Consider the following 56,853-nt stretch of genomic DNA (forward strand, 5'->3'; position numbering starts at 1 on the left):
GATCTGGTTCCTCGTAGCCCTCGTGCTGCTCGCCGCGGCGCTCGTCCTGCTGCGCCTGGACGCCAAGCAGCGGGGAGGCGGCGCGGGTGGCGGCGACCGTCGCGAGAGGCGGACGGCTGTCGGCTCGCCGCCGGTGGGGAAGTCCCCGGACGAGGAGGACGACGACGAGGTCCCGCTCCTCGACGCGCCGGCGGATGAGGTGGGACAGGATCCCGGCTCGGCCGAGCGTGCGGGCGAGCCCCGTCTCGCGCCGTTCCAGCGGTCCGAGGCGTCCGACATCGAGCGCGAGGTGGCCGAGGGCGGCCCGGAGCCGGAGGTGGGCGCGCAGCCGGCGACGGGGGACGCGCCGCGCGATGTCGTGGAGACGACCGCGGCGGCGCACGGCGCCGACGGTTCGGACGCCGACGCCGAGGCAGGGCCGGACGCGGTGGCCGATTTCGGTGACCGCTCCGACGCGGACACGGACGCGAGCGCGGACGCCGTCGCCACGACGGGCCCCGTCGCCGACGATGGCCCCGCCGAGCCCGCCCCGCTCGATCCGGCCGAGCCCACGGCGGAGTCGTCGCCGCGGCTGCTGGACCGGGTCCGGGCACTGCTGCCGGCGCGTCGGCAGCGTACGTCCGCGCTCGAGCCGGTCGAGGAGGCGCCCGCCGATCCGCTGGCGGATTCGCCGGTCGTGCGCTGGCTGGAGGACCGGGAGTTCGCCCCGACCCCCACTCCGGCGCCGGAGTTCATGCACGGGGACTTCTCTGGTGGACTCAGCGCACTGGGCACCGTGTCCCACGGGATCTTCCGTGGTCGCCGGGCGATCATGGGCGTCACCGGCGGACGCACCGTCCTCGCGCTGCGCCGCGGCACCGCCTCCGATGTGGTCCTCGACCTGAGCCGCCCGGACGTCGAGGCCGAGCCCGGCTTCCACGACGCCGGCGAGGTCGGCGTCCTGGAGGCCCGGACCTCGGACTACGGCCGTCTCGATCTCATCGACCGCGATCGGCTGGTCGACGCCGTTCGGGAGGTGCCCGCCGGGGTGCGTCGCATCTGGGCCGAGGGCGAGTGGGTGGCGGCGACGGTCGACGGCGTCGACGACCCCTCCACCTGGGATGACGTGGTGATGGCACTGCACGGGGCTGCCGATGTTCTGGCTCCGTTCCCGCCGATCGGGGGGCGGGCCCGCGCGTTGCCCTCCGAGATCGATCCCGGAGCGCCCGGCGCGGCGGCGGGCCCTGAGGCCGACCCCACCGTCGGGATGGACGGCGAGGTCGGCACCGGCACGAACGGCGCCCCGGCGACGGCGGCGCTGCCCGACCCGGAGGACTTCGCCGTCGTCGACGACGAGGACACCGACACGGACACCGACACGGACACGGACACGGACACGGACACCGGCCGGGTCGCCGGCGTGGCCACCGCCGTCACCCCCGATGAGGGCACGTCGCCTCCGGCGCCCGAGCCCCGGCGGGCCGGTCACCTCCGCCTGGTCCCCGACCGCAGGGGGGCGCGCGACCTGACCGACGTGCCCGTCGTGGCCGACCGGGGAGACCCCGCCGACGACACCGCGGACGACACCGAGCACGGCGCTGCGGGCGACCAGGCCGCAGATGAACCCGTCACCGCTGTCGCCGCCGAGCCAGCACAGACCGCGGAGCCCGCCGCCGAAGAACCCGACCCGTTCGCCGAGATCATGGAGCCGTCGGGGCCGATCCCGGCCCGCGGCGACGTGGCGGCCGACCACCTGGCGCCGAGGCCCCCGCTGTCACGTCCGACTCGCGGTGTCGGGCAGGCCTACCCCGAGGACGCGTCGGTCCCTCCGCTCGCCGCGGGCGCGGCGACCGGCGCCGCCGGCATCAAGCCGCTCGGCTCGGAGGACGACGAGGACGAGATCCGCGACGAGGTCGAGCGGTTCGACGCCGCCCGCATCGACGGTGGCTCCGACCTCGACCGCACGTCGGGTGGCCGGCACGGGGCCGAGACCACCGCGGAGGATCCGGAGGGCGAGTCGGGCCGGCTGACGGTCGCTGACCTCGCGGCCAAGGTGGGGGCGACGCCGTCGAGCGGGCGACGTCATCATCGGCGCGCGGAGCCGGACACGGAGCCGGACACGGAGCCGAACGCGGAGCCGAACGCGGAGTCCGATGAGCAGGCCGACGGGCGACCCAGCCACGAGGCCGGCGAGCAGGCGGACGATGCCTCCGGCCGCGAGCGTCCCGGCATCGACCCGGACGTGGAGCAGACCGCGAAGCTTCGACTCCCGCCCGACATCAGGGACTGACCCGACGCCGCAGCGGGTCGGGGCGTTCCGGGGGCGGACTAGAGTCGGGGGCAGCCGTTCCGCCCACCGTGTCACCACAAACCGTGTCACCACACAACCGTGTCAATGAACACCGTGTCCCCGCGAGGAGTCCCATGACCGATCCCGTCACCGTCGACGCCCAGGCCCGCACGCGACTGTCCGAGCTGGTCGCCGAGCTGGCCGTCGTCCACGGTCGCGTCACGCTCTCCTCGGGGCGCGAGGCCGACTACTACGTCGACCTGCGCCGCGCCACGCTGCACCACGAGGCATCGCCCTTGATCGGTCGGCTGCTGCGCGAGCTCACCGCGGACTGGGATTTCGATGCCGTCGGCGGGTTGACGCTGGGCGCCGATCCGGTGGCCACGGCGATCATGCACGCGCCGGGCCGGCCGATCGACGCGTTCGTGGTGCGCAAGGAGGCCAAGAAGCACGGGATGCAGCGCCGCATCGAGGGCCCCGACATCGTCGGTCGCCGTGTCCTGGTCGTCGAGGACACCACGACCACCGGGAACTCGCCGCTCACGGCCGTGGCCGCCCTGCGCGAGGCGGGCGCCGAGGTCGTGGGCGTGGCCACCGTGGTGGACCGCGCGACCGGCGCCGACGACGTGATCCGGGCCGAGGACGTGGAGTACCGCGCGTTGCTTGGCCTGACCGACCTAGGGCTGGAGTGACGAGGATGGGGACCACGACGACAACGACGACGACGAGGGCTTTCCGCGATCGCCTGGTGCAGGCGCTGACGGAGCGGGTGGGCGCACTCGGCGACACGTCCCGCCCGGAGGGGCCCGCGTTCCTCGCGGCCGCGGTGGGGACGGAGATCGCCAAGGCCACCGGGGTCGGCGCGCTGGAGAAGCTGTGCAAGCCGGTGATCGTGCCGGCGGCGCTGGCGATCGCGCTGCGCGACGGTCGGCTCTCCGCGGTCGACACCGCGCTGCTGTCGGCCACCGGAGCGGCGTACACCGCCGGCGACGTGATCCTCATGCTCGGTGGCGGCCACGCGAGCCGGTCCAAGTCGAGGCTCGTCGCGGGTGCGGCGGCGTTCGGGGCGGGGCACCTGGCCCTGGGCGGACTCATGCTCCGGTCGGGGCTGCGGTTCAAGCCGGTGCAGTCCGCCGTGCACGGTGTCGTCGCCGGCGTCGCGGGCGCCGTGCTGCTCACGGAGGATCGCGCCAACGCCCCGCTCGCCGCGTACGGCGGGCTGCTCGCCACGCTGTCCGCGTTGGCCACCTCCGTCGACCGGTCGCACGGACCGGCGGCCTCGGTCCTGGCGGTCGCCGGGCCGGTCTTCCTGCTCAGCGACGCGTTGATCCTGGCCCGGCGCAAGACCGAGGGCGGGACCGCACTCGCCCGGGCGCTGGACGTCGGAGTGATCGACACCTATGCCACCGCGGCGCTCCTGCTGCTCACCGGTACCGCCGCCGCGGCGCGTACCGCCGGGAGCGCGTCGTGACCGCCGCGGGCGCACCGGGTCCCGGCACGCCGTCCACCGGCACGGTCCGTACGGTCCTGGTCACCGGCGCCGGCCGCGGGATCGGCGAGGCCACCGCGCGCCGGTTCGCCGACGCCGGCTACCTCGTGGGCGCGTACGACCTCCAGCCCTGTGCGTGGGCCGAGGGAGACGAGCGGATCGTCACCGGTTCGCTCGACGTCACCGATCCCGCCGCGTGGGAGGCCGCTCTCACCGAGCTCACCGCCCGTAGCGGTGGCGCGCTGGACGTGCTGGTCAACAACGCCGGCCTGCTCTACGGCACTCCGTTCATGGACGCGAGTTTCGAGCAGGACGCCGCGCTGGTGGACGTCAATGTCAAGGGGGTGCTCTACGGCTGTCGCGCCGCGTTCCCGTTCCTGGAGAAGTCCGCCACCCCGACCGTGGTGAACCTCTGCTCGGCGTCGGCGATCTACGGCCAGGCCGAGATGGCGACGTACTCGGCGACCAAGTTCGCGGTCCGCGGGATCACCGAGGCACTGGACCTGGAGTGGGCCCGCCACGGCATCCGGGTGTGCTCGGTGTGGCCGCTGTACGTGGGCACCGGAATGCTCGAGGGCGTGAACACCACCGGGATGCGCACGATGGGCGTGCGTCTCACGGAGGGCGACGTCGCCGGCGAGATCCTCGACCTGGCCGAGCAGACGGCGCGTGAGTCCTCCGGGGTGTTCGGCAGGATCCGCCGGGCGCTGGGCCGCGAGGTCCACCGGCCGGTCGGGAAGCAGGCCACCGCCATGTACCTGGCCTCGCAGGTCGCCCCCGGTCGACTCGTCAAGCTGTCCAATCAGCGCCTGACCTCGTGACGGCGGCGGGCCCGACCGAGTGGGGCGAGGGCGCGGTCGGCGTCGGCCCGTGGGAGACCGAGCATCCCGGGGAGCCGCGCCCGGTCGGCGACCGGTGGGATCCCGACCTCCTGGACGCCGGCGACCGCCGCAACGTGGTCGACCGCTACCGATACTGGCGCCGCGAGGCGATCGTCGCCGACCTCGACACCCGTCGGCATCCCTTCCACGTGGCCATCGAGAACTTCGGCCACGACGCCAACATCGGCACCGTCGTGCGCACCGCCAACGCCTTCCTGGCCGCCGAGGTGCACATCGTGGGCCGCCGCCGCTGGAACCGACGCGGGGCCATGGTCACCGACCGCTACCAGCACCTGCGCCACCACGCCGACGTCGGCGCCCTCATGGAGTGGGCCCGCTCCGAGGGGCTGCCGGTCGTCGCCGTCGACAACCTCCCCGGTGCCGAGCCTCTCGAGACCGCGAGCCTGCCGCGCGACTGCGTCCTGCTCTTCGGACAGGAGGGGCCCGGGGTGAGCGAGGGCGCGCGCCTGCGGGCCGCGAAGACCGTCTCGATCGCACAGTTCGGCTCGACCCGCTCGATCAACGCCGGCGTGGCCGCCGGGATCGCCATGCACGCCTGGATCCGCGAACACGCCGCCCCGGCCTGATCGCCATCTCGCCCGCCCACCGCGACGCCCGCCCGCCGTTTCCCGCACCTATCGATTTTCGATAGGTATAGGTCCATAGTCGGTGTATGAATATCGAGAAACGAGCGGTCCTGCCGTTGCGGGTGTGCCTGGTGGTGCTGTTCGCGATACTGGTCCTGCTGCAGACCATGTCCCTGCCCGGGCAGTTCGCGCACATGGCCGAGACGTCACCGGGCGACGCCCACCTGCGGTGGCCGCTGACGGCCGTATCGATCTACTGGGTGGTGTGCATCCAGGTCGTGGTGGTGGCCACCTGGAAGCTGCTCTCGATGGTCAAGGCCGACCGCATCTTCACCGACGCGTCCCTGGTCTGGGTCGATGTGATCCTGGGGGCGATCATCGCCGCCTGGGCGATGCTCGTGGTGGTGCTCGTGCTGGTCGGCATCAACGCGACTGATCCCGGCCTGCCGCTACTGCTCTTCCTCGTCGTCGTCATCATCACGGTCGCCGCGCTGCTCATGGTCGTCATGCGCGCGCTACTCCGGCAGGCGACCTCCCTGCGCTCCGAGATGGACACGGTGGTTTGATGCCGATCATCGTGCGGATCGACGTCGAACTCGCCAAGCGCAAGATGAGCGTCGGAGAGTTCGCGGAGCGGGTGGGATTGACGCCCGCCAATGTCTCGGTGCTGAAGAACGGTCGGGCCAAGGCCGTGCGGTTCAGCACGCTCGAGGCGATGTGCCGGGTGCTCGAATGCCAGCCCGGCGACCTGCTCGAATGGGTCGAGGAATGAAGCGCCGGGTGCACTTCCTGCTGGTCCTGGCCGCAGTGCTGGCCATAATCGCGCTGGGGGCGACGGCGGTCGTTCTCGGTGAGGCCGACGACTCCCCGGGTCTGCAGGGGATCGGGGGTGCTCGTGGTGATCGGTGCCGCGGTCGTCGCGCTGCGCTGGCGCGGGCCGGGGGAGCGCGGACCGGACTAGGCGTCGGCGGCAGGAGGGCGCGCTACATGGCCGGTGCCGCGGGCCCGTTGCGGATCCGGTCGACGACCTTGGGGCCCGCGGTGATCGCCATCGGCAGCACCGAGACCAGCACGATGCCGATGAGGATCAGGTCGATGTGCTCCTTGATGAAGGTGAACTGGCCGAGCCACGCGCCCAGCGCGGTCACGCCCGCAGCCCATAGCAGGGCCCCGATCACGTTGAACGAGACGAAGACCCGGTAGCGCATCCCCGCCATGCCGGCGACCAGCGGCGCGTACGTCCGGACGATCGGGACGAAGCGGCAGAGGATGATCGTCGCCGGGCCCCACTTGTCGAAGAACTCGTGGGCCTCGTGGATGTAGGCCTGCTTGAAGAACCGCCCGTCCGGCCGCTCCCGCAGGTGATGTCCCCAGCGGTTGCCGATGAAGTACCCCACCTGGTCCCCGAGGAACGCCGCGATCGGCGCGGTCACCAGCACCACCCACAGTGGCGCGAACGGGCTGTCCTGCTGCGTGAGCAGGCCGGCCGTGAACAACAGTGAGTCGCCGGGGAGGAACGGGAACAACAGCCCGGACTCGATGAAGACCACGGCGAGCAGCGCGGGGAGGATGGCGTTGCCGAACGGTCCGTCGCCGGACAACCAGAATTCGGGATCCATGAAGCCCGGGCCCAGGGCGAGGACCTGCTGTGCCTGTTCGGCCACGAGGTGCGTGTTCACCGGAGGATCATACTCCCGCGGACCCCGGGCCCGGCCGTGTCCGCGATCGACATCACTTCCGGCGCTACGGTGTGGTCGTGGCCCCCACCGACCTGCCGGACACCCTCCGCCTCAGTCTCCTGGACAGGTCCCGGACCCGCGTCGGCGAGTCCCATGCCGCCGCGATCGAGGGCACCCTGGCCCGCGCGGAGCGGGCCGACGCCCTGGGCTTCCACCGCTACTGGACGGCCGAGCACCACGCGGTGCCCGGGATCGCGAGCGGGAGCCCGCCGCTGTTGATCGCGGCCGCCGCCGCGCGCACCGACCGTATCCGCCTCGGATCCGGGGGCGTGATGCTGCCCAACCATCGACCGCTGATCGTCGCCGAGCAGTTCGCCATGCTCGAGGCGATGCACCCGGGCCGTATCGACCTCGGGGTGGGACGTTCGCTCGGGTTCACCGCACCGGTCCGTGCGGCCCTCGGCGTCGCCGAGTACGACACCGACGCGTTCGCCCGCGATATCACCGCGGTGCAGGACTTCCTCCACGGTCGGGGGCCCGTCACCGCGCTGCCGGTCGTCGAGGCCCCGCCCCCGTTGTTCGTGCTCGCGACCGGTCGGGGCCTGGAGGTCGCTGCACGGGCCGGGCTGCCCGTCGTGGTCGGGGGACCGAGGCTGCTCGCCGACCCGTCGCCCCTGGATCGCTACCGCGAGATGTTCCGGCCGAGCGAGGCCACGCCGGAACCCTATGTGGTGGTGAGCCTGGAGGTGATGGTCGCCGACTCGGTCGGGACCGCGCGGCAGCTGCTCCTCCCGGAGGCGTGGGCGATGGCAGAATCCCGGGAGACCGGGGAGTTCGGCCCGCTGCGGTCGCCGGCGGAGATCCTGGAACGGAGGTTCCGTCCGCAGCAGCTGCGGCGGGTGGAGGACTGGATGGCGGGGGCCGTCCAGGGGGACGCGGAGAAGGTCGCACGCGAACTCGCCGTGCTCGTCGAGCGGACCGGGGCCGACGAGATCATGGCGTCCACCTCGACTTTCGACCGCGACGACCTCGCCCGGGCCGACGCGGCGCTGGCCGAACTGCTCCCCGGCTGACCGGTACCGCACGGCTCGCGGGTGCGCGTCGTCACGCTGGCCTAGGCTGGAGGGTGTGCGCCCACCTCCACAGGGGTGCGGCGCCCCGAGATGCGCACGTCGCACAGCCGAGAACCCTGGAGGAGACCACATGCCCATCGCAACTCCCGAACAGTACAAGGACATGCTCGACCGGGCCCGTAACGAGGGCTTCGCCTACCCGGCGATCAACTGCACGTCCTCGGAGACCATCAACGCGGCCATCAAGGGCTTCGCCGATGCCGGGTCCGATGGCATCATCCAGTTCTCCACCGGCGGTTCCGAGTTCGGCTCCGGCCTGAACGTCAAGGACATGGTCACCGGCGCGGTCGCGCTCGCCGAGTTCGCGCACGTGGTGGCGGCGAAGTACGACATCCTCGTCGCGCTGCACACCGACCACTGCCCCGAGGACAAGCTCGACGGCTTCGTGCGGCCGCTCATCGAGATCTCCCAGGAGCGCGTCGACCGCGGCGAGAACCCGCTCTTCCAGTCGCACATGTGGGACGGCTCGGCCACCCCGCTCGACCGCAACCTCGAGATCGCCAAGGAGCTGCTCGAGAAGACGGCCAACGCCAAGCAGATCCTCGAGATCGAGATCGGCGTCGTCGGCGGCGAGGAGGACGGTGTCGAGAACGAGATCAACGAGAAGCTCTACACCTCCCGTGAGGACTTCGAGGCCACCATCGACGCGCTCGGTGCCGGCAACACCGGGCAGCGCTACCTGCTGGCCGCGACCTTCGGCAACGTCCACGGCGTGTACAAGCCGGGCAACGTCAAGCTCAAGCCCGAGGTGCTGAAGATGGGCCAGGACGTCGCGGTCGAGAAGCTGGGCCTCAACGCCGGTGATCTGCCGTTCGACTTCGTCTTCCACGGCGGCTCGGGCTCGGCCAAGAGCGAGATCGAGGAGGCGCTGTCCTACGGCGTCATCAAGATGAACGTCGACACCGACACCCAGTACGCGTTCACCCGACCGATCGCCGCGCACATGTTCGGCAACTACGACGGCGTCCTCAAGGTCGACGGCGAGGTCGGCAACAAGAAGGTCTACGACCCGCGTTCCTACCTGAAGAAGGCCGAGCAGGCCATGTCCGAGCGCGTCGTCGAGGCGTGCAACGACCTGAAGTCGGCCGGCAAGTCCAAGGGTGCCGCTGCTTGACTGAACGCTGCTTGAGTGAACGCTGCTTGATCGAACGGGCCTGACCGAGCACGGCCTGATCAGCCGGGCTGGTCAGCCTGCCTGACGGTCGGATCTCATCGCGGCCTGACACCGCCCCATCAGCGGCGCTCCTCCACCCGGAGGGGCGCCGCTGTCGTGTGTGGACCACTCGCCGCGGAATCGAACCCTTGTGCTACGCGGAGGGTACCGGTAAGATCGCCTGTATGTTCGAGTCGGGCGCGACGCTGAAGGGGGTGCGGTGGTGAGCGAGGAAGCGGGGACGACGACGACGAGGTCGGCTTTCGCCGGGGCGCTCCGCGCGGTGCCGGAGCCCCTCGACACCCTGGGCGCCGAGGCCCTGAGCGAGGTGGCGCGCTCGGCGACGCTGGCGCAGAACCTGGCGGCGGCGACCCGGCTGCAGGCGGCCCACCTGTTGGTCCAGGCGATGGGGAGTGTCGACAGGGGCTCCCCGGGGCCAGCCGATACGCCGCCGTTCGGGGACTCCCGTCCCGCCTACTCCCGGCTCGAACCCACTGAGCGTGCGCGCAACCACCTGGCCGCGGCCATGTCGCTGACCGGGTGGCACGCTGCCCGCCTGGTCACTGCCGGTGTGCAGATCCACACTCGCCTGCCGCGTCTGCGCAAGGCTGTAGAACGCGGACTGTTCCCCGAGCAGCTGGCCATCGACGCCGCCTGCCGTCTGGCAGAAGTGTCCGACACGATCATCGGCGCGGTGGAATCGGACGTCGTCGGCGCCCTGACCCGAGACCTCGACGGGGGCCACCGCCCCAGTCGCCCCGACCTGGACTCCGCGGTCGACGGGTCCCGGGAGCGTCATGACCCACAGGCCGCCGGCGACGCCGTGGACGCCGCGGTCGAGCAGCGAACAGTGCGGTTCCGCCCGGCACGCGACGGCATGACCAGCATGTGGGCCTCGCTGCCCAGCGGGGACGCCGAGAAGCTCCGCCGCCGGATCGACTCCGCCGCCCGCGCTGCCTCGGAGTCGGGCCACCCCCGCACGCGCGACCAACTGCGCGCCGACGCCCTGTGCGCACTCGGGGACCCCACGACCAACGACATCGGCACAAGCCTGTACGACGCGGAAGAGTCGGCGGGCGCGTGCGATGCCACTACCGGCACCCGCGCCGACGCCGCCGACAGGCCCCCGCTGGGAGCGTCGTGGGGCACCGAGCAGCCCATCCGGATCTCGATTATCGACAGCGTCGCCCAGGGGCTGCCCAACCGCGTGCAGTTCGTGAACGGCGCCTATTCGAGCTTCGACTGGCTGTGTGAGGAGCTCCTGTCCGGCGGCGACTCCAGGGTCAGGTTCGAGATGCTCGACCCGCAGCCGGGTGTCCAGGACACACCGGACGCGGTGCTGAAGTACTTCATCACCCCGGCGCTGGCCGAGCGAATCCGGCTCCGCGGCGGCACGTGCCGCCACCCGGGGTGTACGGTCGACGCCCACGACTGTGAGATCGACCATGTCATCGCCTTCGATCATCAGCGACCTGAACTGGGCGGACCCACCGCCGAGTGGAACCTCGTGTGCCTCTGTCGCAAGCATCATCGGGAGAAGACCTTCGGGCACTGCGCCTACGGGCCCGGACCGCTCGGTGAGCTGACCATCATCACCGAGACCGGTCACGAACACCGCACCACACCACACGGGCCGCTGGCCCAGGCGCGCGACCGGATTCTCGACCACCGATGGCGACAACACGTCGACCGTCTCATCGCCGACGACGGCCACCTCACCAATCCGCCCGGCATCGAGCGGGACAACCGCACCGGCCGAGACGGTTCCCGGCCGGCCTGACTGCCAGCGGCAGACCCGGCCCGCCTGACCGTTGGCGGGTCGGGTCGCCCTCGACGGGTCGGGTCAGCCCGGCTGCTGGTCCTGCGGGACCGCGCCCATCCCGACACCGGGCTGGCACATCTTCCAGGCGCCGTCCTCGTCGCGCATGTGAATCTGCTCCGGGCCCGTCCCGTCGGACGCCGACTCCACGGTCGCGGTCGCCTCGGCGCCGTTGTCACTGATCTCCACCCCGAGCACCTCGAGATCCTGGGGGAACGAACCCGCGATCGATTCGCGGAACATCGAGTCGAGGTCCGAGCCCGTCGCCTCGCTCGACGCGGTGATCGTGTCGACGAGCTCCTGCGGGACGCGGTTCTCCGCGCACATGTGCCCGTTGAACTCGGCGAACGACTCCGCCGAACTCATGCTCTCCAGCGTCTGCTCGACGTCCCGCTCGGCCCGAGCGGACGACGACAGCGGGCCCGCGAGGAAGAGCCAGACGAGCGCGGCGATCACGAGGAGCGCCACGACGACGGCCGCCGCGACGGCCACACCGCCCCGCCCGCCGCGACCGCCTTGCCGGCCGCTGCCCGGACGTGCCCCACCCTCCGGGCCCCCGCCCGGCTGTCCCGCGGGGTTCGGCTCCCCGGCGGCCGGCTGCTGGCTCGTCGTCGTCATCTACTACTCCCGGTGCGCGTCGCCGGCCCCGGACGGGCCGCGTCGACCCGCCACCGTAGCGGACCGACCTGTGATTCCGGGGCTTCAGGGGCGCCGACCACACCGGCGCGGACTCCGCTCCCGTCAGGCCACGGGAATTACACACGAGATCGCCAGTTAGCCTTCAGGTATGCCCAGGCTCCGTCTCAGCTCTGTCCGTGTCCTCACCAGCGGCATGGCCGTCTCGGCGCTCCTGCTGTCCGGCATCGGTCCGGCCCACGCTGACTCCGGCGACTGGAGCCAGTACCGCGCGACCCCCACCAACAACACCCACGTCGTCACCGGTGGAGCCCAGATCTTCTCCGGCACCATCCCCACCGCGAACGAGGTAGGGGCGACCCCGGTGGTGGCCGACGGCAAGGTGTTCGTCGGCAGTCACGGCTCCGGGGAGCTGCAGGCGTTCGACCTGGCGACGGGCGAACTGTTGTGGCAGGCGCAGGCGCCGAACTGGGTGCATTCGGAGATGATCCATTCCGACGGGCGGCTGTTCGTGGGATTCGGCAACCGCTTCTTCCAGGACGGGCCGGGTGGCTACCGCGGCACCGGGGAGTCCGGCGTCCTGGGTCTGGACCCGGACACCGGTGAGATCCTGTGGCGCCACGACACCGCCGGCGAGGTCATGCCGACACCCGCCGTGACGGGCGGAGCGGTCTGGGCGGTCACCGGGGACCGTCGCCTGTACAAACTCGACCCGGCGACCGGTGAGGCGCTCGAGGTGGTGGAGACCGGCCACGTGGTGAGCATGTCCTCGCCGTCGGAACAGGGCGGGGTGCTGTACTTCGGCGGCGGCGCGCCCCGGCCGTACACGTTCTTCGCCTACGACACCGCGGCCGGCGAGTTCGCCTGGCAGCGGGAGTTCCCCGAGTTCACCCACGGCCTCGACGACGTCCCGCCGGCCGTCGACGAGGGGATCGTCGTCACCACGGCCAGCCGCGCCCTGCTGCCCGGGATCGCCGGCGCGCGCGAGGAGCACACGATCATCGCGATGGACCAGCAGTCCGGCGAGGTGGTGTGGCGGGACGTGATCGGCGACGGGCCCGCCCCGACCAACAACCGGTCCGGTGCGCCGACCATCCACGACGGCACCGTCTTCGTGGGCAGTCCCACCACGGGCGCCGCCTACGCGTATGACCTGCATTCCGGCGAGCGACTGTGGCGTAACCCTGTCGGCGCTATCAAGGGTGCCCCGGTGATCCACGCGGGTGGTGCCTACTTCTCGACCACCGCCGGGAACGTGTACCGCCTCGACGTCCGCACCGGCGCGATCACCGGCGTCCTCGAGCTGGAGGGGCCGTTGGCCCCGGCCGGGCCGATCATCGTCGACGACACCCTGGTGGTCCCCAGCCAGAGCCGGAACGTCTACTTCGTCCCGCTCGAGGAGTTCCCCGACTCCCGCGCCACGGGCGGCGCGACCGCGAGCCTCGGCGACCCGGCGTCACCGTGGGGGAGCGCCGCGGGGTCCGCGGCGTCCGCGGCGGGATCGCTCGGCACGGACGCGGGATCGCTCGACCCCGCGTACTGACGGGCGCCGTGGCCTGTGCCGGGCCCACCCCACCGGCCCCCGGCTCGCCCCACCGGCCCCGGGGCCTACCCAGCCTGCGGGATCAGGGGAGCGGGCCCGCGGGCTCCAGGCGGTCGGTGCCGTGCCGGGTCCGCCAGCTCGCCATCGGGTAGGCGCCACTGTTCGGATCCTCACGGGCCACGAGCGCCCAGTAGTCGGCGTGGGCATAGTCGCTGGTGAACTCGACCACCGTGAAACCGTGGCGGTCGAGATCGGCCCAGCGGACGTGCCGGTTCGCGGCGGTCAGCGCGCCCTGGGCGGCCTGCGAGAGCGGGTTGCCCTCGGGTAGTCCGCCCACCATGTCGTTGATGTTGTTGCTCGTGATGGACGGGGTGACGAACTCGACCGCCCCGGTGCCGGCCCCGGGGTAGTCGGCCGGGTCGAACGGCACCTCGTTGGCCCAGGACGTGTGGATGTCGCCGGTGAGGAAGACGTGGTTGCGGTTGCCGGTGGCGCGGATGACTTCGAACAGGCGGCGGCGCTCACCGGCGTACCCGTCCCACTGGTCCGAGTTGTAGGTGATGCCCTCCCGCGGGACCCCCAGGAGTTCGGTGAGCGCGCCGGTCGTGCGCGCGTCCAACGGCGGGATGAGCACGGGCGAGACCATGACCGAGTTGCCGATGACGTTCCAGCGGGCGGTCGACGACTGCAGCCCGCGGGCCAGCCAGTCGAACTGCTCGGCGCCGGTCATCGTGTTGGTCTGGTCGATCGCCAGGCCGTTGAACCGATCGGGGCTCTCGGAACGGTACGAGCGCAGGTCCAGCATGCTGATCTCGGCCAACGACCCCCAGCGCAGGCGCCGGTAGAGGTGCCCGCCGTCGCGCAGCGACTCCGGCCGGACCGGCATCCACTCGAAGTACGCCTGCGAGGACGCGGCCTTGCGGTCGGAGAACGGGCCCTCGTGCGGCTGGTGGTTCTCGGCACCGTGCTCCCACGAGTCGTTGGCCAGCTCGTGGTCGTCCCACGTGCAGATCCAGGGGACGTGCGCGTGCAGGGACTGCAGGTCGGGATCGGTGTGGTACTGCGCCAGCCGGATCCGATAGTCGGCCAGGGTGACGATCTCGTGCGGTGGTTCGTGCGGGCGTATCGCCCCGATGGCGGCGGTGTACTCGCCGCGGCCGTACTCGTAGATGTAGTCACCGAGCTCGATGATCGCGTCCAGGTCGCCGCGCGCCTCGAGGTGGCGGTAGCCGGAGAAGTAGCCGGCCTCCCAGTTGGAACACGACACCACGCCGATACGCCAGCGGCCGGTGGCGGGCATGGCGCCGTCGGCGGGCGCGGTGCGGGTGCGCCCGGTCCGCGAGACCTGACCGAGCGCGCGGAAGCGGTAGTGGTACCAGCGGTCCGGCGCCAGTCCGGTGCAGTCGAGCTTGACCGTGTGGTCGCGGCCGGCGTCGGTGACGACGGACCCCGTGCGGACGAGGGAGGTGAACCCCGGGTCGGTGGCGACCTCCCAGGCGACGACGACGGGGTCACCGATCCCGGAACCGGGGCTCGCCTGCGGGGTGGGCGTCACGCGCGTCCACAGGATGACGCGGTCCGCCATGGGGTCGCCCGAGGCGACGCCGTGCCGGAAGACGATGCCGGGCTCGGCCCCGGCGATCGCGGAATGGCCGGCGAGGGCACCGGTGCCCACCGCGGCACCGGCCAGGGCTCCCGCCTTGAGGAGGGAGCGCCGGCCGATGCCACCGGTGGGGTGGGAATCGGCGATGCGGGAGTTTCCGGCGGTGTGGGCCGACCCGGGAGGCTCGGGCGAGGGGGCGGGAGACGCGGTCACGCGTTCAAGTCTGTCCCCTCGGGTGACGTCCGGGGAGCGGATTCGCCCCAGACGTCACCGACGGTTCACTCGCCGGCGACCTGCGCGTCCTGTCCCGGGGTGGTGTCGGCGCCCACCACGAGCTCCTCGATCTCGGTCTTCTCCGGCGTCGAGAGGTACCGCTCGCGCGAGTCGTCCAGCTCCTGGAGCCACGGGGTGTGATGGACGGTCGCCATGGTGCCGGTGAGGACGGAGCGGTACGGCTTGTCCCGGTAGGTCAGGATGTTCTTCTTCTTGTCCTTCTTCCAGGCGAGGAAGATCTCGACCACCTCGTCGAGGTCGAACATCGGGTAGTCCGTGGCCTCGATGAGATCGCGGACGTAATCGGCCTGGAAGCGCACGTCGTCGGCGTCCCCGTCCAACTCCTGGAAGCGGTTCCGCCAGGCCCGCATGTGGGCGACCCGCTCCTCGGCGGACGGCAGCTTGGCCCGGCCCAGGATGAGGTCGCGCACATACCAGGCCTGCGCGTCGAACATGTTGAAGGTGAACCACTGGTCCTGGGCGCCGAGGTAGTAGACCTTGGGGTTCTTCTGCCACACCACGCCGCGGTAGAGGCCGGCGGGGTAGATGTTGTTGGGCGACTGCAGGGCCAGGTCCGCCGGCAGGAACGGGTACTTATGGAGGTAGCCGGTGCACAGGATCACGGCGTCGAACTCGCGGGTCTGGCCGCCGGTGAAGTGGACGGTCTCGCCGTCGAACCGCTGGACCAGCGGCAGTTCCTCCATCCCGTCCGGCCAGTCGTAGCCCATGGGGGCGGTGCGATAGGAGATCGTCACCGACCGGGCGCCCATCTTGAAGGCCTGCACGCCGATGTCCTCGGCGGAGTAGGAGGCGCCGATCAGCAGCACGCGCTTGTCCGCAAGCTTCTCCGCTCCGCGGAAGTCGTGGGCGTGGCGGATCGACCCGGGGAACGTCCCGATGCCCTTGAAGTCCGGCAGGTTCGGGTAGGAGAAGTGGCCGGTGGACACGATGATGCGGTCGAACTCCGACGAGGTCGTCTTGCCGGACCTGAGGTTCTCCACGGTGACGGTGAAGGTGTCCAGATCGCGGTCGTAGTCCACCCAACGGACGGCCGTGGAGAACTGCACCTTGTCCTTGACGTCGGACCCCTGGACCCGGCCGTCGATGTAGTCCCACAGGACCTCACGCGGCGGATACGACGAGATGGGCCTGCCGAAGTGCTCGTCGAACGTGTACTCGGCGAACTCGAGCGCCTCCTTGGGGCCGTTCGACCACAGGTTGCGGTACATGGAGGAGTGGACCGGCTCGCCGTACTTGTCGGTGCCCGACCGCCAGTTGTAGTTCCACTGGCCGCCCCAGTCGTCCTGCTTCTCGTAGGCCACGATCTCGGGGATCTTGGCCCCGGACCGCTGGGCCGATTCGAACGCCCTGAGGGCGGCCATTCCGCTCGGCCCGGCTCCGATGATCGCAATACGCTGTCTAGACACGCTTTTCCTTCCGGCCCACGTTCGGCCTGTTCGTTCGCTCCGACTGGTGCCGGTGGAAGCTCGTCCGACGCGGGGACTGGATGAGTCCGCGTAACGGGGCCTCGACACCGGGACCACGATCGCTCCGAAGGGGCGTGAAACCACTGCCCGCGACGAGCGCACGGCGCCCCGTCCGGGGCGCCGCATGCCCCCGACCTTAGCAAATGGGGGCAGGGGAGGCGATGCGGCGGATTAGTGGACAATGGGGGCATGACCCAGTTCGGAGATCTCCTCGGCCCCCCGCCCACCCGTCTCACCGGTGACCCGGAGGCGGAGGCCGCCGTCGCCGCGGGGGAGGATCCCCGCACCGTGGCGGCCTCCCACCCCACCGCCTCGATCGCGTGGGCCGAACTCGCCGAGCGCGCACTCGACTCCGGCGAGGTGATCAGCGCCTACGCCTTCGCCCGCACCGGGTATCACCGCGGGCTGGACCAGCTGCGGCGCCACGGCTGGAAGGGCTTCGGGCCGGTGCCGTACGACCACGAACCCAACCGCGGCTTCCTCCGTTGCGTCGCCGCGCTGGCCCGCGCCGCGCAGTCGATCGGTGAGGAGGACGAGTACATCCGTTGTCTGGACCTGGTCAATGAGTCAGACCCGCACGCCGCCGCGTCTCTCGGCCTGGCGTGACCGACTGGACGCCCGCGCGCTGGGCGTCTACGCCGCGCTGCCGGGCCCGCTGAGGGCGCGCGCCCGGCGACTCGGTTACGCGTTCCTGCCGATCCTGCAGTGCGGTCTCGCCGCGGGACTGGCCTGGTTCCTCGCGCACGACGTGCTGCACCACTCGGCGCCCTTCTTCGCGCCCATCGCGGCCGCCATAGCCCTGGGCACCGGTATGGGGCGTCGCGTCCGGAGGGGTGTCGAGTTGGTGCTCGGCGTCATCGTCGGCGTCGGGTTCGGTGACCTGCTGATCCGGGAGATCGGCTCCGGGGCGTGGCAGATCGCGCTGGTGGTGATCCTGGCGATGTCTGCGGCGGTGTTCGTCGACCGCGGGGCGATCACCGGCACCCAGGCGGCCTCCTCGGCGATCCTCGTGGCGACGATCCTGCCGCCGGGCAGCGCGGGCGGCTACGAGCGGATGCTCGACGCGGCGGTGGGCGGGGTGGTGGCGCTGGCCGCGATGGCGCTCATGCCCGTCCATCCCCTGCGCCGCGCCCGCCGGGAGGCGGCATCGCTGCTGGGCGTGGCGTCGTCGGTGCTCGCCGAGGTCGCGGACGGGTTGGAACGGCGCGACTCGGAGCTCATCCGCTCCGCCCTGCAGGACGCCCGTGACACCCAGCCGGCCGTCGATGAGATCTCCGAGCAGCTCGCGGGGGCGCGGGAACTGGTGCGGATCTCCCCGTTCTACCGGCGGCGGCGTCCGGAGGAGATCGTCCTCACGGCGATGCTCAACCCGCTGGACAACGGTATCCGCAACATCCGTGTCCTCGCGCGCCGGGCGATCGTGGCGGCGGACGATCAGGTGGACGTCCCGCCCGCGCTGAGTTCGTTGATCGCGGCGCTGGCCGGCGCAGTGGAGGTGCTCACCCGGCGGGTGGCCGCGGACTCCGACGCACCCACGGACGCCGAGGTCCACCGCGAGCTGCGGGCGGTCGCGTCGCGCGCCAAGCGGGAGCTGATCACGGGGTCGGGCCTGACCGAGACCGTCATGCTGGCCCAGCTGCGCTCGATCCTCGTGGACATGATGCAGGTCGCGGGGCTGAGCAAGATCTCGGCCCTCGCCACGCTGCCGCCGACCGTCCGCAATCCCGCCGTCGAGCCGGAGCTGACGGAGGAGTGGCCGGACGCGCCGGACCGACCGGCGCCGGTGATGCCGCCGCTCAGGGCGACACGAGCCTCCATGGCTCGGTATGACGATAGAAAGTCGTCCTCTTGATGGCCCGCCGACCGGTGAGTCCGTCCCGGGTGAGCAGGCCGGCCTCGGTGCCCAGTTGCACCGCCCGGGCCGCCACCCACTGACGGCGACGCAACCTGCGGGGCCGGGCGGCGGTGGCCCGGACGCCGGGCAGTTCGGGTGTGGGTCGGACGGTGAGAGTGTGCGTCTCGCCGGAGAAGACCACGGTGTCGTCGGCGTAGGCCTCGCCCACGAGTCGGTCGCCCTCGGGGCCGCGTACGAGGGCCTCGCCGACGAGGACGGTCCCGGTCTCGTCGCGGACGAGCGGCACCTCACGCGACGTGCCGCGGATGCCGAGCTTGGCCGCCTCCGACCCTGTCGGCAGCCCGTAGGCGCGGGTGGCGGGGGTGGGCTCGTCGGCGACGTAGGCGATCTCCGCGTCGAGGTTCTCGGTCCGCAGCAGGCGGGTGAGCACCGCGGCCAACGCGGCGTCGGTGCCGCAGAGGACCAGTCGACGCCCCGGGCCCACCTCGGCCAATGCACGGTTGACCTCGTCCTTGGTCGGCACCTCGCTGACCTGGATGCGGGGGCGCTCACCGAGAACCGTCGGGACCGGGGCCGAGCCGCAGCGGATGACGATCATGACCTCCATCATGACCGCAGCTGATGGCGGGGGCGAACCTGGGGCAGGATGGAAGCGTGGTTGGACAGGCGCGCAGGATCGATCTGAACTGCGACCTCGGCGAGGCCCGCCGGGGAACGCCGCGGTGGCCCGCGTCGCTCGCACCCGGCGCCGGGCCGGATCCCGACGACGCCGCACTGTTGGACGTGGTGACGTCCGCCAACGTCGCGTGCGGCTTCCACGCAGGCAACCGGCCCACCATGATCGCCACGGCCGTCGCCGCCGCCGAGCGCGGGGTCGCCCTGGGGGCTCACCCCTCGTACCGGGACGGCGCCAACTTCGGGCGCGTCGAGCACGACCTCGACCGCGAGGAGGTCGCCCGTCTCGTGGAGTTCCAGCTCGTCGAGCTCGACATGGCCGCGCGACGGCACGGGACGCGGGTGCGGTACCTCAAGCCACACGGCGCGCTCTACAACCGTATCGTCCGCGACCCGGAGCAAGCCGCGGGTGTCGTGGACGCCGTGGTGCGGTACGCCGAACTCGCGCATGAGGAGCCGGTGCCGATCCTCGGCCTGCCGGGTGCGGTGGTGCTGTCCCACGCCGAGGCCGTCGGCGTTCCCACGGTGACGGAGGCGTTCGCCGACCGCGGGTACCGGCCCGACGGCACGCTCGTGCCCCGCGGCGAGCCGGGCGCGGTGATCACCGATGTCGACGAGGTCGCCGAGCGGGTCGTGGCCATGGCGACCGGGCGGTCGATCACCACCGCCGAGGGATCGCGGGTCGTGGTGGCCGCCGCCTCGGTGTGTGTGCACGGGGACACGCCCGGCGCCGTCGACCTGGCGCGACGCGTGCGCGCGTCGCTCGAGGAGGCCGGGGTGGAGGTGGCGCCGTTCGCCGCGCCTCACGCCCCGCCGCGCGGCCCGGTGGGGGACGGGTCCGGGCGTGATGCGGTGGGGGACGGGCCGGTGGGGGAGGCCGGCCCGGGATGACGACGACGAGGATCCGCCGCTGCGGGGAGACCGCACTGTTGCTCGACTGTGCCGATCTGGCCGAGGCGGTCTCGTTGGCCGCGAGGATCGAGCAGTGGCGACCGGACGCCCTCGACGTGGTGGCGGCGGCCCGCACGGTGCTGGTGACCGTGCGCGAGGCCGCTGCGTTGCCCGAGCTGCGGCGGCGGCTCGAGGCGCTCCTCACCGACCCCGCTGATCAGCCCGTCGCTCCGCCATCCTCCGGCAATCTGCCCTCCTTGAATCGGCTATCCGGAATCCGGATCGGCGCTTCTGATCCGGATAGCGGATCCGTAGGGGGAGTAGCGGATGTCGGGGATGCGGGCGCGAATGCGGGCGGGGATGCGGGCTCGGGAGCAGGTGCGGAACGCGGGGTGGCAGGGGTGACGATCGACGTCCGCTACGACGGGCCCGACCTGGCCGCGGTCGCCGACCTCGCCGGGATGTCCACCGAGGCGCTGGTCCGCACGCACTCCTCGATCACGTGGCGGGCCGCGTTCGGCGGGTTCGCGCCGGGCTTCTTTTACCTCGTCGACGCGCGGGAGTTGGGTGCGGGCGGGGCGGGTGCGAGCGAGGCGGCCGGGGGGCCGTCGACGGAATCCGCCCTGCCTGCGGTGCCGCGGCTGGACTCGCCGCGGGCGCGGGTCCCGGCCGGGTCTGTCGGCCTGGCGGACCGCTTCTGCGCCGTCTACCCCGGGGCCTCGCCGGGCGGGTGGCAGCTGCTCGGCACCACCGACGCCCGACTGTGGGACCTGGACCGGCCCGACCCGGCCCTGCTCGCCCCCGGGATGACCGTCCGGTTCCGCGAGTTGGGCGGGCGATCCGGGGACGACCGCGGGCGCTCGGGCGAGTCCCGATGAGCCCGGACGCGCCCCGGTGAGCCTGCTCGTACTGCGGGCCGGACCGTCCGCGCTCGTGCAGGACCTCGGCCGCCCCGGTCACGCCTCGCTCGGGGTGACCGCGTCCGGGGCCGCCGATCGCGCCGCCGCGGCCACCGCCCTGCGGGCCGTCGGCACCGACCCGGCGGCCGCCGTGCTCGAGGTGCTGCTCGGCGGGCTGACGGTCAGGACGGATGAGCCCGCGATCGTGGCGATCACGGGAGCGGAGGCCCTCGTCGTCGTCGTCACCCCCGACGGTTCCCGACGGACCGTCGCCACCGGCGAGGTCCTCCGACTGGACGCCGGGTCGTCGCTGGAGATCGGCCGGCCCGTCGCCGGGGTACGCAGCTACGTGGGCGTACGCGGGGGGATCGACGTCCCGGCGGTGCTGGGCAGTCGATCGCGCGACACCCTGGCGGGGCTGGGCCCACCGCCGGTCGTGGCCGGCGATGTGCTGGACGTCGGCGACGCCGTGGTGGGACCGTGGGCCGACGGGTGGGAGGTCGCCGCCGGCCGGGGTGTGGTCGGCGGGGGCGCGGTCACCGGCGCCAGGGAATCCGTGGAGCTGGACGTCATCCCCGGGCCGCGCGACGACCTGTTCCCGCCCGCCGCGTGGGACGTGCTCGCCGCGACCGGGCACGTCAGCGGGCACGCCGACAGGGTGGGCGTCCGCATCGACCCCGCCCGGCCCGTCCCGCGCCTCGACACGCGCGAGATCCCCAGCGAGGGCATGGTGCGCGGCGCGGTGCAGATCCCCGCTGACGGCTCACCCGTCGTGTTCGGCCCCGACCACCCCGTCACCGGCGGCTACCCGGTGATCGGCGTGCTCACCGCCCGCTCGGCCGACAGGATCTCGCAGCTCCTGCCCGGAACGCCCGTGCGACTGCGCAGGCTGCGGGGGGTCGGCGACTAGGGTAAGAACGCGGATGCGACTATTCTGGAGCGCTGGTGTGCGCGGAATCATGACAATGTGCCCGTCCCTCACCGTGTAGACGACTCATTTCGAGGTGAAAGCGAACCATGCCAGCGATCGTTCTGATCGGCGCCCAGTGGGGCGACGAGGGCAAGGGTAAGGCCACCGACATCCTGGGCGGCCGCGTCGAGTACGTGGTCAAGCCCAACGGCGGGAACAACGCGGGCCACACCGTGGTGGTGGGAGGCGAGAAGTACGAGCTCAAGCTCCTCCCCGCCGGCATCCTGTCGCCCACGGCCACTCCGGTGATCGGCAACGGAGTAGTGGTCAACCTCGAGGCGCTGTTCGAGGAGATCGACGGCCTCGAGGCCCGCGGCGCCGACACCTCCCGGCTGCGCATCTCGGCCGACGCCCACCTCGTCGCGCCGTACCACCAGGCGCTGGACAAGGTCACCGAGCGCTTCCTGGGCAAGAAGGCCATCGGCACCACCGGCCGCGGCATCGGGCCCACCTACGCCGACAAGGTCTCCCGCGTGGGCATCCGCGTGCAGGACATCTTCGACGAGTCGATCCTGCGCCAGAAGATCGAGGGCTCGCTGCACCTCAAGAACCAGATCCTGGTGAAGATCTACAACCGTCGAGCGGTCGAGGTCGAGGAGATGGTCGAGTACTTCCTCGGCTACGCCGACCGGCTGCGGCCCATGGTCTGCGACGCCACCCTGATGCTCAACAAGGCGCTGGACCGCGGCGAGTCCGTCCTCATGGAGGGCGGGCAGGCCACCATGCTCGACGTCGACCACGGCACCTACCCGTTCGTCACCTCGTCCAACCCCACCGCCGGCGGGGCCTGCGTGGGCGCGGGCGTCGGCCCCACCCGGATCACGCACTCGCTGGGCATCGTCAAGGCGTACACCACCCGCGTGGGCGCCGGGCCGTTCCCCACGGAACTGTTCGACAAGTGGGGCGAGTACCTGCAGGTCACCGGCGGTGAGGTGGGCGTCAACACCGGCCGCACCCGCCGCTGCGGCTGGTACGACGCCGTGATCGCCCGCTACGCCGCGCGCGTCAACGGGTTCACCGACTACTTCCTCACCAAGCTCGACGTGCTCACCGGCATCGGCGAGATCCCGATCTGCGTGGCCTACGACGTGGACGGCGTCCGGCACGACGAGATGCCCATGACGCAGACCGACTTCCACCACGCCACGCCGATCTACGAGACCATGCCCGGCTGGGACGAGGACATCACCGGGGCGCGCGAGTTCAGCGACCTGCCGCCCGCCGCCCGCGACTACGTGCTGCGGCTCGAGGAGCTCGCCGGCTGCCACATGTCGTACATCGGCGTGGGCCCGGGCCGGGACCAGAACGTGGTGCGGCGCGACATCCTGGGGTGATCTCATGGGGCGGCTGAGGCGTGTGTGGCTGGGGCGGCTCGGTTTGGTGTGAACGTACGACACATGTCGCATGAATGGCCGATAGTGCGATGACGCCGAATCGGGTGGACTCCTCGAGAACCGGTCAGGTCGGCCGGTGTCCCACCCCTCGAGGAGTACGCCAATGAGTGCATCCAACCGTTTCAGGCCTTTCGCCGCCGCTGCCTGTGCTGCGGCTCTCGTCGTGTCAGGGAGCGGCATGGCGTCGGCGCAGGGCAGCCTTGAGGGGACAGGGAGCAGTGCGGTACCCGTCTTCGACTCCCCGAGCACGGCCACCCTTGAGGCGACGGGGGAGGGCGCGTACACAGCGACCTACGCGAATCGCTCCGCCGAGGACCTCGCGTGCTTCGGCTTCGTTCTGCCCGAAGACGTTGCCAAGGATCTGTACGAGGAGACGAAGAACACGGACTTCTCGAATCCGGAGTTCGTCGAGGGCGACCCCGAGCCGGAGCTGTCCGAGGCCGAGGAGGCTCTCAACGGGGCCATGGAGGCCGGGCACTTCGCCATCATGCTCGGCGACGAGGGCGGGATTGGTGCGCGCGAGTATTACAGGTTGTTCCTGACCTACACGTGGGAGCAGGACGAGCGGGAGTACACCGAAGAAGAGCTGGACGAGTACGTCGATATGGTGCTCGAATCGGGGTTCCTGGGGGGTTTCGACGAGGTTTTCGGCGGGCAGGACTCCTTGAACCTCGTGGGCGCGGGCGACACGGCCACGTGGTTGGCCGTGATGCCGGCGGGGCTGCCCGAGGGCGAGGCGGCAGGAGGAGTCGTCGTCTGCTTCAACGGCATCGACAGGGACCTCGTCGTCGCCGAGACGACCTATGTGGAGATCGAGCATGCGGAAGAGGGTGCCGACGCGGGCGAACTTCCGTCTGAGGGAATTTCCGGGTCCATCGAGCGGACCTTCGGCTCGGCGAGCTGAGCCGGGCGAGCTGCGGGGGCGCTCTCCGCCCGGACGCAGCCGTGCCCCGCGGGCACGGCTGCGTCCGGGCGGAGGGTGAACGGATCAGAACGGCAGGTCGAGGATCCGGGGCACTCCGAAGCGCCGCCGGTCACACCGGCGCTGACCGCAGGGCGGTCGACGCGCCAACGCCCGCGGGCAGTCTCGGCCGGCCCCCGAAATCGGGTTGTGCGGTGAGCTCCCGTCCGAACTGCCGGAGGACTGCCCGACGTGGTGGACCGCTCTGGTGGGGACGGGCGCCGCCTGAGCTGGGACGACGGTGACAGGAGCGGAGGTCTCCAAGGTCATCGCAGCGGCGGCCTTGGTGCCGCGGGTGTGGGTCATGGACTTATCTCAAGCGTCGATCCTGAGCTTCAGCGTTTTGCGCCAGGCTGCTGCGGGGGACGACGCCTGGAACGTTGAAATGTCGCGAAACTCGTCCGGTGTCGCCGCCCTCCGATAAAAAAGGACTCAGAACTTTAAGGCGCCAAGGTGATTCACACGATGTGTTAATGCGGTTAGCATCGGTCAGCGTGGCCGAGATTCGGCCGCTGTTTCACAACGCAAGGGGGATCAATCCATGCGTCTTTCCACCAAGCTTGGTGCTTCCATTTCCACCGCGGCGCTCGGTGCCGCTGCAGTTCTGGGCGGCGCGGGGGTCGCCCAGGCACAGTCGCTCGGTTCGCTGGGATCGTCGGCGCCCGCCGGAGTCACGCTCACCGTCGCGGGTGACACGGAGGCCGTCGGCGGTGAGATCACCAACAACACTGATGGTGCGCTGACCTGCACAATCGGTGTTTCGAATGCCGAGGTGATCTCCGCCATCGAGAACGGGATCGATGACGAGACCTCCTTCGACGAGGCAAACGCTGCGGTCGCGGAAGAGCGGGCCGCCGCGAACTTGCTGGGGCAGAACGCCCTTGCAGTCGCTACCGTGCCCGCTGGTGAAACCGTGACGTGGTCCGGTATCGGCAGCTATGGCCCCGCAGAGGACTTCCGAGCGGGAGCGGCCGCAGACTGTGGTGACGAGATCGCCTTCGCCTACGAGTCCGGCGGCCTCTTCGGATCGCTCGACATGGGTTCGCTCGGTAGCTGATAACCGGAGCACCTGAGCACAACGCCCCGCCACCGCGAACGGTGGCGGGGCGTTGCGCGTGCGTTCGCTGGTGGCCGGGCCATCAGCCCAGGATCTTGAACGCGTTGCGCACCGCGTCCACGGCCTCCTCGAGCCCGAAGCCGGCGCCCGACGACCACTCGGCGAACTCCTCTGCGGCCCGGGTCAACGCAGCGCCGCGGGCGCGCATGGTCCACCGGAGCCGTCCCAACATCGAGGCGTCGTCGGTCGTGGCGGCGTCGATGACCTGTTCCTTGCCGGACGCGGAGCGCTCGATGATCGCGGCGAGAATGTTCTGGATGGGGAACATCGAACCACCGCCGCAGGTGGGGCGAAGCAGACTGAAGTGGCAGCTGATGCGAAAAGATGCCAGTTCGTTATGTACATCGTGCGTTCGGGGGACAGCGCCGTTCGCTTCTCCGTTGACATGGTTGGTCCGGGGGTCGGAGGACTTCCACTGGCAGGCCCTGTGGGCCAAGAAACTCGGAGGGACCATGCGATTATCCACACGGCTCGGAGTTCTAGCGGCCTCAGCGGTACTCGGGGGTACGACCCTGGTCGGTGTTGCCGGTTCGGCATCGGCAGCTCCGGTCGAGCGGGTCGTTGACGGTCCGAGTGTGCTCGAGGTCGAGATCGACGGTGCCGGTGAGCTGCTCTTGTCGTACGACAACCAGTCGGGACAGGATTTGAACTGCCTGGCCTTCGTTACGACAGAGGAGGTGGCGGCAGGCCTCTTCGATCACTTTGCATTCGGTGAGGTGGGTGCTCCGTTTCCCGACTATCTCGTCGAGATGCTCGATGAAGCGCAGGACGATAAGCTAGTGGTCGGCACTCTATTCGCGGTGTCGGCCGAGGGGGCCGGCCCGGTCGTGGCAGACTTCTCGAGCGAGTATGACTTCTCGGGTGAATGGCCTGTGGCCGTCACTCAGTGTTCGAGCGCCGATTACCAAGAAGTGGAGCTGTCCGCCCCCTACCCACCGGGATCCGGAGGCGTCGCCGTCCTTGACAGCCCTAGCGTCCTCACTGTGACCGGGCGCGGCACCGAGACGACGGTCCAGTACAAGAATGAGTCGGGTCGTGGTCTCCACTGCGTGGCGCTGGTCGGGGAGCCCACGCTGATCGGCGAGATATTCTCTGCCGTTGAAAGTGATCCGGCTTCGTCCAGCGTGCTCAACGGAGATCTCCGGGCGGCGCTCGAGGATGCAACCCGGGCCGGAACCGTCGGCACCTACGGTGGAGGGATCGACAATGGTGCCTCGATGGCGCTCTCGGCGAATCCGGAGAACGTTGAACCCGCGGGCATCCTCACGGACGATTCCTTCGACCCCGTGGGCGTATCGTTCTGCTCGCTGTACGCAGGCGAGAACACCTATACCGAGGTGGAAATCAGCCAGACCGGCCTCGACGACGGCGACGACGACCCGACGGACCTTCTCCCAGCCCCGATAGTCGACAGCCCGAGCACACTGACGATTCTTCCGTCCCCGCTACCCGAGGGGGGCTTCCATTATTCCTACGACAACCGCTCGGGAGTGGACCTCTACTGCACGGTATTCCTGGGGTCCCAGGACTACGTGGATGGGCAGCTGAGCAGAATCGATAAGGAGGGGCTGGTCGCCACTGACGTGACCTGGCTCCCGTCGACAGCGGAAGGAGGGGACTCGGGGTGGTTCGTCTCTCTGGCCGGCACCAATGGGCCGGTCAGCACGCTGCCGGTGACGGGCCCCGGTACGACCGAAACCGAGCCCCACGCGGTGAGCTTCTGTCTGGACGTCGAACTTGATGGCAACGTCCTGGTGGGAATCGCCGGCGACCACTTCGAGATCGAGACCGCCACGTTCGAATCTGCTGGTGACGACGACGGTGACGACGACAGCGACACCCCGGGCACCGGGATGGATGTGTCCGAGATGATCGCTGAGTTGCTCGAGGCGATCGACGTGTTCGGCTCCATCGGCGCGAACAACTGACTCAGCTGACATAGCTGACGGCCGCGGGCCCCCACCTTCTCGGCGAGGGACCCGCGGTCTGCAGCCCCTGTGGTCGGTGATCATGCCTTCACCATCGTGGCTGATGTCTCACCCACTCACCTGGTATGGAGTGACCTACTCAGCGGCCGACTCCACCGTTTATGTAGGCAAGATGAACGCTCGTCACGGTCCGGCTGAAGGTCACGTTGTATCGCAACCCGTAATTGCAGCGCGTCAGCGACGTTCACAGTGGCTGAGCTTCAGCCGCAGCCTCAAGCGCAATTAGTCCGCTGTTGGTCGGAGGGGCTTCAACGCAGTCGGTTGAAGACGTTGCGGACGGCAGCCACGGCCTCATCGACGTCGAAGCCCGCGCCGACCGCGCGCTTCGCGAACTCCTCGGCGGCTCGGGCCAGCACGGCGGCGGGCAGGTCGGCAGCGGCGACGAAGGTCCCCGAGCGGCCCCGGCCCTCGAGGACCCCGGCCTCCTCCAATTCGCGATAGACCTTGGCGGCCGTGGCGGTCGCGACACCGACCTCGGCGGCAAGGGTGCGGACCGGAGGCAACCGGGTGCCCGTGGTAAGTTGACCGTTATTGACGGCCTCGACAATCTGGCTCTTGAGCTGGCGGAAAGGTGGTTCGGCGGAGGCCGGATTGACTGCCAGGACCGTGCCGGCGACGCGGGCGCCCCCGGGGCCGCGGGAAGCATCCCCTGCGGCGCCCGGGTCCGACAGTGTTGACGAATCGACCACAGGTCAGGCCCACACCTGATCGATAGCGGTGGCCTCGCGCGGCGGCTCCGCCGGAACGGCGGGGGCCGGGGTGCGGGAGAAGCGGGGTGCCGGAGCGGGCCCGGGGTCACCGGCAACCTCGACGAAGGTCTCCCTCGCGACGTTGTGGGGGTGGTCCAGCGCCTCGGTGTAGGTCAGCACCGGCGTGGTGCAGGCGTCGGTGCCGTAGAACAGCTCGGCCCACTCGTCACGGGTCTTCTCGGCGAACTTCCCGGCGATGATCTCGCGCAACTCCTCCCAGCGGTCCATGTCGAACTGGCCGGGCATCCCCTCGCCGTCGATGCCCAACAGTCGGGCGAACTCGGCGTAGAACTGCGGCTCGAGGCACCCGACGGCCATGTACTTGCCGTCGGAGCAGGTGTAGACGTCGTAGAACGGGTACCCGGTGTCGAGCATGTTGGTCCCGGCGACGTCGGACCACTGGCCGCGGGCGCGCATAGCCCACTGGAACTGGCCCAGCACCGAGGCGCCGTCGGTCATGGCGGCGTCGATGACCTGGCCCTTGCCCGAGGTGGCGCGCTCGACGATCGCTGCGAGGATGCCCTGGATGAGGAACATCGAACCGCCGCCGAAGTCACCGACGAGGTTGAGCGGCGGCACGGGGCGCTCGCCCTTGCGGGCGGTGGCGTTGAGATGGCCGGTCAGGGAGATGTAGTTGAGGTCGTGGCCGGCGGTGTGTGCGAGCGGGCCGTGCTGACCCCAGCCGGTCATCCGGGCGTAGACCAGGCGCGGGTTGAGCTCGAGGCACTCCTCGGGGCCCAGGCCCATGCGCTCAGTGACCCCGGGCCGGTAGCCCTCGACCAGCACGTCCGCCTTGGCGACGAGGCCTCGCACCTGCGACAGGCCCTCGTCGCTCTTGAGGTTGGCCTCGACAACGGTCCGGCCGCGGCGGGTGATGTGCGCCCAACCGCCGACCTGGGTATCGAGCTCCCCGGGGCGCATGACGGTCACGACGTCGGCGCCGAGATCGGCGAGCATCATGCAGGCATGCGGTCCGGGCCCGATGCCATTGAGTTCGACAACGCGGATGCCGGCGAGGGGGCCGGAAGAGGAACTGGTCACAGGTGTGCCCTTTCGTGTGGCTTCTGACACACGGTATCGCCCCTTCCGCGAGAGCCGGGGGAGCAGGCTGACCCGGGGTGTCCCGACGTGGCGGGCGGCAGGTCAGTGGGTGAGGAGATTTTCCAGGTCGGAGGCGTCCACCAGGGGGTCGTCCAGGTCGATGGTGATCCGTGAACGGGCCAGGAACCGGGCACGTCCGGTGACGGTCGTGTGCAGGGCGGGAAAGTCGCCGACCATGCATTCCTCGACCACCGTGCCCAGGAAGCGGTTCCCGCGCGGCGAGATGGTCTCCAGGGTGTCACCGGGAGCGACGTCACCAAGCGCGGCCATCAAGGCCAGCCTGGCCGACGTGCCGGTCCCGGTCGGACTCCGGCAGATCACGCCCGGATGGACGTAGGTCGCCGACGGCGACTCGTACCGACCGGACCCCACTGTGCGCACGGCGCCCATGAAGTGGACGAACGGCAGCGGCCCCACATCGCCGAGCGAGGGGTGCTCCCGCCTGAGTCCGGGTCGGGCCGCCCGGACGAAGGCATCGCCGAACGCGGTGAGGGCGAACTGCTCGTCGGCCGTGAGTTCGAAACCGTGGTCGGCCGCGCGGATCAGGGCGAAGTAGGCCCCGCTCCACACGAGATCGAACCCGACCCGGCCGTAGTGGGGGACCTCCACGACGAGCCCGCATTCCGCGACGAAGGCAGGCTCCCCGCGTGTGGTGATCGACTCCACCCGGCCGCCGGCGATCCGCGCAGTGTTCCGCGACAATCCCGCCGGGGACTCCAGGACGATTTCCTGCAGCCCGTCGTTCGCCGGGATCATTCCGCTCTGGAGGAGTGCGGTCGCGGTGCAGATGGTGTTGGAGCCCGAGTACATCGGGTACCCCATCGCCTCCATGATGATGTACCCGGCCACGGCCTCCGGATGGGAGGGCTCCACGATGAGGTTCACCGACATCGCTGGGTCGCCGTACGGTTCCGAGAGCAGCAACCGGCGCAGACCGTCGCCCTCTTTCTCCAGGTAGCGGGCCTTTTCCAACACGCTTCTCCCCGGCAGTGGCTCGATGCCTGAGGTGACGATCCGGCTGACGTCGCCGCCGCTGTGGGTGTCGATCAGCTCCAGGACGCGTTCACGATCCATGGGGGGCTCCTACCGTGTCCCAATGTCGGTCGGGAACCACGACCAGGTTGCCGACGTGGGTCTTTCTCATGAAGGCGCGCTGCGCCTCGTGGAACTGGGATAGCGGGAAGGTGCGGTGGATGAGCGGACGGATGCGGCCGTCCTCGATGTAGCCGACCAGCCGTCGGAAGGCGGTCCGTGTGCCCTGCGAGGAACCGTGCAATTCGAGCTGTTTGAGGTACATGGTGCGCAGGTCGAGCTCCACGACCGGGCCGCCGATGGCCCCGGCAGTGCCGTACCGGCCCTCCGGCCGCAGGATCCGCAGCAGGTCGTTGAACAGCGGGCCAGCGACCAGGTCTCCCACCACGTCGATCGGGCCGTCGACGACCCGCGCCACCTCGCCGACGAGATCGTCCGAGTCCCGCAGGAACACCGCCTCGGCACCGATCTCGCGGAGAGCATCCTCCTTACCGGCGCTGGACACCGCGTAGGGGATTGCGCCGCGAACGCGGGCGAGTTGGATCAGGGCCGAGCCCACCCCTCCGGAGGCGCCGGTGACGAGGATCCGTTCGCCCTCGCCCAGACGCGTCCGGTCGAGGATCTGTTCCGCGGTCAGGTAGGCGCAGCAGAAGGTCGCCAGGCCGGCGTCGTCGATGTCGGCGGTGACCTCGTAGGCGTTCTCGGAGGGGACCGCCACGTACTCGGCGTAGCCACCGTCGCGCCCGTGGCCGATGTAGTCGATGTCGGCCAGGCTCTCGTCGCCCTCCGGCCTGTTGTAGATGCTGAAGTCGACCATCACCCGGTGCCCGATGCGGTCCTCGGACACCGAGTCGCCGACGGCCACGACGCGCCCGACGATGTCGGTGCCCTGGATGCGCGGGAACTCCAGCGTGGAGCGGCCACGTCGCCACGAGGAGACGGCCGTCGGATCGGTGTCGCTGCCATAAGCGCCCTGGCGGACCCACACGTCGGTGTTGTTCATCCCGCAGGCGTGGACATCGATAAGCACCTCCCCCGGGGCAGGGTTCGGCGTGGGGACGTCGCGTGAATACACAAGCTGGTCGAGGCCGCCGTGGCCCAGGAGCTGTACCGCGTTCATCGTCGGCGGGTCTGGCGGCATCGGTGCTCCTCCTCCGCTCGCGCTACCTGGACCGTAGGCCACAGGTGCTTGACGAGAATTCTCTCACCTGTCGACCTTCCCGGTCTATCGGCGCGGACCGATTTTTACACGACGTTGACCATTCGGGCGGAGGGGTTGGTCGGACGAGGGTGAACGCCGCCTTAGGGCTCGGAGCCAGGGGTTCGATGTGGGTGATGCTGCTCGTCCGCAACCCATGTTGTTGCTGTTGTTGCGCCTGTTGCCAGGAGTGATAAGAGTATTAACATTGGTTTATGTACCTAAATGTTTCCGGCGCTTACTGAAACGGTGATGTGACCCGTGCAACACTCCTCTCAGGCGTCTCCAAGACGTCAGAACGTGTCACCGCGGTCCTCGAGTGGTGACATTCCCTCACTGCAAGGAGATCTCATGATCGCTCGAAATCGGATCCTGGCCGGCGCCTCGGCCGTGGCCCTGGCCGCCGGAACAACCCTGGCCGGGGCCGGCATCGCCGGCGCGCAGGGTTCGTCGGAGATCGCCGCCGATCTCGGCCTCGCCGCCACCGCGCTCGACGGGCCGGTGACGGTCACCCCGAACGAGGAGGGTGGCCCGACAGTCACCTACACCAACGAGACCGCCGATCCGCAGAACTGCCTCGGGTTCACCCTGCCCTACAGCACCATCGAGGAAGCAGGAATCGACCCCAGCGGAATTGATGTTGCGACGGCTGGCCCCGTTCTCAATGCGATTGACGCGGAAGAAGGCGTCTCGCTGCTGACCGTGGCAACCGAGGGCGAAGGCGAGGACGCCGTCCAGGTGCCGTCCGCAGAGGACAGCTACGTTCCCGGGACCCGCGATGACAACGGTAATGGCGGCATCCTCCAGATGGTCGCCGAGTGGGTCGCATTCGGGTTCCCCCACGCGTATCCGGTGGCCCCCGACGGCACAGTTGAGTGGGTGGCCACCGCCCCGGAGACGCCTGCCGCCGGGGTGATCCTCTGCACCTCGGAGGTCGGAGAGGGCGAAGAGGACCCCGGTCTCCAGACTTACTTCGGCATCGACCCGCAGGTTGTCGCTGACCAGATCAATGGCCGGATCCCGGGTGGATCCCTCGAGATCGTCTCCGCGGACGACGTCAGCGCCGGCAGCGTCGGGATGGGCGCGACCCTGCTCGGCTCGCTCGGTGACAACGGCGCGGACGACGACGTCGACAACGGCGACGGTGGGGACGTGGAAGAGGACACTGACACCGCCAGCGGCAGCGCCAGCGGCAGCGGCAGTGGCGACGACGATGGCGATGACGAGGACAACGGCACTCTCACGGCTGCGACCCTCACCAACTGATCGTCTAAATCAACAGGCGCCATCTGCGACTCCCACCCGGGCCCGGCACCTTACGGTGCCGGGCCCGTTCGTCTGTCCAGCCGCGCTCCGAGCGTCACCGCAGGTCTACTAGCGTGGTCGACATGACCGACCCCCACGATCCCCTCGCCCCGCCGACCGTGGACCGCTTCGGCACGCCGGGTACGCCGACCGCGACCCGCGTGATGCTGCTCGGCTCGGGCGAGCTGGGCAAGGAGGTGACCATGGCGCTGCAGCGTCTGGGCGTCGAGGTCATCGCGGTGGACCGCTACGACGGAGCCCCGGCGCACCAGGTCGCGCACCGCTCGCACACCATCGACATGACCGACGCCGACGAGGTGCGCCGGGTCGTCGAGCTGGAGAAGCCGGAGGTGATCCTGCCGGAGATCGAGGCCATCGCCACCGCCGCGCTCGCGCAGATCGAACAGGACGGCCTCGCCCGCGTCGCGCCCACCGCCCGCGCCGTGCAACTGACGATGGACCGCGAGGGCATCCGCCGCCTCGCCGCCGAGGAGCTGGGCCTGCCCACGAGCCGGTTCGCGTTCGCGTCCTCACTGGAGGAACTGCAGGAGGCGTGCTCCCGGATCGGGTTCCCGTGTCTCGTCAAGCCCACCATGTCGTCGTCGGGCAAGGGACAGTCGTCCCTCCACGGTCCCGAGGACGTGGAAACGGCGTGGAACCACGCGCAGTCCGGTGCCCGCGTCGCGGGGGCGCGCGTGATCGTGGAGTCGTTCGTCGACTTCGAGTACGAGATCACGCTGCTCACCGTCCGGAGCGTCGACCCGGAGACGGGACAGATCCGCACCGACTTCTGCGAGCCGATCGGCCACCGCCAGGAGCGCGGCGACTACGTCGAGTCGTGGCAGCCGCAGGCCATGACCCGCGACGCCTACGACTCGGCGCGGTCGGTGGCGGCGCGGGTGACGGGCGCGCTCGGCGGGGTCGGCGTGTTCGGCGTGGAGCTGTTCGTCAAGGGCGTCGACGTCTACTTCTCCGAGGTCAGCCCCCGTCCCCACGACACCGGCCTCGTGACGTTGCGCAGCCAGGTGCTCAGTGAGTTCGAGATGCACGCGCGCGCCGTCCTCGGTCTGCCGGTGGTCACCACCATGGCCAGTCCGGGCGCGTCCGCGGTGATCTACGGCGGCACGGGGATCGCGGAGGACGGCACCGAGGGCGACGGGACCGTCGAGAGCGTCGGCTTCGCCGGTGTCGCCCGCGCGCTCGCCGTGCCGGAGTCCGATGTCCGCCTGTTCGGCAAGCCGTCGGCCAGCGAGTTCCGCCGGATGGGCGTGGCCGTCGCGACCGCCGAGGACGTCGAGATCGCGCGTGAGCGCGCCCGCGAGGCCGCGTCGCGTGTGACGGTGGTGAGGTAGGTGCGGCCGGTGATCGTGGGTTGGGAGGGCGCCGCGAGATGACGACGACGAGGTCCGCGGCAGACGACGCACGCGATCTGCCGAAGGAGCCGACGGCGCCGTGGATCCTGACGCTGTCCGTGGCAGTGATCCTGGTGTGGCTCGGCGTGCTGGCCTGGCAGGTGGCCGTCCTGCCGGATCGGGTGCCGACGCACTTCGGCGCGGGCGGCGAGGCCGACGGTTGGTCGACCAGGAACGGCGCGTTGGCGTTCTCCGCGCTACTGCCGCTGGTGGTCGTCCTGCCGATGCCGCTCATGTCGAGGCTGGTGGTGTCGGCTCCCGAGTTCATCAACGCCCCCAGCAAGCAGTGGTGGACTGCCTCCGGAGCCCGACTGCGCAGGTTCGAGAGGTTGCTGCGTGAGGACCTGTGGCTCATCACCGCGTTGACGCTCGCGCTGCTGGTGGCGGGACAGGTGGGCATCGTGATGGCTGCCCGGTCCGGGACCGATCAGATGCCGGGGTGGGCGCTTCCGGGTGCCCTGGTGGTCTTCATCGTCGGGCTGGGAGCGGTGCTCGCTCGCATGTTTGTCGGCGGGCGGTACGCCGAACAGCCCGACCTGCGCTGAGAGACGGACCGGCTCGCCCGGGCCTGTGAATGGTCGTCGACCTCATCCACAGGCCCCCGCTGGCGGGCCCTGTGCGTCGTACTCCGCCCATAGCGTGACCTCTCGAACGGCCCGGATGCCCGGGCCGGAGGGGAGCGGGGACGATGGCGGAGCAGGGGGAGCGAGCCGGTGGCGGGGTCGCCGCGCCGGGCGCCACGGCCGAGGCGGGCCCGCTGGGGGCCGTGCTCCTGGCGTTCGAGCAGACGGCGGTGACGGCCGAGGCGGCCCGGGTCCGCGACGCGGGCGTGGACACGGCCGCCAGTGCGGCGGATCTGGTCGCGGCGCTGGAGGAGGCGTCGGCGGCGGCTGCCGGCATGGCGGCCGGAGGTGCGGGGGCGCTGCTCACCGGTCCCGCGCTCGCCGAGTGCGCGGACCTGCTCGCCCGGCGGGCCCGGGAGCACGAGGCGCAGAGCCGGCGGATCGCGGAGGCGATGGCCCGGGCCGCCGGACTGCTGGCGGAGGCGGATGAGGAGGTGGCCCGCGGTGTCACCGGGACAGCGGGCTGAGGCGCTGGTGGTGGCGATCGACCACGCCGAATCGCGGGCGGCGGCGGTGGGTCGGCGGATCGCCGAGTCGGCCGAGGACCTCGACATGGTCGCCCGCCGACTGGGCGGCGCGGTGGCCGGTGACGGGATAGGCAGCGGCGCGGCGGTCGGTGGAATGGCCGACGAGGGCGGGTGGTCCGGCCATGCGGGGGCCCGGGCGCGCAGCCGCGCTGCTGACGCTGCCGCCGAGGCCAGGATGGTCTCCGGCAACTGCCTCTATGTGGCCGACGTCCTGCGGGCCGAGGGGGCGCGGCTGGCGCGGGCGGTGATCAGCTGGAGCGACGACGAACTCGCCGCGCCCGGCACCGGGGACACCATGGCGGTGGGGGAGGCGGATCGCGGCCTGGCGAAGCGGCTGCGCGAAGCTGCCGACCATCTCACCGGGCACACGGATCCGGCGACGCGCCCGTGCATCGACCTGTCGGGATCGACCGACGACGATCCCCGGGCGGTCGCCGAAGTGTGGCACGGGCTGGGGCCTGCCGACCGGGCCAGGCTGGCCCGTGACCACCCAGAGCTGGGATCGGTGGACGGCCTGTCGTCGGCGACGCGGGATGCGATCAACCGGGCCCGGTTGCGCCGACTGCTCGACGCGGCCGACACCGGCGCCGGCGGCGACGGGCTCGCCGGTGCCGCTCGGGGCCTGTCCGCGTTGGCCGCGCACCTCGAGGCCGACCCGCGACGGCATCTCCTCGACCTGCACCCGGACGGTCGCGCGGTGGTCGCGAGCGCCGATCCCGACACCGCCGACCGGGTGGTCACGCTCATACCGGGCACGGGGTCGTCGCTGGACACCCTCGATCGCACCGGCGAGCGGGTGGACGCGATGTGCGAGGCGGCCGCCTCGGGTCTCGAAGGGGCCGCCTCTAATCCCGGTGCGGCCGGTTGGACACCCGACGCGGCCGTCGAGTCCTGCGTCGCGGTGTCGTGGCAGGGCTACGACGCGCCCGCCGACGTCGCGACCGCCGGCTCCTCGACGGCACCCGCGCGAGCGCATGCCGCAGACCTGCGGACCTTCGCGGCAGGGTTGGACGCGGTGGAACGCAGGGACGGCGACGACGCTCCCCATGTCGCGGTCGGGTACAGCTACGGGTCCGCGGTCCTGGGGGCGGCAGCCGAGGACCCGGGAGGGCTGGCAGCCGACCGGATGATCCACGTCGGCAGTCCCGGCGCGGGCGTCGACTCGATCGCCGGGCAACGGGTCGACGAGGTCGGCGTCGCTCGGGCGGCGGGGCAGGACGAGGTGGTCGGCGTCGCCTCGCGTTGGGATCCGGTGCCGTGGTGGTCGATCACCGGCGTACTCGGCGGCCGCCCGGGCACCGGGGAGTTCGGCGGACTCGCGGTGGACGTCACGGAGCCAGACTCGGGCGCCGACTCGGTGCGCAGCGCCCACTCCCGCTACTTCGACCCGGGCACGGTGTCGCTGGACGAGATCGGCCGGCTCATCGCCGAGACCGACTGACCCCGAGACCTGCTAAGCCCCCACGATCCGCTAAGCCCTCACGATCCGCTATCCGGAATTCGGATCGGCTGGTCGAATCGGACCAGCCGATCCCGAGGGACGGTAGCGGATCTCAGGGGGTCCGGGCCGTGGGGGCCGTGGGGGAGGTGGGGGAGGTGCGGGAGGCGCGGGCGACCTCCAGCATCTCCGCGCGACCCGGCAGTTTGGTGCGTTCGCGGCCCGCCGCCTCGCCGAGGCCACGCTCGTGGGCGTCGATCTCGGCCCAGGCGTCGCCGTCGACGAGGTCCACCTCGCGGTCGGTGAGGAAGTCGCGCACGGCCTGCGGGTCCGGCTCGTCGGGCTCGGGCAGCGTGCCGGACTCGAGTTCGGTGGCCAACTGCCCCACGGTCTCCACCGCGCAGGACCGGTTGGTGCCGATCACCCCGGACGGCCCGCGCTTGACCCAGCCCGCGGTGAACAGCCCCGGCAGGTGCTGACCGCCCGGCGAGTCGAGGATCCGGCCGGAGTCGTTGGGGATGGTCGCCGAGTCGTGGTCGAAGGGCACCCCCTCCAGGGCGGCCGAGCGGTAGCCGACCGCGCGATAGACCGCCTCGACCTGCAGGTCTTCCGTCCGGCCGCTGCTGCGCACCCGCCCGCCGGCACCGGCCGGCTCGGTCACCGCCAGGCGCAGCCCGGACACCCGGCCGTCGGAACCCAGGATCTCGACCGGGGACCGGTGAAAGCGGAACCGCACCACCCGTTCGCCGGCCGCGAGGGCGGCGGCCTCGGCCTCATCCGCCGTCCCCAGACCGGCCTCACGCTGTGCCCCGGCCCATTTCTCGAGTTGCGTGCACACCTGCCCGACCCGGCGATCGCTGTCGCGGAGGGTGCGCGCCTCGTCGTCGTCGTACTCCAGGTCGGCCGGGTCCACCACGACGGTGACGCCCTCCACCTTGGCCATCTCCCGCAGTTCCAGGGGCGTGAACTTGGCGTGGACGGGGCCGCGGCGGCCGATCACCGACACCACCCGGGTCGTATTGGTGCCGAACCCGGCGCGGACGTGCTCGGGGATGTCGGTGGGTTCGAGCTGCTCGGGGCTGCGCACCAACATGCGCGCCACGTCCAGGGCGACGTTGCCCACGCCCACCACGGCCGCGCGCTCCGCGGTCAGCGCCCACTCGGGGTGCGCATCCGGGTGGCCGTCGTACCAGGTCACGAACTCGGCGGCCCCGTACGAGCCCTCGAGGTCCTCGCCCGGGATGCCGAGCCGACGGTCCGCGAGCGCGCCGGTGGAGAAGACGACCGCGTGGTAGAAGCGGTGCACGTCGTCTGCGGTGAGGTCGTTGCCGAACTCGACGTTTCCGAGGAACCGGATGCGCGGATCGGCGGCGATCCCCTCCAGCGTGCGGGCGATGCCCTTGATCCGGGGGTGATCGGGGGCCACGCCGTGCCGCAGCAGACCGTAGGGGACCGGGAGCCGGTCGATGAGGTCCACCACGATCCCGCGTCCGGAGGGATCCCGGTTGTCACTCCAGTCCAGCAGGGCCTCGCTGGCGTACACCCCCGCCGGGCCGGACCCCACTACGGCCACCCGGAACGGGGAATCTGTGACAGGCGTCATGTCCGCGATCGTCGCACAGAAAAGCGAGCGGGGTACCTCGACCCCGCCGATCGGTCGTCGGGGGAGCATAATCGACACCCATGAGCGACTACGCCGGGGACCTATCGCCCCGCCAGGCCTGGGATCTGCTCGCCTCCGATCCCGACGCCGTACTGGTGGACGTCCGCACCAGCGCCGAGTGGCAGTGGGTCGGCGGCGCCGATCTGTCGGCGCTGGGCAAGCGCACGCTGGGCATCGAGTGGATGACCTCGGCGGGTCAGCCCAACGAGCGGTTCGTCGAGCACCTCGGTGAGGCCGGTGTCGCAGCGGAGTCGCCGGTGCTGTTCCTGTGCCGCAGCGGTGGCCGGTCGGCCGCCGCCGCGAGCCTGGCCACCGCCGCCGGATACCGCACCGCCTACAACGTGGCCGAGGGGTTCGAGGGCGACCCGGACGCCGCCGGACACCGCGGCACCGTCAACGGGTGGAAGGTCGCGGGCCTGGCCTGGCGCCAGTCCTGACCGGGCCACCACGGCCAGCCCGCCACGCCCGTACGCCCCTCGCCCCGCCGCATCACCCACGCACCACACACAAGAAAGCAGCGATGAGAAACAACGAACTCCCCGACGGTCTCCACCCCGACACCCTGGGCGTGCGGGCCGGGCAGATGCGCACCGGCTTCGAGGAGACCGCCGAGCCGATGTTCCTCAACTCCGGCTACGTCTACGAATCCGCGGAGGCGGCCGAGGCCTCGTTCAACGGCGACCTCAAGCGCTTCGTCTACTCCCGTTACGGCAATCCGACGGTCGCGATGTTCCAGGAGCGGCTGCGGCAGATCGAGGGCGCCGAGGCGTGCTTCGCCACCTCCTCCGGCATGTCCGCGGTGTTCGTGGCCCTGGCCGCGCTGTGCGGGAACGGGTCGCGCCTGGTGGCCTCGCGCGCGCTCTTCGGCTCGTGCTTCGTGATCTGCAACGAGATCCTGCCGCGCTGGGGCGTGGAAACGGTGTTCGTCGACGGCTCCGACCTCGACCAGTGGCGCGAGGCGCTGAGCGAGCCCACCGACGCCGTCTTCTTCGAGACCCCCTCCAACCCCATGCAGGAGCTGGTCGACGTGCGCGCGGTGTGCGACCTCGCGCACGCCGCCGGCGCGCAGGTGGTGGTGGACAACGTCTTCGCCACCGTCCTGCACCAGAAGCCGCTCGAACTGGGCGCGGACATTGTCGTCTACTCCACCACCAAGCACATCGACGGCCAGGGCCGCGTGCTCGGCGGCGCCGTGCTGGGCACCGAGGAGTACATCTCCGGGCCGGTGCAGAACCTCATGCGCCACGCCGGGTTCGGGATGAGCGCGTTCAACGCGTGGGTCCTGCTCAAGGGCCTGGAGACCATGAGCCTGCGCGTCGAGCGGATGAGTGCCAACGCCCTGGAGGTGGCGCGGTTCCTGGAGTCGCACCCGGCCGTGGAGTGGGTGACGTACCCGATGCTCGAGTCGCACCCCCAGTACGAGCTGGCGCGGGCGCAGATGTCCGGCGGCGGGTCGGTGGTGACGTTCGGGTTGAAGTACGACGCCGACGGTGGTGACGGTGGCCGCGACGACGACGACAACGGCGGCCGCGGCAAGAAGGAGTGCTTCTCCCTGCTCAACTCGTTGGAGGTCATCGACATCTCCAACAACCTGGGCGACGCCAAGACGCTGGTGACCCATCCCGCGACCACTACCCACGCGTCCATGGAGCCGGAGGCCCGCGCCGCGGTGGGCATCGGCGACAACGTGGTCCGCCTGTCCGTGGGGCTGGAACACGCGGGCGACCTCATAAAGGACCTGCGTCGCGGTCTGGGGTGACGGTCTAGATTGATCGCATGTCTGATCGGGGTGAACATTCCCGGGTCCGGGTGGCGGTGCTGCCGGCCGCCCATCCCGCGGTTCGCCGTATCACCGGCCTGGATGGCGCTGAGCACGTAGAGCTGGTGCCCGTCCGGCCCGGGGTGGTGAACGGGCAGACCCCGCCCGAGGCGGTGACTTCCGCGGAGTTCGATCCCGGCCACGTGGCGTCGGGCGAGATTCATCGCGACGGCGACCCGCTGCGCACTGTCGACCTGGCGCACGTGCACTTCGGGTACGACTACCTCGAGCCGGAGAGCGTGGACGGGGTGGTGGAGCACCTGGCGCGGGCCGGGGTGCCGATGGTGCTCACCGTCCACGACATCGTCTACCCGTCCCACGAGGACGAACTCCCGCACCGGGACCACACCGGCACACTGGTCGAGGCCGCCGCTGCCGTGGTCACGCTGACCGAGGTGGCGGCGCACGAACTGTGGGTGCGGTGGGGCGTCGAGCCGGTGGTCGTGCCGCACCCGCGGTTGCTGGACGAGGACGAGGTCTCCTCCGCCATCCGCGCCGGCAAGCACCTGCGCGGTCCCGGCGATCCGGTGGTGGTGGGGGTGTTGCTGGAGCGGATGGGCGAGAACATCGACGGCCCGGAGCTGCTGGACCAGCTGGCGCCCGTCGCCCACGGGCGTCGGGGCGCGCACCTGCGGATCGTGGTGGAGGCGCAGGCGTGGCGCGACGCGTGCGGCGAGGACCGCGAGGCCGGCGGGCACCATCTGGTGGCGGAGCTGGCGGCCGAGGGCGGCTGGGAGTCGGTGCGGTTGGTGAGGTACGAGTCGCTGGACCTGGCGCCGTTGCTTCCCGAGTTCGCCGCGCTCGACGTGTGCGTGTTGCCGTACCGGTTCGCCACCCATTCCACCTGGTTGGAGTTGTGCCGCGATCTGGGCGTGTCGCCGGTGTTCCCGGCGGTGGGGTTCCTGCGGGAGCAGTGGTTCGACCGTTGCGATCCGGGCGATCATTCCGGGGAGATCTACGATCCCCGCGATCCGTCCGCCGTGGCGGTAGCGGTGCGGGCGGCGTTGGAGAATCCTCGGGCCGTCCCGCCGCGGGTCGCGGGCGCTGATCCGACGAGTGTCATCGCGGCCCATGCGCGGATCTATTCCGAGGCCGCCGGGCGCCGCTGAGCGTCCGGGGTCGGGCCGGCGCGCGGTGGGGTGGTGGCTGCGCTCGGCCGGGCCGGGCTGGGGGCTGCGCCGGGCCGGCTAGGAGTCGGCGTCGCCGCGGGCGATGTCGACCGGCCAGGCCAGCGTGAGCATCGAGTCGGTGGCCGGGGCGGCCGCGTCCATGCTCAGCTCGAGACACACGGTGACCGGGGATCCGGGCGTGGTGCGGGTGGCGCCGGGCAGGACCAGCGGTTCGTCGACCGTCGGCGCGTCGAGTGGCACCGGGCGGTCACTGTCGCCGGCGAGGATGCTGGGCGAGTCGAGATCGAACGCTGGCGCGGCGCATGCTCCGCCGCGGGCCGAGACGGCCCGGACCCGCACGTGGGACGCGGTCTCGGGGTCGCCTTCGACGAGGGCGCCCTCGCCGATGTCGACGTGGGCGTCGGACCGGGAGTCGACGGTGGTGCGCAGTGTCAGGGGCTGGTAGGCGGAGCGATTGCGCAGGCCGGCTGTGTCCACGCGGACGGGGAAGTGGCCGCCGTAGGAGGAGATGGGCGCGGTCCAGGTCGTACCGAAGTCGGTGGACGCCTGGACGGACCACGCCGAGCTGCGCAGTTCGGACTCGCGGGTCTGCTCGTCGCGGTCCTGGACGATCACCGTCGCGCCGAGTGCGCAGACGGAGGCGGCACCGAGTGCGACCAGCGTGGTCGCCGCGTGCCGGATGCGCATGACTCCTCCGAGGGGCCGTCTGGTGGAGATCGGTCCAGAGGAGGGGGCTCCGGTGCGGGCGGGGCCGCAGTGATCGCCGTTTCAACTAGTTTATGGCTCGCGGCCGACGCATCGTTACAGCGCCCCTGGGTGTGTCCGATATCACTCTCACTGCGGCGTGTCGACCGGTCGTCAGCGGATGTAGACCACGGTTCCGGTCTCCTGGTTGATGGCGGCCCAGCGCCAGCCGTGCGCGGCGGGGTCGTCCGAGGTGAAGGTGGCCCACGCTGCGCCGGGGTCGCTGCCGCCCAGCCAGATCGCGAGCGCCGCAAGCCCCTGCTGGGCGTCGGTGGGGATGGTGTTCCTGACTATCGGGGAACGCGGATGACACTGGCCGTGGCTGTGAGTCTGAATCGGAATGCGGCGTCCTGCTTATCGAGCTCAACGAGTCGCAGGGGTGGCGCTTGTCAACACGTGCACCCCTGCCCGGCCCTGTTGGCATACTCGGCCCCGTGCCCCGCGCGCGCCAGAGGTGAATCTGGTCACATGCCTACCTGCAGGAGAAGCCGATGCCCGACACCCCGTCCCTGAAGCTCGGTTACAAGGCGTCGGCCGAGCAGTTCGGTCCGCGTGATCTGGTGGAGTTCGCCGTGATGGCGGAGCAGGCGGGGATGGATTCGGCGACGGTGTCGGATCATTTCCAGCCCTGGCGCCACGACGGGGGTCATGCGCCGTTCTCGCTGGCGTGGATGACGGCGGTGGGGGAGCGCACCGAGCGGCTGCAGTTGGGCACCTCCGTGCTGACGCCGACGTTCCGCTACAACCCGGCGGTGTTGGCGCAGGCGTTCGCGACGATGGCGTGCCTGTACCCGGGCCGCATCTTCCTCGGTGTGGGTACGGGTGAGGCGCTCAACGAGATCGCCACCGGGCATCAGGGCCAGTGGCCGGAGTTCAAGGAGCGGTTCGCGCGCCTGCGTGAGTCGGTCCGGCTCATGCGCGAACTGTGGACCGGTGAGACGACGAATTTCGACGGTGACTATTACTCGACCAAGGATGCGTTCCTCTACGACGTGCCCGAGGGCGGTGTGCCGGTGTACGTGGCGGCGGGTGGTCCGGTGGTGGCCAAGTACGCGGGCCGGGTGGGCGACGGGTTCATCTGCACCTCCGGCAAGGGGATGGAGCTGTACACCGACAAGCTGCTCCCGGCCGTCGAGGAGGGCGCCGGGATCAACGAGCGGGACTCGGCGCAGATCGATCGGATGATCGAGATCAAAATCTCCTACGACCCCGACCCGGCCGCCGCGCTGCAGAACTGCCGCTTCTGGGCGCCGCTCAGTCTGACCCCGGAGCAGAAGCACTCGGTGGATTCACCGCGGGAGATGGAGCGCCTGGCTGACGAGTTGCCGATCGAGCAGGTCGCCAAGCGGTGGATCGTCGCCTCGGACCCCGACGAGGCCGTCGAGCAGGTCAAAAAATACGTCGACGCGGGCCTGAACCACCTGGTCTTCCACGCCCCCGGCCACGATCAGAAACGCTTCCTCGACCTGTTCAATTCCGACCTCGAACCGCGACTGCGAGCCCTTGCATGAGTAACGAGAACAACCTCCCCGGCCCGGACACGGCCGATCTCTCCGGCCTCGAGGGCATCCTCGGCCACAAGGAATCGGTCCGCGTCCTGCGCTATCCGCACGAGACCGAGCCGGATGAGGAGGGTCAGACCACGGAGTGGCATTGCGACATCGTCGTCGTCGACGACGTTCCCGCGCCCGGCTTCTCCACCTACGCCACCGTGGGCGCCCGCGAGCTCCCCACCAACGTCACCACGCCCGAGGGGCGACACATCCGCTCCGAGTTCGTCACCGTCGGCCGCACCGGTCACCGCGCCATGGCCGACGTCCTGGACGCGTGCGCGCTCGCCGTGGCGACCGGTTCCATCCACGTGGCGCCCGGCGCGGTGATCCCCAACGCGGTCGGCCTGGTCGATCCCGGCCGCACGTGCGAGCACCTGGTCCTCACGCCGCCGTTCCTGTGGCCCGACCTGCAGGTGGTCGATGAGACCGGCGGCCCCGACGGCACCGGCCCCCTGCTCACGCGGCTGCAGGCCGTGCCGATCACCACCGCGGAGATGTCCGCCATCGGACGCGACGGCGCCGACGCCCTGTTCGAGAAGCTCGACACCGCCGACGCCGACGTCACCAACCCGGACCGCCCGAGCGTGGTGTGAGTGGGCCCAGTGTGAGTGGGCCTGGTGTGAGTGGGACCCGTGTGAGCGCGCCCGCGCCCCGGACGCCCGGCGGCGTGACGCGCGTGCTCGCCACCGCGGCCGGGCTGATGCTCGTCGAGGCCACGCCCGACGGCATCGCGCGCCTCGTCCAAGTGGACGCGGACCAGCTCGACGCAGACCAGCTCGACCACAGGGATGCCGCCGCGACCTGGTTCAACGTGAAACATCACGACGACGACGAGGGCCGCGATCCCGAGCCCGGCGCCGCGGCGGAGCACCTCGCCCGCCTGGCGGAACAGGTGGAGGACTACCTGGCCGGGAGGCTCCGCGGGTTCGACGTCCCGCTGGACTGGGCGGCGGCCGGGGTCCACGATGAATTCTCACGTGAGGTCTACCGCGAGATCCAGCACATCCCCTACGGCGAGACCTCCAGCTACGGCCAGGTCAGTATCGACGCCGGCCGGCCACGCAACGCCCGTCGCGTCGGCCGGCTGTGCACGCTGGTGCCGGTGCCGTTCGTCATCCCCGTCCACCGGGTGATCCGCGCCGATGGCGGCATGGGGAACTGCCCCGAGTACCGGCTGCGGCTGCTCGAGCACGAGCGACGCAACATCGCCGCCGAGCGTGCCGGAAAGCCGGGCCCGCTCCCGTTCCGGTAGGCATCGCCGCCGTTCGTCCGGGCACGGCCGGATCGGTGGGACAGCGGCCACACCGTGGTTAGGGTGGCGATCAGCGTCGGGGGCCGAGGGGTCCGCCGGCGCGGACCGCCTGCCGTCGACCACAACCCACGGGGGAAGCCATGACAGCCGGAACCGTCGCCACCACTGCCCGCGCCGAGAGCGTGGTCGAGAAGTTCCAGCGGGTCCGGGGGCTCACCGACCTGCTCGCGTCCCGGCTCAGCCCGGAGGACCAGATCCCCCAGTCGATGACCGCGGCCAGCCCCGCAGCGTGGCACCGGGCGCACACCACGTGGTTCTTCGAGGAGTTCGTGCTGGGTCGGCTGCCGGGCTACACCTCGCCGGAGCCGGTGTTCCGCTTCCTGTTCAACTCGTATTACGAGGCGGTCGGCCCACGGCAGCCGCGGCCGCAGCGCGGGCTCATCACCCGCCCGTCGGTGGCGGAGATCGGGGACTTCCGCGCCCGCATCGACGAGGCCGTCGTCGACGCCCTCGAGGCGGGCCGGGTCGACGAGCGTGGCCTCGAACTGCTGGAGCTGGGCTGCCATCACGAGCAGCAGCACCAGGAGTTGCTGCTGATGGACATCAAGCACCTCTTCTCGCACAACCCGACCGATCCGGTGTACGTCCACAGGTCGACGGACCCGGCAGGAGCGGCGCCGGGGGAGACCGAGTGGCTCGCCGTCGCCGAGGGGGTCGCGCAGGTCGGCTCCCCGGCTCCCGGCGACTCCGACGTCGGGGACGGCTCGGGCGCCGCCACGCTCCCAGGCGCCACCGCGTTCTCCTACGACAACGAGCGCCCCCGTCACCGCGTGTGGATCCCCGGCGGTGAGGTCGCCACCCGCCAGGTCACCGTCGGCGAGTGGAAGCAGTTCATGGCCGACGGCGGTTACTCCCGGCCCGAACTGTGGTTGTCCGACGGCTGGGCCACGGTCCAGGCCGAGGGCTGGGATGCGCCCGGGTACTGGCGACGTGAGGACGACAGCCCGGTCGGCCGCGCCGCCGACACCGCGACCGCCGCTGGCCCCGCGACCGCCGCCGACGGTGAGTGGACCACCTTCACGCTGAGCGGCCGGCGGCCGGTCGTCGACGCCGAGCCCGTCATCCACGTGTCCTTCTACGAGGCCGACGCCTACGCCCGCTGGGCCGGCGCACGCCTGCCCACCGAGTTCGAATGGGAGGTCGCCACCACCGGCTGGGAGATCCGCGACGAGCTCGACCCCGACCGCTGCCACCCGCGGCCCGCCGCGGAGCGGACGATCGGCGGCGTGTGGGAATGGACTGCCAGCGCCTACCTGCCGTATCCGGGGTTCGTCACCGAGGAGGGCGCGGCCGGCGAGTACAACGGCAAGTTCATGTCCGACCAGCATGTCCTCCGCGGTGGCAGTGCGTTCACGCCCGCCGGCCACACGCGGCACACCTACCGGAACTTCTATCCCGCCGCTTCGAGGTGGGCGGCCGCCGGACTGAGGCTCGCCCGGTGACCGGCGCGCGCGAGGTGGCCGCCCAGCGCGGTGCCGCCGGGCCCGACGGCCCCGGTGCAACAACAGCAAAGACAACGACGACGACAACGACGACGACGAGCACCGCCGATCCCGACACCGCCGCGCTCGAATCGGATCTGCACGCCGGGTTCTTCGACGACCCGCCGACCGTGCCGCCCCGCTGGTTCTACGACGAGAAGGGCAGCCTGCTCTTCGACCGGATCACCCGGCTCGCGGAGTACTACCCCACCCGCGCGGAGGCGGAAATCCTGCGGTCGCGGGCCGTCGACATCGTCGGCGATGCCGACACACTCGTCGAGCTCGGGGCCGGGACCTGCGAGAAGACGCGGGTCCTGCTCGACGTCCTCGCCTTCCGCCCGACCGGCGCCACTGATCCAGCCGGCCCACTGTTCGTTCCGGTCGACATCAGTACCGAGATGCTCTTCGGTTCCGCCCGTGCGCTCACGGCCGAGTACCCCGGACTGCGTGTCGTCCCGGTCGTCGGAGACCTCACCGCCCTCGACGGCCCGCTACCGGGCGAGCCGGGCGGGCGGCTGGTGCTCTTCCTCGGCGGCACGATCGGCAATTTCAGCGAGGCCCAGCGAGCAGAGTTCCTCGCGATGCTGCGCGGCGTCATGGACCCGGGCGACCGGCTGGCGCTCGGCTTCGACCTCGTCAAGAGCCCCGAGCGGCTGGTCGCGGCCTACGACGACGCCGACGGCGTCACCGCCGAATTCAACCTCAACATGCTCGACGTGATCGCCCGGACCGTCGAGTGCACCGGGCTGGACAGGCGCGATTTCCGCCACGAGGCCGTGTGGAACGCCGCCGAGAGCAGGATCGAGATGTGGTTGCGGGCGGTCCGCGACGTGCACGTCGACTTCCCGACGCTGGGGCGCTCGCGAACCCTCGCCGCGGGGGAGGGCATCCGCACCGAGATCGCTCGGAAGTTCGAGCCGGACGCACTCGCCGACGACCTCGCCGGCCACGGGTTCGTCGGCCCGACCGTGTGGACCGACGACGCCGGGGACTTCGGGCTGGTCCTCGTCGTCGTCGACTAGGGGTGCACCGTGACCCCCCGGGGCGCCCCGGATCTCGCCGATCGGGCCCGCGGCCTCCTCGGGGAGGCCCGCGCGGCCGGGGCCGCCGTCGACTCGGCGGCGGCTGAACTGTTCCGGCTGGGCGGGGAGGTCGCGCGCGCCGGCACCCGGGCCGAGGCCGCCCGGAGCGGGGCGCACGTCGCGGCCGAGCGGGACCTGGTGAGCGGATTGCTCGACGAGCTGGACGTGATCGCCCGGGTCGCGGATCGGCTCGTCTCCGAGCTCGACCGGGCCGACGGCGGCGGGCGAGGCGCCGCCGACGGCGGGGCCGGGCCGCGGGCGACCCTCGTCTCCGTTCGGCGGGTCATCGAGGCGGCGGACAGCCGGGGCCGCGAAGGTATGTGGTTGGGAGAGCTGGCGACGGACCGGGTTCGGGATTTCGCCGAGTTCGAACTGCTGTACTCGCGCGCGTCGCAGCACCTCGACCGCCGCCGGTGGGACGCCGCCGACGCCGTCCTGCCCCGGCTCGTCGCACTGGATCGCGCGCTGGTGAGCACGGAGATCGGCGCGATGCTCGACGAGCTCAAGTTCCGCCTCATGACTTCGCGGGGATGACGCGGGCCGAGCTGCGACGATGCGCTTCCGGACCGGTTCGTGTCGTACGTGTGTTCTATGCTTCGGGGTATGGAACAGGGAGTATGGGATGCGGAGGGGCGGGGCGGTGAGCGGGACGAGCCGGCCCCACTGACCGACGTTCTCGCGTTCCTGGAGGCGTCGGTGGAGACGCTGTGCGCGGTCGACTGGGCCGAGCACGACCCGGACGCGCTCGCCCACGCGGTGGGTCGCGTGGAGGTCGTGGCCCGGCGGCTGGACGCCAGTGGCTCCCGGGCCACTGCGGAGTTGGCCGCGCTGCACCGTCAGAAGGGACGCACCGCCGGTGGCGTCGCCGCGCTCCTCGCCGAGAAGCTGGGACTGGCGAAGGGCACGGTGCACGGTCGGATCGACGCCGGAGGACGTCAGGCCACCCCGGCCGGGCGGGCGGCGGCGAACGGGGAGATCACCGGCGAGCACGAGCGGATCATCGCCCGAGCCGTCTCCGGTCTGCCCGGAACGATGGGCGGCGACGCCAAGGTGTGTTTCGCCGAGGAGCTCACGGAGTTCGCCCGCACGGCGGCGCCCGCCGACCTGCGGGCCGAGGCCGCCCGCCGGGTCGCCGCCCTGTGCCCGGACCGCGGACGGGACCGCGAGGAGCACCAGGAACGTCAGCGCTCGGCGCGGCTCGGCGCGGTCCGGTCCGACGGCACCAGCACCCTGACGATGACCCTGACGGCCCGCGGCCGCGCCCTGGTCGAGAGGGCACTGTGCGACTTCGGCGGGCCCGGCGGCGCCGTGGAATGTGAACCCGGGTCCGACGAGCGCACCCCCGAGCAGCGCGCCCACGACGCCCTGGTGCACCAGTGGGCCCTCGGTTCGACCGTCGACCCCGCCCGCCCCAAGGGCATCGCGACCATCGTCGTGCGGGTGACACCGGAGCAGCTCGAGGACCCCACGACGCTCGTGCAGACCGACGCCGGCACCCAGCTCAGCGTGCGGCAGGCGGTCTCCATGGCCGGAACGATGCCGTGGTTCGTCTCCCTGCTGCGCGACGGCCGGGAGGAGCTGCACCGGATCGACGTGGACGCCCACCCCGATCGGCGCCTGGCGTCGTCGATCCAGCGGTTGGTCCTCTACGCCTCCCACGGAGGGTGCACCTTCCCCGGGTGCACCGCCCCGGCCAGGCGAAGTCAGTTCCACCACGTGAGGGAATGGTCCAGGGGCGGGCCGACGACGGTCGCCAACGGGGCACTCGGCTGTCCCGTCCACCACGGGTTCGTCGGCGACGGCCCCGGAGGGTGGACAACCGTGGTGAACGCCGCCTCGCCCGGCCTGTGCACGTGGCTGCCTCCCGGCGTCGACAGGCTCACCGATGTGTGACGACCCGCCCCGGACCGGGGTGGGGGATCGGGCCGTCGGGTGTGTACAAGGTGTGCTGCGCCGCCGGCGCTGTCACAATGCCCCCGTGCCCGAATCCCTTCCTCCCGAGTCCGTAGCGTCCGACACTCTCGCGTCCGAACCCCGCGCCTCGGGGCCAGGCGATCCCACCGGGGCCGAGTTGTCCGACTCCGACGTCGCCGCACTCTCGATCCCGTCCCAGTCGGGCGGTGAGCCGCTCTCCTCGTCCGCGGTCTACGTCGTGGCCCCCGAGGGCGACACGGGCAAGTCGACCGTCGCGTTGGGGCTGCTGCGCATCCTGGCCGGGACCGTCCAGCGGGTCGGGGTGTTCCGCCCCGTCACGGTCGCGCCCCGCCCCGCCGGTCCCGGCGTCGAGGACGAGGAACCGGTACGCGACCGCATCGTGGAGATGCTGCTGCAGCACACCACCGTGGACCTCGACTACGAGGACTGCATCGGCGTGACCAACATGCGCGTGCACTCCGACCGCGACGCCGCCCTGAGCGAGATCGTGCACCGATATGAGGCGGTGGCCCGGCAGTGCGATGTCGTGGTGATCGTCGGCACCGACTACACCGGGGTGCCCAGCCCCACCGAGTTCGACTTCAACGCCATGATCGCCGTGAACCTCGGCGCCCCCGTCCTGCTGGTGCTCCGCGGATCCGACCGCACCCCGGCCGAGATCGGCACCAACGCCCGGCTCACCCTCGAGGAGCTGCGGGTCGAGCACGCCCACCCCGTGGGAGTCGTCGTGAACCGGTGCGATCCCGGCGCGCTGGAGGAGATCCGGGCCGAGCTCGGATCGCTGGACGTGCCGGCCTGGACGCTGCCCTCCCAGTCGCTGCTCACCGCGCCCACGATGGGTGAGCTCATGGAGGCGGTCGACGGCGAGCTCTACTCCGGCGACCCGGCCCTGCTCGACCGCGAGGCGATGGCCGTGATGGTCGGCGGCATGACCGGCGACCGGATCCTGGAGCGACTGGTCGACGGGATGGTCGTCATCGTCCCCGCCGACCGCACCGACGCGGTCCTGGCGATCCTCGCCGCACACGCCGCCGAGGGCTTCCCCTCGCTGGCCGGGATGATCTGGAACGGTGGGGTCAGGCCGAACGCGGCGTTGGACAAGCTCGTCCGCGGGATGCGCTCCACCCTCCCCATCATCTGCACGGGTCACGGCACCTACGACACCGCCCGTCTGGCCGCCGAGACCCGCGGGCGCGTCTTCTCGGGCTCGGGGCGCAAGGTGGAGACCGCGCTCAGCCTGATGGAGAAGCACGTCGACACCGAGGAACTGCTCGCGCCGCTGCGGGTCGACGCGCCCGACGTGATGACGCCGCAGATGTTCGAGCACCAGCTCCTCGAGCGTGCCCGCGCCGACAAGCGCCACATCGTGCTCCCCGAGGGCGACGACGACCGCATCCTGCACGCCGCCGGCCGACTCCTGCGGCGCGACGTGGCCGACCTGACGATCCTCGGTGACCCCGAGGCGATCCGTCGGCGTGCCGACGAGCTGGGCATCGACCTGAGCGGCGCGACACTGCTGGACCCGCGGACGAGCGAGCACGCCGATCGGTTCGCCGATGAGTATGTCGAGCTGCGCAAGCACAAGGGCATGACCCCGGACGTGGCCCGTGACCGCATCCTCGACATCTCCTACTTCGCCACGATGATGGTGCACACCGGGCTCGCCGACGGCATGGTCTCCGGCGCAGCCCACACCACCGCGCACACCATCCGCCCCGCCCTGGAGATCATCCGGACCCGCCCCGGCGTGAAGACAGTCTCGAGCGTGTTCCTCATGTGCCTGGCCGACCACGTGCTGGCGTTCGGGGACTGCGCGGTGGTGCCCGACCCCACCGCCCAGCAGCTCGCCGACATCGCGGTGTCCTCCGCAGAGACCGCCTCGCGGTTCGGGATCGACCCTCGCGTGGCACTGCTCTCCTACTCCACCGGTGACTCCGGCAGTGGAGCCGACGTCGACAAGGTGCGCGAGGCGACCGCACTCGTGCGGTCCCGGATTGACGAGGCGACCGAGGGTGATCCGGCCGCCGGCCTCGTCGTGGACGGGCCCCTGCAGTTCGACGCCGCCGTCGACCCCACCGTCGCGAGCAAGAAGATGCCCGACTCCCCGGTCGCCGGCCGGGCCACCGTCCTGGTGTTCCCCGACCTCAACACGGGCAACAACACCTACAAGGCCGTGCAGCGGACCGCGGGCGCGGTCGCGATCGGCCCGGTCCTCCAGGGGCTGCGCAAGCCGATCAACGACCTGTCCCGCGGTGCGCTGGTGGAGGACATCGTCAACACGGTCGCCATCACGGCCGTCCAGGCGCAGGGCACCGGAGATCTCCAGGAGAGCGACTCATGACCCGCGTGCTCGTCATCAACTCCGGCTCCTCCTCCCTGAAGCTGCAGATCCTCGACACCGCCGTCGAGGGTGAGTTGGCCTGGGCGCTGGTCGAGAGGATCGGTGAGCCCGTGGGCACGCTGACCGTGCGCCGCAGCGACCTCGCCGGTGCCGGTGCGGAAGAACGCACCGCGGAGGCGGAGTTCCCGGACCACACCGCCGCGCTCGGACACGTACTGGAGTTGGCGAAGGAGCTGCACGTCCATCCCACCGACCTGGGGGTCGAGGCGATCGGCCACCGTGTGGTCCACGGCGGGCCGGCCTTCCACGAGCCGGTCGAGGTGACGCCGGAGGTGGAGGCCGACATCGAGAAGCTCGAGGTGCTCGCCCCTCTGCACAACCCGGCCAACCTGCGTGGCATCCGGGTGGCCCGCGACCTGCTGCCGGGGCTGCCGCACGTGGCCGTGTTCGACACCGGGTTCTTCCACACCCTGCCCGCCGCCGCCCACACCTATGCCATCGATCGCGAGACGGCACGCGAGTGGGACCTGCGCAGGTACGGCTTCCACGGCACGAGCCACGAGTTCGTCTCCCGCCGCACCGCCGACGTCCTGGGCCGCCCGTACGGCGAGCTCAACCAGATCGTCCTGCACCTGGGCAACGGGGCGTCGGCGTCCGCTATCGAAGGTGGCCGCGCCATGGATACGTCCATGGGTCTGACGCCCCTCGAGGGACTGGTCATGGGTACACGACCCGGAGACCTCGACCCCGGCCTGATCATCCACCTCATCCGTGACCGCGGCATGTCGCCCGAGGACGTCTCCACCCTGCTCAACCGCCGGTCGGGACTGGAGGGATTGTCGGGGGCGCGCGACTTCCGCGAACTCCTGACGCGGGTCGACGATGGCGACGAGGACGCCACGCTGGCCTACGAGGTGGTGATCCATCGCCTGCGTCGCTACATCGGCGGCTACTGGGCGGTCCTCGGCGACGTGGACGCGATCACGTTCACGGCAGGGGTGGGAGAGAACGTCGCGCGCCTGCGGGCCGACGCGCTGGCCACCATGCGCGGCTGGGGTGTGGAGATCGACACCGAGGCCAACGAGAACGGCACCGGCGAGCGGGTCATCTCCACCCCCGACAGTCGCGTGACGGTGCTTGTGGTGCCCACCGACGAGGAACTGGCGATCGCGCGGGCGTGCGACGAGGTGCTGGGCCTGGGAGGATAACCCCGTCTACATTTGCTAAGAACAACTTTAGTTATAGAGTGCGGGGTGATCCCCGGCATCCGAGCCCGGGCTGGACGAAGTCGGACGATGCCCCACGCCTCACCCTCCTCTCCGGACGACCGGCCCGAGCACGGGCCGCCTCCCGGCCCGACGCAGGGTTGGCCCAGGAGTCGCGGGATCGTGCCGCTCATCCTGGCGGCGGTCGCCACCCTGGTCCTGGGCGGGGCGTCCGTGGCTCAGGAGGTGACGGTGCCGGCCCTCGATGCCCGCGCCGATCTGGAGTTCTCGCTGGACGGTTCCATCTGGACGGACGCCCCGGATCTCGCTCTCGGTTCGTGGGGTTGCGACCCGGCCGGCGGGCCCGGGGGTTCCGCTCCGCCCGCAAGCCCCGCTCCGCCCGGGGCGAGCGCCAGCATCCCCGACGTGGACTCGTGCGCGATGCTCCCCGGCGAATCCGTTGACCGCACCTATCACGTCCGCAATGCGGCCGACTCCGGCCGCACCGGCCGGTATGCGGTCGGAGTCGGTGACTTCGTGGTGTCGGAGGGCGCCGAGTTCGAGGTGCGCTCGAGCATCACCGGCGCGACGGCCGCCGACTCGGGGACCGTGATGCTGCACGGCGCGGGAACCGGGCAGGCCGGGGGCTCTCCGGCCCGCGGTGCCACGGTGGCCGCCCTGGAACTGGGGCCGGGGGAGTCGGCGCGAGTGGTGGACGAGGTCTCCGTTCCGCTCGACGTCCCCAACAGTGCGCAGCGGCAGAGTGTCAGCCCGAGGATGTGGGTGTCGTTCTCCGACGTCGACGGCCTCGACCGCGACGGCGACGGACTGCCCGACAACACCGAGAACCTGATCGGCACCGATCCGTCCGACCCGCTCAACCGGCTGCCCGACGTGACCGCGGGGCAGGAGTACGGGCCCGAGCCGTTTCTCCCGACCCCGCCCGAGGGCACCGTGCTCGACGTGGTCACCGACACGTTGCCGCCCGGCATGCGACTCGAGGACGGCGCCCTGAACGGTACTCCCACCCGCGCCGGCACCTACGACGTCTCGTTCTCGGTCACCATGCCCGGAGGGGCCACCTACACCTCTGTCCGGCGCGTGGTGGTCCACCCCGCCCCCACCGGCGGTTCGACGGACCTGCCGGACGTCGTCTGGCCGGTCATCGTCGGGGGCGTCATCGGTGTGGTGATCGGTGTCGTCGGCCCCGCCCTGGGCTCCCTGGCCGGTTCGCTCGGTGGGTCGTCCGACTCGTCCGGTTCATCCGGTTCAGGTGGCCCCGGTGGCCCCGGTGGTCCCGGTGGCCCCGGTGGCCCCGGTAGCTCCGCCGGTTCGGACTCGCTGGCGGGCACCACCGCCCCCACCGCCTCTGCCCCCACCGCCCCCGCGACCGCGGCCACCACGCCTGACGCGGACCCCGCCACCGACGAGGGTGGCGCCACCGGCCGGGTCGCCGAGAGTGCGGTGACACCGCGCGAGGGGGCGCCGTCGGACGCGTGGATCCGCGCCAATTCGGAGGTCCGCGGGTCGTTGGCCACCACCGGCGTCAGCGGGGCCGAGCTCGTGCTGTGGGCGCTCACCGCGGCGGCGGCCGGCGCGACGCTCATCCTGTTCGCCCGGCGACGCCGCCGCCACGATGACCCGGCCCTCGCCACCGACCCCGCTCTCGACCACGCTCTCGACCGCGAGGGCTGAGCCGCCCGGCCCGGTGGGAGCGCCCGAGGCCGGTGGAACCCCCGCGGACTCAGAACAGGGTGCGTGGACGGATGCTGTTGGCCTGGTCGACGAGCCTGAACCGCTGCTGACGGGTCTCCGTGGACCGCGCGAGGGTCCGCAGGACGGTCTCCGCGCCGGAGCGCAGCCCGAACTCGGTGAACGGCACGCCGCGCATGAGGGGGGACGGGGACGGCTCGTTGCCCGGCAGCTGCACCCAGGCGAGTGCGGTGGTGAGCACGGTGAGCCGGATCTGGAACGCGCGGTGTTCACCGGCGGACAGATTGGTCACACGGCGGGCGGCCTCGCGGAGGTGGGACTCGTCGGTCTCGTCGAGCGGGCGGCCCTGGCACAGCAGGAGGATCGCGGTGAGGTTGGCCAGCGCCGAGTACCGGGAGTTGGGCGGGACGCGGTCGAGCTCCTCGATGGCGGACTTGACCTCGCCACGACGCTGCAGTTGGCGCGCCAGCCCGAACGCGGAACTGATCACCGACCGGTCGACCGACCACACCGTGCGGTAGAAGTGTTCGCTCGAGCGTGCCCAGCGGGCCCGGTCGCTCTCGGGGCACACGTCGAGGATCAGTTCCGCCGTCGCGGCCAGGGCCAGCTTGGGGCCGTTCTCGCCGGGCATGGCCGAGAGCACCCTCTGGAACTTGGGATACGCCCCGACGGGGTCGCCCTTGAGCAGGTCGGTCACGCCGTCGTACCAGACCAGCCGCCATTCGGCGGGCATCCGGTACGCGTTCTCCTCCAGCAGCGCCTCGGCCGCGGCGAGATCGTCGCTCTCGAGGTAGGCGCGGGTGAGTGACATGATCACGCCGACGCTCTCGTGGGCCTCGGACTCGGTGTCGGAATACAATTCGAGGAGGGTGTCGATCCGCTGCTCGACCGAGGTGTACGAGGTCGCGGCGAGAATGCGGCCGGCGGGGTCGGAGGCCTCCATGAGCGGCACCGGCAGGGCGTCGACCAGTTCGGACCCGGTGAGCGTCGTGTCGCGGGCGCGGCCGTCGACGAGGAAGTCGGTCGGCTCAACGGTGAACAGCGTGCCGAAGGTCGATCGCTGGGGTGAGAACACCGAGGAGAACGCCGGGTGCGGGACCCCGGTGCGCAGCGCGAGTACCTCCCGCAGGACGCCCATGAGCTGGTTGGCCATCCCGTTGGCACTGCGGAACCGCGAGTCGGGTTCCTCGTGCGTCGAGCGCAGGAGGAACCGGTACAGCGAGTCGTACCGGCTGAACACCGGCTCCTCCATCGGGGAGGGGATGCCGTCGGCGTAGCGGCCGTCGACCACGGGGAGCCGCACGATGAGCGAGGCGAGGGTGCGGCCGACGGTGTACAGGTCAGAGGCGATGGTGGGCCCGGTCCGGGGGATCTCCGGGGCCTGGAAACCGGGGGTGCCGTAGATGTGCCCGTAGTCCCCGACGCCGGACACCGCGCCCATGTCGATCAGTTTGACGTGGTCCTCGGTGAGCATGATGTTCTCGGGTTTGAGGTCGTTGTAGACCAGTCCCACCGAGTGCAGGTAGGAGAGCGCCTGCAGGACCTCGAGCACGTAGGCGATGGCCTTCTCCACCGGCAGCACCCGCCCGGGTGCCGCTCGTCGGACGTCGCGCAGGCTGGGGCCGCCGACGTACTCCATGACGATGTACCCGCCATGGGTGGGCGACGTGGCCCAGTCGTCGTGGATGAAGTTGTAGATACGCACGATCGACGGGTGGGACAGTTCGGCCAGGATCTCCCGCTCGGCGACGGCGACCTCCTGGGCCTCGGCCTGGTCGGCGTGGAGCAGGCCTTTGAGGACGACCCAGCGGTCGGACACGTTATGGTCGACCGCCAGGTAGATCCAGCCCATCCCGCCGTGGGCGAGCGCACCGCGGACCTCGTACTGGTCGGCGACGATGTCTCCGGGCCACAGTTCGGGCCGCGGCAGCCTGCCGTCGGAGGCCGCGCACTCGGCCTCGATGTCCTCCGGCTCCAACATGGCCGATGTGGGGTCGACGGGGATGATGTACGGCAGATCGACCAGACCCTCGGCGGCCTGGCTCGGGCGGTCCTCCGGCTTGTCGGGGTGCCGCATGCGGAACGGTGCCGAGGTCGACCGGTCGCCGGTAATCACCTCGCCGGTCCGGGCGGAGGACCGCGCGCCGGGGACGGACTCGGTGCGGGACTCGGGATCATGACTCCGCCC

The 56,853-nt window shown here is 71.1% G+C and carries 51 protein-coding genes (2 of these 51 running past the window's edge); 38 read left to right on the forward strand and 13 right to left on the reverse strand.

Translation table 11 applies throughout. The annotated features are described in order from the left end of the window. The 7 genes from G6R20_RS09990 to G6R20_RS10020 form a co-directional block, all read left to right on the forward strand. On the forward strand, positions 1-2,269 hold the 3' portion of the coding sequence (locus tag G6R20_RS09990) for a hypothetical protein (protein WP_240341377.1). It extends 8 nt beyond the left edge of the window; 2,269 of the gene's 2,277 nt are visible here — the last part of the coding sequence; the start codon falls outside the window, past its left edge; its stop codon occupies positions 2,267-2,269. Positions 2,270-2,403: 134 nt separating this feature from the next. Beyond that, positions 2,404-2,961 carry an orotate phosphoribosyltransferase gene (gene pyrE / locus G6R20_RS09995; RefSeq protein ID WP_096906716.1) on the forward strand — a complete coding sequence of 186 codons (558 nt, stop codon included), beginning with the start codon at positions 2,404-2,406 and terminating at the stop codon, positions 2,959-2,961. Between the two features lie 5 nt (positions 2,962-2,966). Then, positions 2,967-3,740: a lysoplasmalogenase family protein gene (locus tag G6R20_RS10000; RefSeq protein WP_240341378.1), complete on the forward strand. Its 774-nt coding sequence runs from the start codon at positions 2,967-2,969 to the stop codon at positions 3,738-3,740. After that, positions 3,737-4,579 (forward strand): SDR family oxidoreductase, encoded by an 843-nt coding sequence (locus G6R20_RS10005; protein WP_163376300.1) that lies wholly within the window; start codon positions 3,737-3,739, stop codon positions 4,577-4,579. The genes G6R20_RS10000 and G6R20_RS10005 overlap by 4 nt, the downstream gene beginning before the upstream one ends. Next, complete coding sequence (locus G6R20_RS10010) at positions 4,576-5,226, forward strand: RNA methyltransferase (RefSeq protein WP_163376301.1); 651 nt, start codon at positions 4,576-4,578, stop codon at positions 5,224-5,226. The genes G6R20_RS10005 and G6R20_RS10010 overlap by 4 nt, the downstream gene beginning before the upstream one ends. Positions 5,227-5,312: 86 nt before the next feature. Next, entirely contained in the window at positions 5,313-5,792 is a 480-nt protein-coding gene (locus G6R20_RS10015; RefSeq protein ID WP_163376302.1) for a DUF2975 domain-containing protein, read from the forward strand. Then, a complete protein-coding gene (locus G6R20_RS10020) occupies positions 5,792-5,998 on the forward strand; it encodes a helix-turn-helix transcriptional regulator (RefSeq protein ID WP_067719412.1) in 207 nt (68 codons plus the stop codon). Before G6R20_RS10015 ends, G6R20_RS10020 begins: the two co-directional genes overlap by 1 nt. Positions 5,999-6,209: 211 nt before the next feature. Here G6R20_RS10020 and G6R20_RS10025 read toward each other — a convergent pair whose 3' ends face one another. Continuing rightward, positions 6,210-6,845, reverse strand: a complete 636-nt coding sequence (locus G6R20_RS10025) for a VTT domain-containing protein (RefSeq protein WP_082924096.1) — start codon at positions 6,843-6,845, stop codon at positions 6,210-6,212. 137 nt (positions 6,846-6,982) lie between these two features. Between G6R20_RS10025 and G6R20_RS10030 the strand changes: the two genes are divergently transcribed. From G6R20_RS10030 to G6R20_RS10040, 3 genes are all read left to right on the forward strand, one after another. Continuing rightward, positions 6,983-7,978 carry an MsnO8 family LLM class oxidoreductase gene (locus tag G6R20_RS10030; protein WP_163376303.1) on the forward strand — a complete coding sequence of 332 codons (996 nt, stop codon included), beginning with the start codon at positions 6,983-6,985 and terminating at the stop codon, positions 7,976-7,978. 130 nt (positions 7,979-8,108) lie between these two features. Beyond that, positions 8,109-9,152, forward strand: coding sequence for a class II fructose-bisphosphate aldolase (gene fbaA / locus G6R20_RS10035; protein ID WP_159148996.1), 1,044 nt, complete (start codon positions 8,109-8,111; stop codon positions 9,150-9,152). A gap of 262 nt (positions 9,153-9,414) precedes the next feature. Next, on the forward strand, positions 9,415-10,971 hold the full coding sequence (locus G6R20_RS10040) for an HNH endonuclease signature motif containing protein (protein WP_275898243.1): 1,557 nt from the start codon (positions 9,415-9,417) through the stop codon (positions 10,969-10,971). A 63-nt stretch (positions 10,972-11,034) separates the two neighbouring features. Here the strand turns inward: G6R20_RS10040 and G6R20_RS10045 are convergent, their stop codons facing one another. After that, a complete protein-coding gene (locus G6R20_RS10045; RefSeq protein ID WP_163376304.1) occupies positions 11,035-11,628 on the reverse strand; it encodes a hypothetical protein in 594 nt (197 codons plus the stop codon). A 169-nt stretch (positions 11,629-11,797) separates the two neighbouring features. On the opposite strand from G6R20_RS10045, the gene G6R20_RS10050 reads away from it, so the two are divergent. Next, the gene (locus tag G6R20_RS10050) at positions 11,798-13,189 is read left to right on the forward strand and encodes a PQQ-binding-like beta-propeller repeat protein (RefSeq protein WP_163376305.1); all 1,392 of its coding nucleotides are present in this window, start codon (positions 11,798-11,800) and stop codon (positions 13,187-13,189) included. Between the two features lie 82 nt (positions 13,190-13,271). Here the strand turns inward: G6R20_RS10050 and G6R20_RS10055 are convergent, their stop codons facing one another. Both G6R20_RS10055 and G6R20_RS10060 read right to left on the reverse strand, forming a co-directional pair. Beyond that, positions 13,272-15,005: an alkaline phosphatase D family protein gene (locus tag G6R20_RS10055; protein WP_346010037.1), complete on the reverse strand. Its 1,734-nt coding sequence runs from the start codon at positions 15,003-15,005 to the stop codon at positions 13,272-13,274. Positions 15,006-15,070: 65 nt separating this feature from the next. Next, on the reverse strand, positions 15,071-16,492 hold the full coding sequence (locus tag G6R20_RS10060; RefSeq protein ID WP_163376306.1) for an NAD(P)/FAD-dependent oxidoreductase: 1,422 nt from the start codon (positions 16,490-16,492) through the stop codon (positions 15,071-15,073). 249 nt (positions 16,493-16,741) lie between these two features. On the opposite strand from G6R20_RS10060, the gene G6R20_RS10065 reads away from it, so the two are divergent. Together G6R20_RS10065 and G6R20_RS10070 are read left to right on the forward strand one after the other, a co-directional pair. Beyond that, the gene (locus G6R20_RS10065) at positions 16,742-17,158 is read left to right on the forward strand and encodes a DUF3151 domain-containing protein (RefSeq protein ID WP_067719394.1); all 417 of its coding nucleotides are present in this window, start codon (positions 16,742-16,744) and stop codon (positions 17,156-17,158) included. After that, a complete protein-coding gene (locus G6R20_RS10070) occupies positions 17,115-18,404 on the forward strand; it encodes an FUSC family protein (protein ID WP_163376307.1) in 1,290 nt (429 codons plus the stop codon). Before G6R20_RS10065 ends, G6R20_RS10070 begins: the two co-directional genes overlap by 44 nt. Here the strand turns inward: G6R20_RS10070 and G6R20_RS10075 are convergent. Next, positions 18,349-19,005, reverse strand: a complete 657-nt coding sequence (locus G6R20_RS10075) for a hypothetical protein (RefSeq protein WP_163376308.1) — start codon at positions 19,003-19,005, stop codon at positions 18,349-18,351. The two genes, G6R20_RS10070 and G6R20_RS10075, sit on opposite strands and share 56 nt — an antisense overlap. 56 nt (positions 19,006-19,061) lie before the next feature. On the opposite strand from G6R20_RS10075, the gene G6R20_RS10080 reads away from it, so the two are divergent. The 6 genes from G6R20_RS10080 (at position 19,062) to G6R20_RS10105 (ending at position 25,254) form a co-directional block, all read left to right on the forward strand. Continuing rightward, positions 19,062-19,973 (forward strand): 5-oxoprolinase subunit PxpA, encoded by a 912-nt coding sequence (locus G6R20_RS10080; protein ID WP_240341379.1) that lies wholly within the window; start codon positions 19,062-19,064, stop codon positions 19,971-19,973. After that, on the forward strand, positions 19,970-20,851 hold the full coding sequence (locus G6R20_RS10085) for a carboxyltransferase domain-containing protein (protein ID WP_163376310.1): 882 nt from the start codon (positions 19,970-19,972) through the stop codon (positions 20,849-20,851). Before G6R20_RS10080 ends, G6R20_RS10085 begins: the two co-directional genes overlap by 4 nt. Positions 20,852-20,867: 16 nt before the next feature. Beyond that, positions 20,868-21,782, forward strand: a complete 915-nt coding sequence (locus tag G6R20_RS10090) for a biotin-dependent carboxyltransferase family protein (protein ID WP_163376311.1) — start codon at positions 20,868-20,870, stop codon at positions 21,780-21,782. Positions 21,783-21,889: 107 nt separating this feature from the next. Continuing rightward, positions 21,890-23,176 carry an adenylosuccinate synthase gene (locus G6R20_RS10095; protein ID WP_163376312.1) on the forward strand — a complete coding sequence of 429 codons (1,287 nt, stop codon included), beginning with the start codon at positions 21,890-21,892 and terminating at the stop codon, positions 23,174-23,176. Between the two features lie 163 nt (positions 23,177-23,339). After that, positions 23,340-24,140, forward strand: a complete 801-nt coding sequence (locus tag G6R20_RS10100; RefSeq protein ID WP_163376313.1) for a hypothetical protein — start codon at positions 23,340-23,342, stop codon at positions 24,138-24,140. Positions 24,141-24,738: 598 nt separating this feature from the next. Then, positions 24,739-25,254, forward strand: a complete 516-nt coding sequence (locus G6R20_RS10105; protein ID WP_163376314.1) for a hypothetical protein — start codon at positions 24,739-24,741, stop codon at positions 25,252-25,254. Positions 25,255-25,336: 82 nt separating this feature from the next. On the opposite strand, the gene G6R20_RS18725 is transcribed toward G6R20_RS10105, so the two are convergent. Next, the gene (locus G6R20_RS18725) at positions 25,337-25,582 is read right to left on the reverse strand and encodes a hypothetical protein (RefSeq protein WP_240341380.1); all 246 of its coding nucleotides are present in this window, start codon (positions 25,580-25,582) and stop codon (positions 25,337-25,339) included. A gap of 307 nt (positions 25,583-25,889) precedes the next feature. On the opposite strand from G6R20_RS18725, the gene G6R20_RS10115 reads away from it, so the two are divergent. After that, the gene (locus tag G6R20_RS10115; protein ID WP_163376315.1) at positions 25,890-27,242 is read left to right on the forward strand and encodes a hypothetical protein; all 1,353 of its coding nucleotides are present in this window, start codon (positions 25,890-25,892) and stop codon (positions 27,240-27,242) included. Positions 27,243-27,550: 308 nt separating this feature from the next. On the opposite strand, the gene G6R20_RS10120 is transcribed toward G6R20_RS10115, so the two are convergent. The 4 genes from G6R20_RS10120 to G6R20_RS10135 form a co-directional block, all read right to left on the reverse strand. After that, the gene (locus G6R20_RS10120) at positions 27,551-27,991 is read right to left on the reverse strand and encodes a GntR family transcriptional regulator (protein WP_240341381.1); all 441 of its coding nucleotides are present in this window, start codon (positions 27,989-27,991) and stop codon (positions 27,551-27,553) included. A gap of 3 nt (positions 27,992-27,994) precedes the next feature. Beyond that, positions 27,995-29,092, reverse strand: coding sequence for a CaiB/BaiF CoA-transferase family protein (locus tag G6R20_RS10125; protein WP_163376316.1), 1,098 nt, complete (start codon positions 29,090-29,092; stop codon positions 27,995-27,997). A 102-nt stretch (positions 29,093-29,194) separates the two neighbouring features. After that, a complete protein-coding gene (locus tag G6R20_RS10130; RefSeq protein WP_163376317.1) occupies positions 29,195-30,226 on the reverse strand; it encodes a proline racemase family protein in 1,032 nt (343 codons plus the stop codon). Next, the gene (locus G6R20_RS10135) at positions 30,216-31,325 is read right to left on the reverse strand and encodes an alcohol dehydrogenase family protein (protein ID WP_163376318.1); all 1,110 of its coding nucleotides are present in this window, start codon (positions 31,323-31,325) and stop codon (positions 30,216-30,218) included. Before G6R20_RS10135 ends, G6R20_RS10130 begins: the two co-directional genes overlap by 11 nt. 408 nt (positions 31,326-31,733) lie before the next feature. Between G6R20_RS10135 and G6R20_RS10140 the strand changes: the two genes are divergently transcribed. The 5 genes from G6R20_RS10140 (at position 31,734) to G6R20_RS10160 (ending at position 36,690) form a co-directional block, all read left to right on the forward strand. Further along, positions 31,734-32,648 carry a hypothetical protein gene (locus G6R20_RS10140; RefSeq protein ID WP_163376319.1) on the forward strand — a complete coding sequence of 305 codons (915 nt, stop codon included), beginning with the start codon at positions 31,734-31,736 and terminating at the stop codon, positions 32,646-32,648. A 122-nt stretch (positions 32,649-32,770) separates the two neighbouring features. Continuing rightward, complete coding sequence (gene purT, locus G6R20_RS10145; protein ID WP_163376320.1) at positions 32,771-34,039, forward strand: formate-dependent phosphoribosylglycinamide formyltransferase; 1,269 nt, start codon at positions 32,771-32,773, stop codon at positions 34,037-34,039. Positions 34,040-34,077: 38 nt separating this feature from the next. Beyond that, positions 34,078-34,644 carry a DUF1648 domain-containing protein gene (locus G6R20_RS10150; RefSeq protein ID WP_163376321.1) on the forward strand — a complete coding sequence of 189 codons (567 nt, stop codon included), beginning with the start codon at positions 34,078-34,080 and terminating at the stop codon, positions 34,642-34,644. 143 nt (positions 34,645-34,787) lie between these two features. Further along, a complete protein-coding gene (locus G6R20_RS10155; RefSeq protein WP_154829769.1) occupies positions 34,788-35,189 on the forward strand; it encodes a hypothetical protein in 402 nt (133 codons plus the stop codon). Next, positions 35,167-36,690, forward strand: coding sequence for an alpha/beta hydrolase (locus G6R20_RS10160; RefSeq protein WP_240341382.1), 1,524 nt, complete (start codon positions 35,167-35,169; stop codon positions 36,688-36,690). Before G6R20_RS10155 ends, G6R20_RS10160 begins: the two co-directional genes overlap by 23 nt. Positions 36,691-36,802: 112 nt before the next feature. Here the strand turns inward: G6R20_RS10160 and G6R20_RS10165 are convergent, their stop codons facing one another. Continuing rightward, on the reverse strand, positions 36,803-38,290 hold the full coding sequence (locus tag G6R20_RS10165) for an FAD-dependent oxidoreductase (protein ID WP_163376323.1): 1,488 nt from the start codon (positions 38,288-38,290) through the stop codon (positions 36,803-36,805). A gap of 80 nt (positions 38,291-38,370) precedes the next feature. Here G6R20_RS10165 and G6R20_RS10170 point away from each other — a divergent pair, with 80 nt between their 5' ends. From G6R20_RS10170 to G6R20_RS10180, 3 genes are read left to right on the forward strand one after another with little or no spacing between them, the layout of a single operon-like run. Further along, a complete protein-coding gene (locus G6R20_RS10170; protein WP_163376324.1) occupies positions 38,371-38,787 on the forward strand; it encodes a rhodanese-like domain-containing protein in 417 nt (138 codons plus the stop codon). Continuing rightward, positions 38,751-40,109 (forward strand): O-succinylhomoserine sulfhydrylase, encoded by a 1,359-nt coding sequence (locus tag G6R20_RS10175; protein WP_275898244.1) that lies wholly within the window; start codon positions 38,751-38,753, stop codon positions 40,107-40,109. Before G6R20_RS10170 ends, G6R20_RS10175 begins: the two co-directional genes overlap by 37 nt. A 17-nt stretch (positions 40,110-40,126) precedes the next feature. Then, complete coding sequence (locus tag G6R20_RS10180) at positions 40,127-41,278, forward strand: hypothetical protein (RefSeq protein WP_240341383.1); 1,152 nt, start codon at positions 40,127-40,129, stop codon at positions 41,276-41,278. A gap of 78 nt (positions 41,279-41,356) precedes the next feature. Here G6R20_RS10180 and G6R20_RS10185 read toward each other — a convergent pair whose 3' ends face one another. Further along, the gene (locus G6R20_RS10185; protein ID WP_120286399.1) at positions 41,357-41,986 is read right to left on the reverse strand and encodes a hypothetical protein; all 630 of its coding nucleotides are present in this window, start codon (positions 41,984-41,986) and stop codon (positions 41,357-41,359) included. 548 nt (positions 41,987-42,534) lie between these two features. Between G6R20_RS10185 and fgd the strand changes: the two genes are divergently transcribed. The 10 genes from fgd to G6R20_RS10235 all read left to right on the forward strand — a co-directional run bounded on the left by fgd (position 42,535) and on the right by G6R20_RS10235 (position 54,647). After that, on the forward strand, positions 42,535-43,554 hold the full coding sequence (gene fgd, locus G6R20_RS10190; RefSeq protein WP_163376326.1) for a glucose-6-phosphate dehydrogenase (coenzyme-F420): 1,020 nt from the start codon (positions 42,535-42,537) through the stop codon (positions 43,552-43,554). Further along, complete coding sequence (locus G6R20_RS10195; RefSeq protein WP_163376327.1) at positions 43,551-44,189, forward strand: suppressor of fused domain protein; 639 nt, start codon at positions 43,551-43,553, stop codon at positions 44,187-44,189. Before fgd ends, G6R20_RS10195 begins: the two co-directional genes overlap by 4 nt. A 41-nt stretch (positions 44,190-44,230) precedes the next feature. Then, positions 44,231-44,848 carry a methylated-DNA--[protein]-cysteine S-methyltransferase gene (locus G6R20_RS10200; protein WP_240341384.1) on the forward strand — a complete coding sequence of 206 codons (618 nt, stop codon included), beginning with the start codon at positions 44,231-44,233 and terminating at the stop codon, positions 44,846-44,848. Between the two features lie 140 nt (positions 44,849-44,988). Next, positions 44,989-46,350: an ergothioneine biosynthesis protein EgtB gene (gene egtB, locus G6R20_RS10205; RefSeq protein ID WP_163376328.1), complete on the forward strand. Its 1,362-nt coding sequence runs from the start codon at positions 44,989-44,991 to the stop codon at positions 46,348-46,350. Next, positions 46,347-47,411: an L-histidine N(alpha)-methyltransferase gene (egtD, locus tag G6R20_RS10210; RefSeq protein WP_240341385.1), complete on the forward strand. Its 1,065-nt coding sequence runs from the start codon at positions 46,347-46,349 to the stop codon at positions 47,409-47,411. Before egtB ends, egtD begins: the two co-directional genes overlap by 4 nt. A gap of 9 nt (positions 47,412-47,420) precedes the next feature. Further along, positions 47,421-48,005: a hypothetical protein gene (locus G6R20_RS10215; protein WP_163376330.1), complete on the forward strand. Its 585-nt coding sequence runs from the start codon at positions 47,421-47,423 to the stop codon at positions 48,003-48,005. Between the two features lie 69 nt (positions 48,006-48,074). Then, complete coding sequence (locus tag G6R20_RS10220; RefSeq protein ID WP_163376331.1) at positions 48,075-49,364, forward strand: HNH endonuclease signature motif containing protein; 1,290 nt, start codon at positions 48,075-48,077, stop codon at positions 49,362-49,364. Between the two features lie 85 nt (positions 49,365-49,449). After that, positions 49,450-51,747, forward strand: a complete 2,298-nt coding sequence (pta, locus tag G6R20_RS10225; protein WP_083249442.1) for a phosphate acetyltransferase — start codon at positions 49,450-49,452, stop codon at positions 51,745-51,747. Then, positions 51,744-52,955 carry an acetate kinase gene (locus G6R20_RS10230; RefSeq protein WP_163376332.1) on the forward strand — a complete coding sequence of 404 codons (1,212 nt, stop codon included), beginning with the start codon at positions 51,744-51,746 and terminating at the stop codon, positions 52,953-52,955. The genes pta and G6R20_RS10230 overlap by 4 nt, the downstream gene beginning before the upstream one ends. A 180-nt stretch (positions 52,956-53,135) precedes the next feature. Further along, positions 53,136-54,647, forward strand: coding sequence for a thrombospondin type 3 repeat-containing protein (locus tag G6R20_RS10235; RefSeq protein ID WP_163376117.1), 1,512 nt, complete (start codon positions 53,136-53,138; stop codon positions 54,645-54,647). A 49-nt stretch (positions 54,648-54,696) separates the two neighbouring features. Here G6R20_RS10235 and G6R20_RS10240 read toward each other — a convergent pair whose 3' ends face one another. After that, positions 54,697-56,853: the 3' portion of a serine/threonine protein kinase gene (locus G6R20_RS10240; RefSeq protein WP_163376333.1), read on the reverse strand. The gene runs 366 nt beyond the window's last position; the window shows 2,157 of its 2,523 coding nt (coding positions 367-2,523); its start codon lies beyond the right edge, outside the window; it ends in the stop codon at positions 54,697-54,699.

The organism is Dietzia sp. Alg238-R159 (assembly GCF_900537145.1).
Taxonomy (GTDB): Bacteria; Actinomycetota; Actinomycetes; order Mycobacteriales; family Mycobacteriaceae; genus Dietzia; species Dietzia kunjamensis.

What these genes read in the sequence shown, in the direction of transcription:
- pyrE (WP_096906716.1), top strand. Translation starts at nt 2,404, where the DNA reads ATGACCGATCCCGTCACCGTCGACGCCCAGGCCCGCACGCGACTGTCC.
- G6R20_RS10000 (WP_240341378.1), top strand. Translation starts at nt 2,967, where the DNA reads ATGGGGACCACGACGACAACGACGACGACGAGGGCTTTCCGCGATCGC.
- G6R20_RS10015 (WP_163376302.1), top strand. Translation starts at nt 5,313, where the DNA reads ATGAATATCGAGAAACGAGCGGTCCTGCCGTTGCGGGTGTGCCTGGTG.
- G6R20_RS10020 (WP_067719412.1), top strand. Translation starts at nt 5,792, where the DNA reads ATGCCGATCATCGTGCGGATCGACGTCGAACTCGCCAAGCGCAAGATG.
- G6R20_RS10025 (WP_082924096.1), bottom strand. Translation starts at nt 6,845, where the DNA reads ATGGATCCCGAATTCTGGTTGTCCGGCGACGGACCGTTCGGCAACGCC.
- fbaA (WP_159148996.1), top strand. Translation starts at nt 8,109, where the DNA reads ATGCCCATCGCAACTCCCGAACAGTACAAGGACATGCTCGACCGGGCC.
- G6R20_RS10045 (WP_163376304.1), bottom strand. Translation starts at nt 11,628, where the DNA reads ATGACGACGACGAGCCAGCAGCCGGCCGCCGGGGAGCCGAACCCCGCG.
- G6R20_RS10050 (WP_163376305.1), top strand. Translation starts at nt 11,798, where the DNA reads ATGCCCAGGCTCCGTCTCAGCTCTGTCCGTGTCCTCACCAGCGGCATG.
- G6R20_RS10065 (WP_067719394.1), top strand. Translation starts at nt 16,742, where the DNA reads ATGACCCAGTTCGGAGATCTCCTCGGCCCCCCGCCCACCCGTCTCACC.
- G6R20_RS10070 (WP_163376307.1), top strand. Translation starts at nt 17,115, where the DNA reads ATGAGTCAGACCCGCACGCCGCCGCGTCTCTCGGCCTGGCGTGACCGA.
- G6R20_RS10075 (WP_163376308.1), bottom strand. Translation starts at nt 19,005, where the DNA reads ATGATCGTCATCCGCTGCGGCTCGGCCCCGGTCCCGACGGTTCTCGGT.
- G6R20_RS10085 (WP_163376310.1), top strand. Translation starts at nt 19,970, where the DNA reads ATGACGACGACGAGGATCCGCCGCTGCGGGGAGACCGCACTGTTGCTC.
- G6R20_RS10095 (WP_163376312.1), top strand. Translation starts at nt 21,890, where the DNA reads ATGCCAGCGATCGTTCTGATCGGCGCCCAGTGGGGCGACGAGGGCAAG.
- G6R20_RS10100 (WP_163376313.1), top strand. Translation starts at nt 23,340, where the DNA reads ATGAGTGCATCCAACCGTTTCAGGCCTTTCGCCGCCGCTGCCTGTGCT.
- G6R20_RS10105 (WP_163376314.1), top strand. Translation starts at nt 24,739, where the DNA reads ATGCGTCTTTCCACCAAGCTTGGTGCTTCCATTTCCACCGCGGCGCTC.
- G6R20_RS18725 (WP_240341380.1), bottom strand. Translation starts at nt 25,582, where the DNA reads ATGTTCCCCATCCAGAACATTCTCGCCGCGATCATCGAGCGCTCCGCG.
- G6R20_RS10130 (WP_163376317.1), bottom strand. Translation starts at nt 30,226, where the DNA reads ATGGATCGTGAACGCGTCCTGGAGCTGATCGACACCCACAGCGGCGGC.
- G6R20_RS10135 (WP_163376318.1), bottom strand. Translation starts at nt 31,325, where the DNA reads ATGCCGCCAGACCCGCCGACGATGAACGCGGTACAGCTCCTGGGCCAC.
- G6R20_RS10140 (WP_163376319.1), top strand. Translation starts at nt 31,734, where the DNA reads ATGATCGCTCGAAATCGGATCCTGGCCGGCGCCTCGGCCGTGGCCCTG.
- purT (WP_163376320.1), top strand. Translation starts at nt 32,771, where the DNA reads ATGACCGACCCCCACGATCCCCTCGCCCCGCCGACCGTGGACCGCTTC.
- G6R20_RS10150 (WP_163376321.1), top strand. Translation starts at nt 34,078, where the DNA reads ATGACGACGACGAGGTCCGCGGCAGACGACGCACGCGATCTGCCGAAG.
- G6R20_RS10155 (WP_154829769.1), top strand. Translation starts at nt 34,788, where the DNA reads ATGGCGGAGCAGGGGGAGCGAGCCGGTGGCGGGGTCGCCGCGCCGGGC.
- G6R20_RS10165 (WP_163376323.1), bottom strand. Translation starts at nt 38,290, where the DNA reads ATGACGCCTGTCACAGATTCCCCGTTCCGGGTGGCCGTAGTGGGGTCC.
- G6R20_RS10170 (WP_163376324.1), top strand. Translation starts at nt 38,371, where the DNA reads ATGAGCGACTACGCCGGGGACCTATCGCCCCGCCAGGCCTGGGATCTG.
- G6R20_RS10180 (WP_240341383.1), top strand. Translation starts at nt 40,127, where the DNA reads ATGTCTGATCGGGGTGAACATTCCCGGGTCCGGGTGGCGGTGCTGCCG.
- G6R20_RS10185 (WP_120286399.1), bottom strand. Translation starts at nt 41,986, where the DNA reads ATGCGCATCCGGCACGCGGCGACCACGCTGGTCGCACTCGGTGCCGCC.
- fgd (WP_163376326.1), top strand. Translation starts at nt 42,535, where the DNA reads ATGCCCGACACCCCGTCCCTGAAGCTCGGTTACAAGGCGTCGGCCGAG.
- G6R20_RS10195 (WP_163376327.1), top strand. Translation starts at nt 43,551, where the DNA reads ATGAGTAACGAGAACAACCTCCCCGGCCCGGACACGGCCGATCTCTCC.
- egtB (WP_163376328.1), top strand. Translation starts at nt 44,989, where the DNA reads ATGACAGCCGGAACCGTCGCCACCACTGCCCGCGCCGAGAGCGTGGTC.
- G6R20_RS10220 (WP_163376331.1), top strand. Translation starts at nt 48,075, where the DNA reads ATGGAACAGGGAGTATGGGATGCGGAGGGGCGGGGCGGTGAGCGGGAC.
- G6R20_RS10230 (WP_163376332.1), top strand. Translation starts at nt 51,744, where the DNA reads ATGACCCGCGTGCTCGTCATCAACTCCGGCTCCTCCTCCCTGAAGCTG.